This is a genomic window from Chryseobacterium sp. KCF3-3 (genome assembly GCF_045865955.1).
Classification (GTDB): domain Bacteria; phylum Bacteroidota; class Bacteroidia; order Flavobacteriales; family Weeksellaceae; genus Chryseobacterium.
Genome location: NZ_AP035792.1, coordinates 5,360,021 through 5,417,691, shown reverse-complemented (window position 1 = coordinate 5,417,691; position 57,671 = coordinate 5,360,021). Strand labels below are relative to the sequence as shown.

The window sequence follows — 57,671 nt, the reverse complement described above, 5'->3', positions numbered from 1 at the left end:
GTATTCAGAATGGTATTGGTATTATCACTTTATTTGAGGTGGGACTTCACATCTTTTACACTCCACCGGGAAACCATGTGAAAAGTTTGGATATCACCAATATTTCAGAAGTGAGCAGTGAGAATGCTGCGAATAGAAAAGTCGCAGTAAGCATCCATAATGATGGAAATACCATCAATGATGCTACCGTTGAGTTTGAACTTACCAATACAGACAGTGGTAAGGAAATAAAATTACCAGCAATTTCTATCTCCATGTTTCCGGATACCAATCAGGTTGTTCAGTTTTCTTTACCTGAAAACATTTCAGGGAACTTCCTTGGTGTGGTTATCGTCAAGATGGCAGAATCCAATGATTTACGTGTAGGAGAAAAAAACTTTAAATTTTAAAATTAAGCTTTGAAACCACAGAATGGAATATCAGTATCAGTACTAAGAAGAACAATCTTATTTTTTGTATTTGTTCTTCTGAACTTTTCGTGGGCCTTTGCACAGGAAAAAAAGGATATACAAATCCATTTTGAAAATGACAGTGTAACTGTTGAGAAGGGTTCTACTTTTACTAATTTCCTGGTTATTGAGAATAAAAGTTCTGAAGAGGTTACGATTCAGAATATCATCCCTCAGGAACAATATCCGGGATTACTTTTCTATCCTAAAAATGACTTTACTTTAGGCGCTGGTCAGTCTAAAAATCTTCCTGTGAAACTGATCGCCAACGTGGATTTTATGAAACTGAGATCCAATAAGATTCAATTTCAGGTTTCGTACGCCACTCCAACGGTCACCAGAACTGAAAGCGCTTCGTTCTTCGTCGCTAAAGGCGAGAACAAAAACATCGCGATTTATACGGCGACCTACGAAAATTTCATTAACCCTGCTTTGCCCCAATCCTCAATTCTGCTGACTGTAGAAAACCAGGGTTATAGTAAACGCACCGTTAAGATTGATTTGCAGTCAATTCCTGATGGTCTGGAAATTTTGCCCAAACAGCAAACCTTATCTCTGGAAGGTTTAGAAAAACAAACCGTTGAGATCAAAATTGCAGTCAGAAAACAGAATACACTTTATCCGGAATTTAATATTAATGCCATCGTCACAGATCTGCTTGATAATAAAATTGTGGGAAGCAACACACTTTACCTGGTTATTTTATCGCACAACAGACAAATTGCCCGTGGAAACGAAGGGGTGAGCGGAAGTAACTTTGCGGAGATGAGTTATAATGAAAACAGTTCAGGTTTCAATTTTCTTCAATTGAGGGGAAACACAGCATTCCGGGTGACTGAGAATTTAAAATCACGCTTCAATATCGGTGCAGATTACTATTTTGAAGATGGCCTTTATAACGTGTATGATACCTGGCTGGAACTGGAGAGAAAAAATACGGTTTTACGCCTGGGAAATGTTAATAGCAGCGATTACGACTACCCGGTTTTCGGAAGAGGTGGGAAAGTTTCTACAAAATTTGGTGACAATAATCAGATTGAAGTTCTTGCGCTGGAAAGTAATTATAATCTGTACGGTACTTATTTCCAGCAAACAGAAGGATCTACCATGGCGGGTGCAAAATATGCTTTTGGAAATACTAAATCTTTCAATGGAAAAGTATCCTATATATTCGACCATGATCCGCGCTTTAACGTAGATACACAGGTAGCGAACGCAGTAACATCATTGTTAATTAATGAAAAACACATCATCCGCACGGAGTTGGGCCTGAGCAACGAAAAAGGTCTTTCGAATAAAGACGAAAACACAGGAGCTTCAATGGGAGCTAATTACGATGGAAAAATAGGGAAATGGGATATACAATCTTTCAATTCCTTTGCCACCAAAAGTTATGCAGGGATCAAACGGGGATCTTTCTTCTCAAATCAGAGGATCGGCCGCCAATTTTCTGCTGCTCAGCGCGCTTTTATCCAATATCAGAATTCGCAGGTAGAACCAGAGTTCCTGAGTTTCCAAAGTGAACCTATCCAACCTGGGAATACCTCTAATTTGCGTTATTATTTCAACAGTACAGAAGCTTTGGGACTAGGGTATCAGTTTTCTTTAAAGAAGTTGAATTTCCTGCTTTATCCAAAGGTTGAAAAACAAAAAACAGCTAATTTTTACACATCGCAGGAGCTTTTTTCTTACCGGTTGGAAGCCAATATCAGTACTACATTAGGTGCTCACGGATTGAACCTGACGGCGGAATATTCTTATTCAAAAGAGAATGATAATCCGGAATGGTTCAATAGTTTGAAAACGACTTTATCTTACAGATATAAATCATTCTCTCTCAACGGAACAGCCCAATGGAATGCAATCAGTGTCTTTGATTTAAATTCTTATTATAATGTAAACCGTAATTTCGCCAACTATAATGTTTATGCTTCCTATAATTTCCAGATGTTTAATCATAATCTGACTGGATCTTTTTCAGCAGGGACCTTCTATTCGGAACTTTATAAAAATTTAAACAGCAATATCACCGGTAATCTGGAATATAAGATTTCGCCTTCCTGGTCCACCACAGGGTATTTTAATCTTTCCGGTTATAAATCTACGGCTGATTATGCAACCAGTGGAAGTTATTATCAGTTCAGAGTGGGGATTAAAAAATATTTTACCACAGCAACAGCTCTCGGAAATTATAAAGTGGCTTTCCAGTTCTTTGAAGATAAAAATTTTAATGGACTTCTGGAATCTGGTGAATCGGTACTTGCTAATGAAGTTGTAAAACTGGACAATTATGTAGCGATAACAGATAAGAATGGAAAAGTCGTTTTTCAGAATGTGCCTGAAGGTACTTACACACTGAAAATGAACGAAAGTGCAGGTGCCCGATTGATGATGGATCCTGTCATTATGGTGCATGCCAATATTAACCGTAAAGTAGGCTTGGTAAAAAACATCAGGGTAAGTGGGAAATTAACAGAGATCAGACAAGCCTACGATGTTTTGGAAACGGATGTAACCGGAATAGTGGTATATGCAAAAAGTGAAGAGGGTATGATCTATACTGCCGTGGTTAACCAAAAAAATGAGTTTGAGTTTTTCCTGAAAGATGGAAAATACACCCTTTATATTGAAAATGACAAATATAGCTATACACAACCCACCCAAACTATTCAGGTAACAAAAGAAGGGTACTCAAAAACAGTGGTTTTTGAATATAAAAAGAAAGACACCACCATTAAGGTGAAAAAGTTTTAAATTTAAAAGTATGAAAAAGATGAGGTCTTTTCTAATAGGAATTTTTACCGTGTTGTGCGGGTATACAGCCACGAAAGCTCAGGATGTTTACCTGTCGGTTCCTGAAAATAATATTTTTAACAGGAGCGAATTTACCTCAGTACCTACAAGGGTAATGACGAACGCCAACAGAACAAACTGGGACTATGCCTTTTTGGGATTACTCCCCACCGCTCCTACATTTACCTCTGTTTCCGGGCCAAATTTTACTCATTCTTCTTCCTCACTTACTTTACCAGGTTCCGCGCTTCTGTGGCAGTTGGAAAGTATGGGCGGGCAGATGCCTTCTACCGGATTTTCAGGTTATTTGCCAGGTTTTCAGTCGTTCAGCACAAGCGCTATAAGATGGTTTGAACCGCCATCCATCAGTCTGGGGGGAGGATTCAACCGGGGAAATATCAATTTTACATTTAAAATTCCTGCCTCACAATTCAGTGCCAATGCTTTCCGGGCCGGGAATTACTCCATGGATATAACTCAGAATTATAATGACTTCACACCACGTAATTTTAAAACAATTTTAGTCATTCCTTCAGCTATAAAATGGGTCGCAAACTCTTTAACAAAATACATAGAAATCTCTTCATTGAATGACTACCGCAGTACAAGCACAAAGGTGTGGGATTTGGGGAGTACGGAAATAGCCAATACAGTTGATTTTAATTTCTGGGCGAAAGCTGCTGCCACAAACATTCAGTTCACGTCCTCTAAAGGGGTTCCGGGAAACAGAAATATAGCAAGCATTAAATTGGGTAGTAACGGATCTTCACTCACAACCAAAGCCTTATCTTCCGATTTTCAGAATTTTTCTCCTGCTAATTTCAGTGTTGTAGCAGGAAACAGAAATAACTTCATTCCGCAACTTTATGTGTCTGCGGAAGATTTTAAAAACTTCTTTTTTGAAGCCGGAACTTATACGTTTGATTTGAACTTCAATGCCAGTAGCACAGATAACTCCATTAACAGTTTGCAAAATACGTCTGTTCAGTTAAAGGTGCTTCCTCTGTCGGAGATCACCATCCCCAGTTCCGGACGCAATGTAAACTTCAATTTTAATACCGCTGCCCATTACACCGACGGTCAGTCACAAATGATTCCCAACCAAATCATGTTGTCCAATAATGAAAATTTTGAGCTCTATGTAAAATCGGACGAAAATTATTTTAAGAAAGGTGGTTTACAGACCAACATCAATTCAAATATTTTACAAATTGGCATAGATGGGAGCTCTGTAAATGTTCCCTTATCCAAAACTCCTCAAAAAATACTCTTTAACGGAGCACCGGTTTTGGACCGTGGATTGAACGTAAAATACACCATATCACCTGCAGGTGCCCAAAGTTTGGTAGGAAAGGAAAATACCACTTACTCTATCAATGTTTATTATAGCTTTACGGCAATTTAATAATACTTTTTGAAAATGAATACTCTTATTTGCTGATGGAAAATTCTTCCATCGGCATAAATAAGCTGTATACGTTACAGTAATTCGTTTTCTGATTGTATTTTGTTACAGCATTTTATGACTGTGGTTTCATCATGCAATAGGTGGAAAATACAAAACTTTCCAAAAGATTTTCTGAAGTATCGCCATAGATACGTTTTCTTACTTTGATGATTTTCCCTTCATCAAACCCCTATATTTTCAATAACTGTAGATGTATTTTGGTAGCCGCGTTATCAATGAGTGCCACTTCAGGCTGCCATTTTTTATCTTGCATCATTCTGCTGTTTGCAATCAGTAATCTGTTGATACTGTTCTATATTTCACCTTTTCTCTATTTTCTATAATTCCGGTAAACAGTCTGCCAGAGTCAAAATTCTCCTGGAATCTGACACAGCCGTTTTTGTGAAATAAAACAGGACCTGTATTATTTCAGGTAAATCCCATTTGATTTTTCTTTTTACTAATATGATATTTTTTTTAACTTGCTACCTTCTGGAAGGAAGGCCTGAACTATGGTGTTTTTAGTTGCATTGAAGCAATATAACTCTTTCTGCCTTCTTTCAAAAAAAATAATTCAAACAGCTTCTAAAACCGTGATACTTAATTTATGAATGATTTTATCAACGAACTCCAATTAAAAATTGAAAGACTGGAAAACGAAATCAATTTCAAGAACGGATTGATCTCGATTTTGTCTCATGACTCAAAAGAACTGTTTGGGACCTTTGTGTGGCTTACAGAAGAGCTTGAGCAAAATACTCTAAGTGAGGAAGATTTTTTTAAATTGTTGCCGCAGGTAAAACGGGATGCCCAGAAGAATCTGCAAACTATTCAGGACAGCGTTGCCTGGCTAAAAACACAATACGGGGAATTTAAGATTAAACCCGTTAAAATCATGGTGATGGATCTGTTCCACTATTTGGAAGAAAAATACGCTGCTCGGTTAAAAGAAAAAAACATTAACTTTTATTTTAAAGGAGATCAAAATGCATTTCTCACAAGCGATCGCATGTTGCTCGAATATGTTTTCGACAAAATTTTCGACAATGCGGTAAAATACTCATTGCCGGGTCAAGATATTTATTTACAGGAAATTACAGAAGGTGATCAGATTGTACTTTCTATAATTGATTCCGGAACAGGAATAAATGAAAAGTATTTACCTGGGATCTACACTTATGGTAATCCTATATTTCTGGGAACTGCAGGCGAGAAAGGAGTGGGATTAAGTTTGAAAATTGTAAAAAATTTTATATCCTTGCTTAATGGAAACATCCAAATCATTTCCGCTGAAAATAAAGGCACCACGGTTTCTCTTTTTTTACGTAAAATTATAGAATAATGGGTTTAAAAGTAAACATTCGCATTGTTGTAGCAGACGATCATGGTATCGTCCGAATGGGTTTGATACAGACAATTAAACGATTCAGACCCGATGCCATCATTTCAGAAGTAGAGGATTATAAATCACTGTACAATTTAATTCTGAAAGAAGAATTTGATCTGGCCATTATGGACGTTAATATGCCTAATGGTAGTGTTCAGGAAGCAATAGATTACATAAAAATTCATCAACCTGCATTAAAAACTCTGATATTTTCTTCTCAGGATGAAGAATTGTATGGAATGCGTTATCTGAAAATGGGTGCTGGTGGCTATCTAAGCAAGCTAAGCTCCACTGAAGTAATTGAAACTGCTTTAACGGCGATGCTTAATAAAGGGCGATATGTAAGTGAGAATATAAAAGAAGCGATTCTTTTAGAATCATTAAACGGCTCTGTAAAAAATTCTCCCTTTGAAGCTCTATCAGACCGCGAATTGCAAATTGCCAATAAGCTTGCTGAAGGTCTTCCCCTCAAAGAAATTTCTAATCAGCTGAATCTCCATTCATCAACGATCAGTACATACAAAATCAGGTTGTTTGAGAAGCTGAAAATACGATCCATACCCGAATTGGTAGAGATTCTCAGGTTGTATAATCAGTAAATATTCTATCACAAAAATCTGATTGTGATCCAAGCTCTGCTCCTTTGTACAGAGTTACGGTCAGATAAACATGATCATGTAGCAATTGGTATCTGAAATTGGAGTTTATCGGAGTCGTTGATGAGTGTTTTGAGATAGACCTTCTTCGTCCTATAAAAACACCGGAATATCTTGCAGTAAGAAAACCTGTAATTTCTACTCCCTAAATATCTGTCTATTGGAATCAAGAATAAAAAAGCGTCACTTGTATCAAAGTGGCGCTTTTGGGCTATTTGTGACCTTCGAGTATATCTTCAAACACTTTTTTAGGTGCATTTGATTTTAAAATCGGTAGCCTATACCCAGTCCAAGCTTTATAACCTGATCGTGGTCTGTTTTATCTGCATTGAAAACAAGTTTTCCATAAGCTGCGTTGGCTTCGAAAACAAATCCTTTCCTGGTAACCAGTTTCCATCCAAAACCAGCACCTAATGCCAGATCATATACATCTTTACCCTCAGTGAATGTTATGTTGTCTGCTGCGTAGATTTTTTTTCCATCAATGGAAGTAAACATTCCAAATCCTTCGACAAAAAAACCGGAAGCATATTTCTTTCCAAAATAATATCTGTAATAGGGAGAAATATAATAATTCATATCATCATTTGCTGAATGGTCATATACTTTAAATGCAGAGATTCCCAGTGATGAATTTTTGTTGAGAAGCCTTTCATAACCTACTTCAAAAGCACCCATTAAAGGAGAAATTAGATTCAGTTTAATTTCATTTTTTTTCTGATATGGATCTCCATTAGTTTCGTTGTTTTGAGCTTCAACAGAATGACAAGCAAATAAAAAGATGAGTAATAAAAATGTTTTTTTCATAAAAATTAATTTGAATTATTTAAGTGCAAAACTCAGGTAATTCAAATTAGAAAGGGTTTCAAAAGCTTAAAAATGGAGAAAATGGTACTTATTTGATGGTATTTTTATATTCATTGGGTGTTTGACCGGTCACTTTTTTAAAGGCTTTATAAAAAGTTGTTTTTGAAGTAAACCCGGATTCCAATCCCATCGTCAACAAAGTATAGTTTTCGTATTCCGGATCTGATATCATTTCCTTGACAGCTTCCACCCGATATTGATTGATGTAGTGGGCAAAGTTGTCTCCAGTTATCGTGTTTACAATTTGGGAAACATATCCAGCACTTATGCCTAGTTTTTCAGCAACTTTTTCTCTGTTTAATGTACTATCGGTAAAAATCTGCTGCTCTTTGCAAAGCAGCTCAAGTTTTTGAAAATAAAGATTGTCAGCCGTTATAGATTCTCTGTATTCTTCTGCAATGCTATTTTCTGGCGTTATACTGTTTTCTGCAATTTGCAGATTGGGATGTATAATAACCAAATCGTTGTTTAGAAAATTGTAGATGGCATCTTTGTTTTTGGCAAGCTTGTATTTGTAAATGCCTATATAGGCTGTCCAGTGCGTGATAAATGTTGCCGATAAAGCCAGGGCACTCATGGTAGAGGAAATGTCTATTCCAAAAAAGAAGCCAGCCATATATGTAATTAGCCAGGTAGATAATAATAAATAGAGAGTCGTTAATAAGGTAATTACCCATTTTTTTTCTTGTGGATCTTTTAAATGCCTTATCATAAAATAAGAATAAAAAGGAGGAAACAGGATAATGATAAAGGCAAATAAAAGCTGAATCAATCTAAGTATATTGTTAATGAAAATACCAGAATCTGTGATTTTATAAATTCCTAAAATATCATTAAGATGGTAGATAATGGTAAAAGTAGAGGAATAGATAAACGGAATGTAATACAAATAAGCTCTTTGTCTGTTCTTTACAGTATCATCAATTCGGTTGATGATGAAAAGGAAGATGAAAACGGGTAGTAAAAATATCCATTCAATATAATCCAGAAAACATAGCAAAGGATAGGATTTAAATGCCCCTTCAATTTCAAAAACGTAATTCAATAAAACAAAGGAAAGTGCAAATAGTAAATAGGCTAAATATTTATTTGATTGGCTATTGAATAGGGAAGATTTTAAGATAACTATACCTAAGACTATTCCCTGAAAAATAGCAATATTTAAAAGTGTTGTATAGATCAATTTTTTAATATAAAATTTGTTTTAAATATACTTCTTTGATGCGAATTGATAAAAAAGAATTTTTTTGAATGCTGACAACTTTTTAAGGGGTTGAGAATGAGCTCAACTGAAATGATTTATTAATTTTATAAAAATTAAATGTAGAGAACAATTCTTGGGAATTAAAAAAAGACAAGTATCAGGTCGTAAAAGTTTGATATAAAGATTTTTATGGGTAAAAAAAGAGAGACAACTATCAAATAGTTGTCTCCTTCAGTGAACTCGACAGGACGCTATTCAAACTCTTTTTTGACTGATATGGAAAATGTTTTAAATGTATGTGTTTGATAATTATTTATTTATGAGGTTTTCATCTTGGTTTGAATACTGTTGAACTAAATTGGTTAGGAATTTTTAGCCTATGAATCAGATTAGATATTTAAACAAAGGCTTCGTAAGATGTCTGTTTATATCTTAAATTTTCTTACTGATAGATTTGAGGAATATTATAGTTCAATAAAAGTTCTATATAATGAAAACTTCAAATAGACTTTATAAAATATTTTGAAATTAAGCTGGAATAAACAAATTGTGTAATTCTCTTTTATTATTTTCAAAGTGGTTTGAGCTCTCTTAATTTTAGTAATTAAAAAATGATTTTCTGAGTTTTGATTGCATATGAATTTTTCTTAATATTATGATTAATAAAATCTCAAAACTAACCATGAAAATTAACTGTTTTAGGATTCAAAACTTCCGCCGTTTTAAAAATATTCTTGTGGATGTTGAGTCTGATATTTCTATTCTTGTTGGAGCTAATAACAGTGGTAAAACCTCAGCTACTCATGCCTTAGATATGTTTGTAAACAATCAAAAGGATAAATTCACTATTTATGATTTCAATTCAAGTTGTTGGTCCATTATTAATGACATTGGTGATGATCCTAATCAGAGTATTATTGATGATATTGAGCTTCCACAAATAAGTTTAGATTTATGGTTTAATATCAGAGAAACTGATTTGCACAGAGTTTTATATCTTTTGCCAGACTTAACTTGGGAAGGTTCAATAATTGGACTTAGAATTGTATTTCAGCCTAAAAGTAGTAGGGAAACATTAGTTAGATTTATGGAATCTAAAGCTAAGGTTGCTAAGTATGTGCCAAAAGAAAAAGATAAAAAATACAAGCCTTGGCCTAAAAATCTGATTGATTTTTTAAGTAAGCACTTAAGTCAGGAGTATGAATTTAGATATTATTCTCTAGATCAATCAAAGTTCGATGAAAAATTTAATCAGAAAGAAAACTATACACCGCTTTTATTACAAAATGACAAGAGTAAACCATTAGTAAAATCACTACTTAGAGTAGATACTTTACATGCCCAAAGGTATCTTTCAGATCAAGCCTCAAATGCTCGATCTGAAGACCTTTCTAAGTGTTTGAGTCGTTTTTATAAAAGAAATCTTGAAAAAAGAGAAGATGACCACGATGCATTAAGTGCTTTATTTGACTCTGAAACCCAATTAAATGAACACTTAAAAAGTGTTTTTAATGACATGTTAGAAAGGCTTGGAGAATTGGGGTACCCTGGTGTTTCCAATCCTCATCTAGTTATTAAATCAGCACTGAATCCAACTACTATAATGAGCCAAGATACAAAGGTTCATTATTCTATGGATGGGACTTCAAACGGACTTACGCTGCCGGATAACTATAATGGCTTAGGTTTTAAAAACTTAATATACATGGTTGTAGAACTATTAGATTTACAGGCCCAATGGATAGATGAAAAAGAGGATAGAGCCTTATTACAACTTATTATAATTGAAGAACCTGAAGCTCATTTGCATACACAACTACAACAAGTCTTTATAAGGCAAATATTAAATATTTTGAAGATTACAGATGAAGATGCTTATTATTATGGAATGCAGTTAGCAGTAACAACACATTCACCTCATATTTTGTATGAAAGAGGTTTTAAACCTGTAAGATATTTTAGAAGAGAGGGGATTGCGGGTACTAACCAACACTCTGTTGCTTTAAATCTTTCTACATTTTATAAGGATGAGCCAGAAAAATATTTTTTTGAAAGATACATGAAAATGACACATTGTGATCTTTTTTTTGCAGATGCTGCAATTCTGGTTGAAGGAAATGTCGAAAGAATATTATTACCTGCGATGATTGAAAAATCTGCGGATAATTTAACCAAAGCCTATTTGAGTATTTTAGAAGTAGGTGGGGCTTATGCTTATAAGTTTAAAAGCTTGATCGAATTTTTAGGTATACCAGCGTTAGTTATTACTGATCTTGATAGTGTAAAACAAAAAACAGTAGATGGTAGTGCCAATACGGATGATGAAGATGAAGACGATGAAGATGTTGAATTGGAAATTTCTGAATCTGCTGAATCTGAAGAAATGATAAAAAAATATCTTATAGGAAAAGCATGCCTGCCTGACTTTGAAAATGCAATTACTTCTAACCAAACACTTGTTAGATGGCTGCCTAAGAAAGTATTGATTTCTGATCTTTTAGCTTGTAATAGTGAAAATCTAATTCAGAACCCAACAGAAACTAGTTTGTCGACAGTATATATTACATTTCAAAGAATGGTGGAAATAATTTGGGGTGAGGAAAAACATATGGTAGTGGGTAGGACCTTGGAGGAAGCTTTTGGCTTAGAAAACACAGAATGGTGTCAGTCATCGGAGGGAAAACATGTGGGACTAAAACTTAGAACTAAACCTAACAGCATAACTGAACTAACTGAAAAAATACATAAGCGTGTAAAATCTAATTCATTTAACAAAACAAGCTTTGCGTTAGGGGTTTTATCATCAAGTTCAGAAGATTGGATTGTGCCTAAATATATAGAAGAAGGGCTAAAATGGTTAGACCGTCAAGTAAAGATAGATATTCCAATTGTCCCTAAAGAAATACTGGAGGAAAATATTCATAGTGATATGACTGGCGCCGAGTATGAATCTAAAAAACAATCCAATGACTAAAAGATTAAATTCTCCCGATACTGAAGCTGATGTTAAATTAAAAACCTGTTTAGACAAATTTCCTCGAGTAAGTTTTAATATGATTGCTGGTGCAGGTTCAGGTAAGACAACATCACTTGTTAAAGCATTAAATCATATAATCACAACAAAGGGGGATGTTTTGAGAAGAAGAGGGCAACAAGTAGCTTGTATTACTTATACTGAGATAGCTGCACAAGAAATTTGGAATGATGTTGAAAATAATCCTCTTGTGCATGTTTCTACTATTCATAGCTTTCTTTGGACTATAATCAAACCTTTCCAAAAAGATATTAAGAAGTGGGTGATCCAGCGTATCGGTGAAAAACAGTTTGATATAAAATCAAAAATAGATAATCCACGTACAAGAATATCCAAAGATAAGCTTTATAGACAATTAGAAAAATTAAATTCTCAAGCATTAACAATCGAAAGTATACCTTATTTTGGTTACGGTACAGGTAGTAATTATAGTAAAGGTATTCTTGGACATGATGATATTATTAAATTGGCCATTTCAATGATTGAGGATTTTAAAATGCTTGGTACAATTGTTAGTCAAAAATATCCATATATATTCGTTGATGAAAGTCAGGATACTTTTCCAAATATAGTTACCACATTTAAAAAAATTGATTCATTACATAGCGAAACATTTTGTTTGGGTTTTTTTGGGGATCCCATGCAGAAAATTTTCCCGACTGGTGTTGGAGAAATTCCTATTGAGGAGAAATGGGAGACGATTACTAAACCAGAGAATTTTAGATGCTCACAACAAGTATTAAAAACTGTAAATGCAATTAGAAAACCAGCAGATGGATTAGAGCAAATAGGAGGACGTATTGAGGAAGGTGAACCTGTAGAAGGAAGTTCACAAATATTTATATTACCAATCGATGAATTCCGAACTGAAAATATGAACAAAGTTCAACAATGGATGGCTGAAAGTCAAAAAGATGTATCATGGCTGTCTGATAATGTTAAAATTTTAGTTATTGTCCATAGAATGGCTGCAATTAGATTAGGATTCCCTAATCTTTATGCTTCAATGAATGACACTGCGCCTTCTGCATTTAAAGATGGACTTCTTGATGGTAGTGCTTGGCCACTCAAGCCATTTATGAATTTTGTTCTTCCAGTCGTAGAATTTTGTAATAAGGGATCAAATTTCGATATTTTAAATATTCTTCGTAATCAATGTCCAAAATTATCAAATGGGACTTTAAAAGGGACCGAACTACGAAAGGCTTTGGTTGAACTAAAAATAGCCACTGACAAATTAATAGAGATGATGGATATTTCATCAAACTCTACTGTACTAGATGTATTTAAAATTATTCAAGATAATAATCTGATCGTTTTGGATGAAAGAATAGTTGCCCACTTAAACGGAACAATTGCAAGCGAGTTTATTGAACAAAATGATGGTGATGATGATTCTTTAGCTATTGAGATAGATGCAATGCAAAGATACTTTGCATGTAAAGCAAACGAATTCTTAGGTTATAAAAAATACTGTGATGATGGATCTCCATTTGCGACACAGCAAGGTATTAAAGGAGCTGAATTCGAAAAAGTCATTACAATTTTAGATGATGATGAAAGTTCTCATAATCTTTTTTCATATGATAAATATTTTGGTATTATACCTCTTTCAGATACAGATGAAAAAAATATTGAAGATGGAAAAGATAATGTGATAGCTAGAACCAGAAGACTTTTTTATGTTTCTTGCTCACGAGCGAGAAAGGATCTGGTGGTAATATATTTTAATGCAGATGTCGATGTTGCTAAAAAACTAATTGGAGCTACTGATATTTTTGCTACTGCTAATATTTATACTGTTAAAAATTTATCTCAAAATTGATCCTTAAAAGGAAGCAAATATGTAATGTGACTCGTATAGATTAAGTTAAATAATTCGGAGCATTAGTTTTATACAGTTAATTAAACTACGTCGATAGGTTGGGCACCCAAATCTGATATTTGTCTTACAAACAACTAAAAATTTAAACTATACTATGATTTCAGAGAATTTAAGAGAGAAAATTCGCAAGGTTGACAGTGACTTGAATAGTACTTACAAACCGAGCATTAGCAAACCATTATTGGAAATTGTCAGCCTAACCTTTATTGCGACCCTGCTCGGGCTATTTTATATTTGGGAATACCTGAATAGATTTAAATTCGACTATTTTGATTATTTCGAAGTACAAGATTCTTTTACGATTTTATACCAGAACGCAATGCCGATTATTTATATCGGATCTTTACTATCACTATTTCTTTGGATTTTAGTTCCCGATATTCTCAAAAAGAAAACTATACAGGTTGATGATCAGGAAGAAGAACGGCAATCTGACCAAAAAGTGATCAAGGGGATAACAAATGCTGCTGTTATAATCACTGTCCTCTTGGGGCTATGCGGATTTTGGGTGCTACTTTCGGCTTACAAATTTGAGTTATTGCCAACTATTATATTCCTTGTTTTTGCTGTGGCAGCCTGTTATCTATACTTCAATGGGCCTAAAAATCTTGGCGTTGTTGCTGCAATTATTATTGCATTTCTTTATGCCGAAGTCCGTGCTAGAAAGGATGCTGAGCAGACCATGAAGCTGAAACCCAGAAAGGACATTACGCTTTGTGGTCAGCAGGAACCAATATTAAAAAAAGAGGACACAACTAAATATGAAATTTTTAGGACCAATGGATACTATTTTATTAAGGATGATCGCAAGAAAATGATATTTGTTTATTCCCGTACTAATGGTGAAATGAACTCTTTCTATGTAGAATAAAAGTACGAATAACAACATACAAATTGAAAATATTTACATTTTTATTAAAATTATAAAAATGGCAGAATTTAGAATTTCAGGAATTTGGTTAGATTCCGGAGGCGTAATTACACATTACGCAATTCCACACTCGAAAAAAAAATAGTAAAGGAGATGGTTACATTATTGGCTTAGCAGAAAAATATACCAAGCAGGCTGCCGTTGATTTACTTTTAAAGCAGGGAAATATTGCTAAGACTTATTTATGGAACTATAGTAAAAGAATCTGGGAGGCTGGAGCAGAAGTCCAGGTAATCAGTGGAAAACCGTTATTTTTAAAATCTAATCCGGACAGCACGGAAAGGGATAATCTTTTGCATCTTATTAATTACGGGTATATTTTTAAGTAATTTATTATGAGACTGTCTCAAAAGTGAGACAGTCTTATTTGATTAAAAAAATACGGAGTGAGATTTCCCATAATTAATATTAGTTTTCAAATATTCAATTAACTTGGAAACGATTTCTTCTGTTGAATATACAATGTTTTTCTCCAATGAAGACTTGACAGGACGCTATCCAAACTCTTTTTTTAGTGATTTAGAAAATATTTTTGAAGTTTACTTTACGGTTTCCCATATTTTTATATAAAATATATGGTTTAATTTTAGCTATAATTTACGGTAGAATTAATTTTCTTCCAAATATTTCCCAGCATAATTATTTATTTTAAATTCCGCATTTAAATTTTATTTACACAACCCGATGATAGAAACACAGCTATATATTTCAGTGAATAGAAAAGCGGATCTTGAAAAGATTAAAGAAATCCTGATAATAAGCAAAATAGAATCCCCCGTTTATATAGTGGAATACGGACAACACTTCGGTATTAATTTTACAAGCCAGCATGAAGAATGGCATATTGATACATGTATATATGAATCATTTCCGGGATATGAACTGACAACTGATCTCCACCGCGGAAAGAAGGAAATACGACTGGAGATTTCAAGGTATCAATCCGAGCTTAGTACAACCAAATGGGGCTCTCCTATTGACAACCCACTGAATGAAACTAAATATCTTATCAAGAAAGCTACTGAAATGCCCATTACATTCAGTCCTGAGGTGCGAGTGCTTTTCGGCTCTATAGAAAAAGTATACTATGTCAATATTATTCCAGGCATCAAAGAATCCACTGATGAAAAAGGATTTCTATTAGCTAAAGAATTTAAGAATCAGACCGATCCCAAAACGGCTGACTTTTTTCCGGACCGTTTATATAAAACACAGCTTGAAGCTTTTCATAAAGGAAAGGACAAATTGGAAAGTCTTGTTGAAGAAGACCATAAGGAAATTTTAAGGCTTCAGAAGAAAGAAAAACTACAGCGCGAAAAAATCCCAAGAAAAATAATCCGGGAATTTATAAAAAACTGCAATGCCCGTAACTATGACTCAATCATAAAAGATCTGTTGCAGGATTTTCAGTTCGAAATCAGAGAAAACTGGCGTCAAAAACTGACCACCTCAGGACTTGATGAATTTAAAAATTATCTCGAAGCTGCTTATCAGGAATTGTGCGGAAGAGATTTTAAAATCCAATCATCTTGGTCATTTCTCAAGCAGGATGTTGGTGTCAACTTAGAGACATTCACACCTCCTCAGGAAACAGAAGAAGACTTAAAAAGATTATATAGAATTCGTCTGAATTTCAGATTGGAAGAAGAAAAAATAACCCAGATCATTGTGGAAAAGTAATCGCTAGGATTAGTTTTTTTCTTTCCTGACCTCTATACAAAAAATAGGAAATCCTGCATGAATAAATGTACTATCATCACACATGTATATACCACAGTTTTCTTATATTTACGAAACCAAACGAAGCTAAATTCCAACAACATTGGCTTTTAGCGATTAAAAACGAATTAACCTTTAATGAGAATTGTACATATTTCTGATATCCATTTATCAGCATCGAACTTTGGTGATTTTAAAAAGTATTATCGAAAAGCCTTATTGAAGGTTCTATCAAAAGAACACAAGGAAACACCAATTGATATTATCGCTATTACAGGTGACCTTGTTGATAAAGGTGGACACTCTCTATTAAAAATGTCCCTATTTAAAACTGAAACTGATCCGTACAAAATCTTTGAAGACCAGTTTATTACTCCGATTAAAAATGAGCTAAATCTATCAAACGCCAATTTCCTTTTCATCCCTGGAAATCATGATGTAGATGAGAGCAAAATCTTATGGTTTGATGAAAAAACATTTCAAGACGAAGAAGTTGAAGGAAATATTAATGATACATTACCCAAAATTAGAGACGAAATAAACAATTACAATCAGAGAATAGAACAGTTTAAAAATTTTGAACACAGATTTCATGCTGGAAATCCTGATTATCTATCCACATATAACGAATCTACCTATATATATGAACATCGCCCAGGGATTAAAGTAGGCTTTGCTTTAATAAATGATAGCTGGAGGTGCAGCACCTGCCACCTAGTAAAACATAAAGATAAAAAATTATACTTTGGTAGTGACCAGTTAAATAATGCGCTAGATATCTTAGAAAATAATAAAACAATTCTAAATGTGATTCTCACTCACCATCCAATCGATAAGTATGGTGAACAGGCAGAGGTCGAAAAAATACTCAAAAATTTTGAGTTCCACCTTCATCTATATGGCGACCAGCACCATCTTAAGCTAAGTACTTACATTGACCCTAATGGCGAATGTTTTGGGATCATGGCACGCGCTGGTTTAAATAACCCAAGAGAACCGCTCAGTGAGTGGCAACCTGGTTTCCACATTATTGATATTAATTTTCAGGAGGCTGTGATATCCTGTATTACTTACTACCATTATATAGAAAAAAACTGTCAATTCTCCTTTGATGTTCATGCAAAATCTCCGGATGGTATCGATAAGAACAAGCGTCCGCTGGGTTTTCAAAAAGTCCCCTTACATAACGCCAGTACATTAAAAACTCTTGATAGAGAAAAATACAAAAAGAAATGAACGAAAATTATCACGAATTAAGATACCTAGAAACATCCACGCCTAACAATAACCGTTTTTCCTTGCTTGACGATCCCGAGGATAGATTGACACTGCTTGATTTAGTTGATGAATATGATAGAATCATTTTACTGGGAAATCCAGGTATGGGCAAAACAGCAGAGTTGAATCAAACTTTTGAGCTTCTTTGGGATAAGATCGATGAGACAGAAATGCTTCCCATACTCATAAATATCGAAAACTTTCGTCACACATCGACGATCGAAAAAATGATTCCGGGTGAGGATTGGAAAGATATGTCTTCTGTCATTTTTATTTTGGATGGATTGGATGAAATCGCTAATATCCAAGATTTTATTGCAGATCTTCAGAATTTTATGTCAGACAATTCAGAAAGAAAGCTAAAATTTATTTTAAGCTGCCGTACAAATATTTACCAGAAGTATGTCATTAATATTAGTGATTTTAAAGCGGTATACCTTAAAAGTCTTTCACGCTGGCAGATTTACAATATATTTAAGAATAAATACGAAATCGAAATCTCCGATGACAATTTAATTCAATTTTCAACAATTTTACAAACTCCATTCAATTTAGAAATGTTTGCCGAGTTTTATAAAGACAAACAGCGCTTTCCGAAAACACTGAAAGAAGCACTTGAGCTTTTTATTGAAAAGGAAATAGGGCGCAGTTTACCTTCAATTTTTAAACATATCGGTCCCGTAACAAAAGCAGAAATCTATTACAAAATAAAAGAGGTTGCTGTCATAAACGAATTGATGCAACAAAATGCCATTTCACAAGACGACCTCTTCAAATTACTCAAAGAACAAGGTATAGCGTTATTTCAGGAACTTCCATTTTTTGAGAAAAGAGCGTTTATCGATAGTTACGTTTTCACACATAAAAACTATCAGGAATATTTTGCCGCATTATATATAGCTTTTCTTCCTATCGAGAAGATAATCGAATTCATTAAAGTTAAGGATATAAAGAAAATTAAACCAAGCCTATTTAATACTATTACTTTTTTGTTAAATATTATTACTGAAAAAGATAAGAAAAAAGACCTAGAAGACTGGCTACTTAAAAATGACAAAGAAGTACTATTTTTTGCGGAAGATGAGCGTTTGCTTCCCAAATTCAAGAATGAACTTTTTGAAGCATATTTTACGGAAGTATGCATAGATAAAACATTTTGGATTTCAAACAATGCTAAAATTTCTCTGGATATTCTGGCTGATTTTGCTGCATTCAAATTTCTTTTCGATGAGATAGATAATGTGAACAGACACCCTAGGGTAAGAGCTTCAGCCTTGGAAGTTATGGCTTATAAAAAACTACAAACCAGCGAGAAAGAACTTTTGATGAATCTGATAATTAAAATTATCGAAGCGGAGGATAATATTGTTCGGATGCAATGCTTAAGAACCTTTAAAGATCAAAAATTTTATGAAAACATTTCTTTCTTTAAGCGTATTCTGGCTATCCTTAAAGATAGTGAGGATGCTGATGCATTGCATCAGCTAATCTCAATTATGACAAAAATAGATGATCATCAACGGGATGCTGATCAATTGATATCTATTATAAAAAAATATTATAGTTTAGGGGACAGAGTAATAAGAGGAACAGAAAATCTGATCGCTTACTTAATATTGAATACGAGTAGCCGATACCTGAACATTGCATTACTCGAAATTCTTTTTAATGACCATTATTCACTACGCTCCAATAGCTTATTCTTTGATAATTTTGATGAACAACTTATAAAAAGGTCAAAAGAATTTTGTACAGATCCTGATTATCATAAAGAATTGGTTGAAATGGCATTTGCAGATCGGTATCGAATAATGAGTAATCCAGTTTTAAAAAATGTTTTACTGGAAGTAGGGATTCCACCAGAATTAGTGATCCATATCTTGCAAAAAGAAAAGATGTCCACCGATGTGTTATATTCACTTGCTCCCTTCGTGAACAATGATAATATTGATTCAATAGTTGAAGGGTTTAAGAACGGTAATATACAATTTAATTCAACAAATGACATTGATTCTTTCCGAAATTGGATCATAAATTCAGATTCTAATCTAGCGCTTTATTTTGAAAAAAAATTTAGAGATGCTGGCCATAATTTCTTAACGAATATACAAACTGATGAGCAAATTCTAGCTGCAACAACTCAATATGATGAAGAACGTGATGCTAACTTTGAATTATTATTTAAAAAAGAAAAAATAATATCTGATGTTAAAACATATTTTCAAGAAAATAATGTTGAATCCCTGACAAGACCTGAATTTCAGAAAATATTCTGGCAGTGGTACGAAGATCATAATCTCCACGGATTACAATATACAGTTCATACGATTATGGATACCGTATTAAGGTTTAATCGGAATATTACCCCTGAAATTATTATTAGCGCATTAGAAGATTCAAATATTTATTTGTCGGCTATAAAAACAGGTTTAGCTCATCACTCCTTCAGAAAGCTGAAGTTGGATAAAGAACAACTGGAGTTAATAGATAAATTAACAAAAGCTATTATTTCTGAAGTTGATTATAACAATGTTATTAGAATTAATGCAGAAGACCCCGATCTTTTCCATGCTACCAAATATTTAGAATACATCAATATTGTCTTATTCTTCGATTTCAATTATGGTATTAAACAATCTCCCACATTCTATCTGGACGTGCTTGCCTTCGGAAATATTACGGGTCCAAACAGTGGGCAATCATTTATTGAGTACGTTTTAGAAAAGGTGGATGATGCTGAGGTTGTAAATGAAAAAGTGATTCAAAATATCACCCAAGGTGAATTGACATTTATTGCAAAAAGGGACCACTACTCCTATGCGGTAGAAAACAATTTATTTGAAACTTTTAATAAGATCGGTGAGGATTTTAAAAAGGACGGCGCGACCATAGATCAGCAAAATTTACTTGAGGATTATGTCTCAAAAATAGAAGAACCATTAATTTTTTTAAAGGAATGTTGTAGGGATCAAACATCTCCTTTTTATTGGAGGGTAATCAATTTGATCAAAGATAAATATCAAGATAACAAATTTATCCGTGATGCAGTCTTTGCTTATTTAGAAACTTCGGATTTGCATTTCTTAGAAAATGCTGTAAATATATTATTCTTCTTAAATGAAGATACTGCTATTCTAAACTATTATAAGGCTCTAAAAAAAGTGATTTTGGTAAGACCGGACTACAGTGGTCTCTTCCCTAAAGACGTAAAACACTATAACCGTTTGAATGAAATTGTTTTGTTCGAGACTTTATTTGATTTAACCCATGAAGATAATTCAGCAGGTTCCTTCTATCTACATTACTCTAGGAGCTTCCTACAGTCATGGTGTTCACAAATTTGTGAAAAAGATGAGGGCTTTGGCATACTCCAAAGAATTTTAGCCGGGATCAAACAAAAAGCTAACACGGATATGAAAATATTTTATGTAAATGATTTAATTGATATTTCAAATAACAGTAGGCTTAATTCTAAATCAAAAGAAATGACTTTTGAAGAAGCACGTATGTTGATAAATCAATTAAGCTAGGCCAGACTTGTTACCTTGCGGAAATAAATTAGATTTTGACTTATTTCCGCAAGGTAATAAGGCGGTATCTCCCTAATGAACTTTAACAGTATTTATAGAATAAGGTATTTTGAATATAAATACAGTAAATTTTAATCGTCTTTTAGCAGGGGTTTGGAAAAACCTAATTTCTTTTTTTGTATTTTAACAATTAAACCAGTGTAAGTAATGCAACTTAATTTTTTTCCTATAAATATCGTTGCCGAGGAATTCCAGATAAGGACGGTATCATACACAGAGGATCTGCTGAGAGAGCTCAGAGATGAATATAATAGCAGTCATTCTTTTTTTAGGTATGGAGATGAAATCTTTATTTCTAATAAAGATGGTGATGATCTTAGCTCTATTGGAAGTTTACAACAAGTTAACATAAATGAGCAGAGTCAGGTAACCTCTTCACTAATAAAACATATATTTTTTCGAACTTTTAAAGAGAGATTTTCAAATTACATACCTGTTGACTTTTATCCGTTTCGTTTTTTTTCTGCTAAGACAAAGGATGATCTTCTGTATAATGTTCTGCCCGGTCATTTGAAGAATAAGATTGCTTATAAAAAATTGATAGAGCTCCAACTAAGAATAATTGAAGTAGATGGTGAAAAGAAATTTGGATTTCTTATTAATATTAAACGGAACTGGATATTTAATAAGAGCTGCTTAGAACTACATCAGGAGGGATATAATTTAATGGGTGCGGAAGTTCTCCATACGGAAACACTTCCAGGTTTAATTGACGTTCTTGCGCCAAATGAAGAATTTGTTGGAATTATATCTTCAATTTCCGGAACTATGGCAATGGTTGAAACCAACGAAGGATTGAAAGAATTTTTGCTGGCGGAATTATTTATAAAGAAATCCAAATTTAACATAGGTAACTACTTATCTTTTGCGATTTCGGAGCAAAAGAGCGAAGAGTTATTGAGAATTATTGAAAGTAAAAGAAGTGAGGTATATAATACAAAAAATCTTTATGAAGAGATTATTAGAATTTCAAATCATCTGTTTGTAGAAGCTGGGAACTCAATTATGTTTCATAATAAAGATGGTTTTCGTTTTACGGTGGCTGATAAGCCATTGTCTGTTTATAATAGTATTGACCTCAAGACACCAACTTTTATTTTTGATCCCTCAGGAACAAAAATAAATAGTTCCAATCCTGACAAAGGATTGTCAGATTATGGACCCTACGATACCCTAACCTTTGATATAAAGAATCCTAATATATTATGCATTTGCCACAGAAATAATAGAGGAAATTTTACTAGGTTTCTTTCTGATCTGAAGGAGGGAATCCCAGCTTCCAAGTTTTTTAAGAAGGGGTTAAAAAGGAAATACGATTTTCAGGATGTAACATTTAAAATTAAAGAAATACAGGAATATAATACTGAGGCATATATTAATGCTATAAGTAGCTTTGTGGAAGAGGAAAATAAACCACAATTAGCTATTATCGAAATACCAATTGCATTCAGGAATCATTCAGATCTTCTAAATCCTTACTACAGAATTAAAGCAAAATTACTGTCCTTCGAAATTCCGGTCCAGTTTATTACCTCGGAAAAGGTAACTATGTATAATGAATATATATTAAACTCTCTAGCGCTTCAGATGTATGCAAAATTGGGTGGGACTCCTTGGGTTTTACCATCGCAGCGATCAGTTGACAGGGAGATAATAATTGGTATTGGCCATAGTTGGTTAAGGAAAAATCAATATACGGGAGCAGAACAGAATAGGGTAGTAGGTATAACAACATTTATGTCCGGTGACGGGCAATATTTGCTTGGTGATAAAGTGAAAGATGTTGCATTCGAAAACTATTTTGATGAATTGCTTAAAAGCCTGAAGCAATCTATTATTCGACTATCAAGTGACCAAGGATGGGTGAACGGCAACACGGTCCGTCTGATCTTCCATATTTTCAAGCCCATAAAAAATACAGAATTTGATGTCGTAAGTCAGCTGGTTAGAGATATTCCTCAGTATAATATAAAGTTTGCTTTTGTCACTATTGGTAATGCCCATCCCCATATTTTATTTGATAAAAATCAGCTAGGAGTTACAAAATATGGAAGTAGCGAGATTAAAGGACAATATGTACCGGCCAGGGGATGCAATGTTATTCTTGATGAAAGAACATGTATTGTGCAAATGTTAGGTGCTAATGAACTGAAAACCTCTAAGCAGGCGATGAGCAGACCTGTCTTGATAACGATAAGAGTTCCGCAAGGTAGCTATAATAGTGATGATCTTAATAATTTCTTATTTTACGATTTAAGTTACATTACACAGCAGATATTCTCTTTTACCTATTTGTCGTGGAGAAGCTTTTTACCAGGGGAAGAACCTGCAACCATGAAATATTCTAATCTGATTTCAAAATTGCTTGGAAAGATGAGGAGCGTTCCCAATTGGGATGCAGATACGTTGAATTATGGATTAAAAAGAAAAAAATGGTTCCTATAGAAGAGACAATTAATTATTTATCAAGGATTAATAACAGTCCTAAATTAACCACTTTTAATAATTTGTTGGGTGGAAGAGAAATTCATACTTCTGAAGATCAAGACAGCAACGAACTAAATCAAGTTTATTATGGAGTAATTAAAGCAATTCGAGAAAACAATAAACATGATTTTGTTACTTTCTACAGTATAAAAAGTAAAAGTAAACCAAGTAAAGATTCGGCTGTTCCTTTCATAAATGACGATTTTTTAATTTTTATTTTATTAGTTGGTGTAGTCAAATTTGGAATAGACGGGGCATGGATAAGTGACATCATTTCTATTAGAAATAAAAATACAATAACGATAACTTTCGAAAATATAATAAAAGAAAACTATTACAGTAAGAGTATCTTACCGGAAATTGTTTATATGTACCTGCACTTTACCAAGCCAATGCTGATAACCAATGATTTTATAAATTTTACTTATAAATCTATAAACGATAACACACAACTTTTTGAAGGGCGTAGTGATTTTCAAATCTTATGTGCGATAAATTCTTATAATTTAATAGTTATTTCAAAAGAGGTACCGGACAAAAGTCAACTTTTAATGTTACAGGATTTTACGGGTAGATTTCTAAAACGAGTGAAGTTTCTATCGTGGTTGATACAAGCTGCTTTATTCTGGGGTGTGATCTATTTATTATTGACTTTACCTAAGTATAGTCCTGAAACTATCAAATTTATTGAGAAGTATAACTATGCATTTACCATTTTTGGTGCTTTAGGATTAAGTTTTTTGGGAAATGTTATCCCTATATTTAAAAAGATGTCGCAGATTATCTTGCTAAGATTACTAGGTGCTTCGAAAACTTCCGTAAAAGAATTAATCAAAGAAAAAGGTTCATAAATGTAGTTGTGTAGCGAGCTGGAATCAGGTCGCTGAAAGTAGTACCTAAAAAGTCAATTAATCATCACTGAATAGCTTGAGGAATACATGCATGTATGCTAAAGAAATGAGCATAATGTGTAGAATCCTTCAAAATTGACCATGCTAATCCTGCGAATGATTAGTTAATTCCTGTCCAAATTGACCACCAAAAAAGTCAGAAGACGTGTCTTGAATAACTTAACTTAGCCAAAAAATATCAGTGGCTAGGAAAAGAATAGACATGTTGAACATCAAACAATTGTAATCGGTAAGTTGCCCAATGATTATCGAAATAATAATTGGCTCGTAAACTCTGAAATTACAGGTCTACGTTCCTGAAATAGGTAGATGTACTAATTTTGTGTTTTATTTCTAATAAATACATAAATTCTACGTTTTATTATATAAACATCTCCCAAGACAAATTACCATATTATGCCTGCCGTATATCTCTACATACGAGTTAGTACAGATGAGCAGGCTGTAAAAGGATATTCCCAGCGCAGCCAGTTGGAGCGCCTTGTGCATTATTGTAAATATAATAACCTGATTATTACAGAAACTATTTTCGAGGATTATTCAGCGAAAACATTTAATCGACCTGCATGGAACAGATTAATGATTAAAATTAAATCTCTTAAAAATCGTCCAGCCATTATACTCTTTACTTACTGGGATAGATTTAGCCGTAACATTACAGATGCTTATTTAATGCTTGAGAAACTAGGAAGTATAGGAGTTTCTCTTCAAGCTATTGATCAGCCAATAGACTTTTCTATACCGGAAAGTAAGATTATACTTGCTGTATATTTGGCTACATCTGAAGTTGAAAATGATAAAAGAAGCCGGAATGTCAGTTTAGGTATGCAAAAAGCAAGACTAGAAGGTCGATGGATCAATAAAGCTCCTTTAGGATATCGGAATAAAGTAACAGCGGATGGAAAAAAATATATTGCTCCTTATGGCCCTGAAGCTGCTATAATTCGTGAAGCCTTTGAAGAGATAATAAAAGAAAGAAGAGTTACAATATCAGAAATATATAAGCATGCTGTCTCTAAAGGTTTAAGATGTAGTATGAGTGCTTTCTATAGATTAATAAGAAATCCCATTTATTGTGGACAGATTAAAGTTCCTGAATCTGAAAGTGAAAAAAGCAAGATTATTAATGGATTACATACAGGAATTGTATCTATAATACTGTTTGAGGGAGTTCAAAAAGTATTACGGGAATTAAATAACTCAAAGTTTATCAAAAAGAAAAAAGTACTTAATGAAAACTTCATATTAAGAGGTGTACTTTTGTGTCCTATCTGTGGAAAAACATTAACTGCAAGTTCTTCGCAGGGAAAATGTAAGAAATACTATTATTACCATTGCATCAGAGAATGTAAGTATCGTATCAGAACTGATTTTGTTAATGCAAGCTTTCTAACTTTCCTTAAAGAAGTACAGATTGATATTCCTTTTTTAAAGATAGCCAATGATTTCTTGAAAGAGATTGATAAAGGAAGGCAAGAAGCTTATCAAAGTAAAAAACGTGAGATAGGAAGAGCAATGGATAAATCGATTGACAGAAGTTTAAATGCACATCAACTTTTTTCGATGGGAAAAATTGATTACGATGACTATTTCCTTATTAAGAATAGTTGTAAAGTCTATTTAAAGAATTATGCTTCAGAATTACGAGAGCAAGCATTAAAGGCAGGAGTAGGAATATTTGGAAAAAAAGAAGGGAATAATATATTTTGTCATTTAGGAGACATTTATGAGGCATCTGATATATCAACTAAACAAAAAATAGCAAGATTATTTTTTCCTGAGAAAGCAATAGCCAATGAGAATATTCTGAATATGTTACCGGAATTTATAAAAATTATATTTGGAATAAAATTAGTAAAATCTGGGGCAAGAGTGGGAGAAACTTTAGGTAATGATGAGAAGATAAATCATTTTCTAAAGGAAATTTCCTTGTTTGCATTTGAACAACAATTGAAAACAATTTAGTGAAAAATATGTGGTTTTTTGTGAATTTTTGGTGTTCGAATCCTGTTAGGTCATCGAAAGTTAAATTTTCAAATCCCTATGGTTTGTAGTTTTAACTAATTGATTTTTAGTGTTTTTACGTTTTTGTTATAGAATCAATAAGTTTTTTATAATTAACACTTTTTTGATAAATGTCTTAATTTGATTAAGTGTAATTGATTGATTATGAGTTGTGTGAAAAAAATATGCGCAAATTGTCCTAAATTTGCGCATATTGTCGTTTGTGACCTCGACAGGATTCAAACCTGTAACCTTCTGAGCCGTAATCAGATGCGCTATTCAGTTGCGCCACGAGGCCGTTTGTTATCTTGTTGTTTAACGGTTGCAAATATACCACTTTTTTCCGTTCTTTGAAGAATGAAACAGAAAATTTTACTTTTATTTACGGTATTTTCGCTAATTGCCTGTAAAAGAGAATCAAAAATTTCGTCCACAGATTGGACAAATATCTCAAATCGCACCCAATACAAGGAACAGAACGGAAACCTGGAGTTGAAATCGGGGAATTTTACTTATAATTTTAAACAAAATCAAACTCCTTTCAAGAAAATCATCCTGTTGAATGCTAGTATGGCAGGGTATATTTCAGAGCTGGGAGCAGAAAATGTAATCATAGGAGTTTCCAGTCCGGAGTATATTTTTTCAGATAAAATTCAAAATCTGATTAAAGAAGGAAAGATCCAGAATGTAGGAAGTGAACAGAAATATGATGTGGAAAAGATCATCTCTATGAAACCGGATGCTATTTTTACCAATCATATTGCCAGCTTCGACAATACTTATGAACTTTTGAAAAACAATGGTATTCAGGTGATATTTCTGGATGAATACATGGAGCAGAAGCCTTTGGAAAAAACAGCTTATATTAAACTTTTCGGAGAGTTTTTAGGAAAAGAAAAAGAAGCTGAAGCTAAATATCAGGAAGTGGAGAAAAACTACAGTGATCTGAAACAACTTGCCTCGAAAGCAAAAGAAAAACCTGTGGTACTTGCTAATGAAATGTATGGAGACGTTTGGTATCTTCCAGGGGGAAATACTTCCGTGGCTCATTATATTTCGGATGCCAATGCCAATTATATCATGAAGGATAATAAAGATGAAAAAGCATTGACAATGAGCTTTGAGGAAGTATATGCGAAAGCAGGAGGCGTTCAGTACTGGGTAAATGCAGGAAGTCACACTTCGAAAAAAGAAATGCTAGGCATGAATCCTTTCTATGGAAAGCTGGATGTATTCAATAAAGGAAAGATCTATACCATTGCAGGAAAAGAAAAACTGAAAGCGAATGATTTCTTTGAAAGCGGTGTGGTAAGAGCAGATTTGATCCTTAAAGATTATATAAAGATCTTTCATCCTGAACTTTTACCCAATTATCAGCTTACTTACATGAAAGAATTGCAGTAACTCATACTATTTGCTTATTTTTGCCTTTCCTTTTTATCAAGTTATGTGGAAAAAAATTAAACAGCTTATCTTCATCATTCTTGTTTTGAATGTAGTTTTTATCATCTGGGGCCGATTTTTTAATCCGCCAATTACTCTTACTCAGATAGGAGGACTTTTTGAATATGGAAAACTGCATAGAGATTACATTTCCTATGACGAAATGGGAAGTAATGTGAAAAAAGCCGTAATTGCTTCTGAAGATCAGAAGTTCTTTGATCATGACGGCTTCGATTATACAGCAATCGAAAAAGCCATGAAATATAATGAGAAAGGCAAAAAAATAAGAGGAGGAAGTACTATTTCCCAACAAACAGCGAAGAATGTGTTTCTTTGGCAGGGCAGAAGCTGGGTGAGAAAAGGACTGGAAGCGGTGTATACTTTCATCATCGAAAAAGTATGGACTAAAGATATTATCCTGGAAAGATACCTGAATTCCATAGAAATGGGACAGGGTGTATTTGGTGTAGAGGCTGCTGCTCAATATTATTTTGGAAAATCATCCAAAGATTTAAGTACCTCAGATGCAGCCTGGATTGCCGCTGTATTGCCCAATCCAAAGAAGTATGATCCTAAGAATCCATCCCCATATTTAAGGAAGAAACATAATTGGATCATGAGACAGATGAGGAATGTGAGTTTGAAATAGTATCTTTGTACTAATGAAATTCTTTAATTCCAGCACAAATTTTGAGTCAGTTCTTAAAAAATACTTTTCTTTTAAGAACGAAACTCTTTCTTTAGAACCATTTGCAGAGTTTTTAGAGACGATAAAAGAGGCTGACTTTACAGATGTGCTCAATTTTTTCAGAAGCAATCCTAATTTTGCTGAGAACTTTAAATATTATATCCACAATATTTTTAGGGGAAGACCTTTCAATCTTTCACTGACAGAAGCAAATATTCTTTCAGAAAATGCCTTCTTTCCGGAACTTAAAAAAAGAATACTGAACAAGGTTCTGCCACCCGTTGAAAACGAAAATACGGTATGGTACATGATCGATAACGTCAGTATGAGGCCGAAGAAAGATTTAAAATATCTGCATAACCTTCCTGAAAATGAGATCAATGAATTTTTTAATATGTTGGGAGCTTCGGATTTTATTATCCGTCCTAACGTTAAAAAAGAACTTATTTTCTCTATGAACATCCTGTCCTGGAGGGTAACAGGAATGGCGATGGAAGTGGAAGTGGTAAGAATGGCCCCTCAATACAGAAATTTAGACAATCCGTTTTTGGCTCTTCAGAATGAGCTGGAAACATTGGCTGATGATCTGGTTAAAGATCCTGAATTACAACTGCATTCAAAAGACAGCCGATATAAGCAGATCAAAATCTACGCAGAACAATGCCAGGAGTTTGTGAATATTGCTTTTAAAAATTCAGCCAAATATGGTATTTCTGGGAAGATTAATCAATCCCTGTTAAAAATCCGTCAGCAGACTGAAAGAATATATGAAATCGTTCAGCTATTGGTTATTGATAGTGATGAAGATATTCAGATAAAATCTAAGCAGTTGATTTTTAATATTCTGAGCTATAAATCTCATAAAAATAATATTTCAGATCTCATCAACGACAGTACGAGGTTGATCTCACACCTTATTACCAACCACACTGCAGAAACCGGAACTCATTATATTACTTCTACCCGTAAGGAATATATGACCATGTTCTACAAAGCGAGTGGTGGTGGTATTATCGTAGGAGCCCTTTGTGTTCTGAAAATGCTCTATGGATACATCCCGGGAAGTGATTTTTCACACGCCTTTCTGTATTCAATGAATTATGCGATGGGGTTTGTGATGATTTATCTGATGGGTTTTACACTGGCTACAAAACAGCCGGCTATGACTGCCGCCACGATGACAAAAGTATTATCAGAAGAAGGAAATGCCCAAAGAAATAATACGGAATTTGCCCATTTGGTATCTAAATTATTCAGGAGCCAGTTCATTGCCTTTGTAGGGAATGTATTGCTTGCCTTTCCGGTAGCTCTTGCCATTATTTACGGATTAGATGTGTTTTTCTCACAAAATCTAGCCGTAGAACGTTCAGATAAATTATTAAAAGACCTTGATCCTTTCAAATCAAAAGCTATTCTGCATGCAAGTATTGCCGGATTCTACCTTTTTATTTCAGGGATTATTTCAGGGAATATCGGGAACAATTCTGTGTTTTATCAGATACCGGAGAGAATTGCCAAAAATTTATCAATCAGAAACTTTTTCGGAAAGAAATTCGCAAAAGGACTTTCGAAATATTATGCTAAAAACTGGCCTGGAATCATTTCCAATTTCTGGTTTGGGGTTTTCCTTGGGGCCACAGCTCCGGTCGGAATGTTTTTCGGACTGGATCTGGATATCAGACACATTACCTTTGCAGCCGGAAACTTTGCTTTAGGGTTATATGGAAAAGATTTCTCTGTAGATTCCTATACATTCTGGATGTCTTTTGTAACGGTATTTCTGATTGGTTTCTTCAACTTCCTGGTAAGCTTCAGTTTGTCGATGTTCCTGGCATTCAGGTCAAGAAAAATGAATTTCGGACAGGTAAGTGAGATCTATAAAGAGATTTTCAGATACTTTACAAAACATCCGCTGAAATTCTTCTTACCACTAAGCTCTGGTCTGGACAAAAAAGCAGATGATTTGATGAGCAGTACTATTTCCAATAAATCAGAAGAACATTAATAAAAATAAAAAATGCTACCCGAGGGTAGCATTTTTCTATTGTTATAGCTATTAAAGACAGTATGGAAGCTCTGGGCATTCTGCAGGAAGCTGCTCCCAAAAAATACATTGACTAAGATCTCCACAGCTTACAGCGCAACAAACCATTTGTCCCGCACCTTGAGTTGCCTTTAACGTTTCTCTTGATAATTTTTTTGATTTAAGTATCTTTTTCATAGTAAAAATGAGTTATTAATGAGTACTAAAGATACATATTAAATCTGATGAATTCAATATAATTTCAATGTTGGTGAATTATTTTACTTGCATTTAATGTTTATATTCTTATAAAATTTGAAGATCGTTGAATTTCTCTATTCCAAATTTATCCTGAAACTTCTTGAGGTAAAAGCTTTTCCGCATTTTAAAATCATGCTTCAGTAGAGGAGAATCAATTTTGATTATGATACATTCGTTTTCTATATTGACACTTCTGATTTCATTGAAAAGACTTTCATCAAGATATTCTTCAAGGAAATCTTTAATGTCAAAAGCAACTAGTTTATGTTCAAAACCATAAATTCTGGCAAAAGATTTTACCAGTTCAGAGGATTGATATTCACGTTTTTTCTTCTTCATAATTGGGGTTCGGGGTTCGGGATGCGTGATTTCGGTTTCGGGTTTTTATTTGGTTTGTGATTATTAATTATTGTTATTCCTTTTTATTCCAATTTTCTATGACCCATTTTTTATAGATGTTGATCTTTCCTCCTAATGTGTTGTATTCATTTCTTAATGTCTCAAATTCTGAGGAAAAATTAGGGTATAATATGATAATTTTTTCCAGATGATTAATTGTTTCATCATTACTTGCATGGCTGTAAATCAGGAAGCGAATGTAATCATTTTTATAAGTTGATCTTCCATAGCCTTCAACAATATTTGTAATGACTGAGTCTGAAGATCTTCTTAATTGACTACCCAGTTCGAACAGTTCGTATTTAGGAAGAAGATGAGACGCTTTGTGGGTTTTTAGAAATAAATCAAAAGCTTTTTTATAAATGTCCAGATTTCTATAACTCATATCATTTGTGTTTTAGGATCTTAAGGTAAGACAAAAAACAGTTCGATGATAAAGAATATTAGTTTTTTACTTTTTATCTAGACCTACACTTAGTTACCCGCATTTTACCTCGTACCTCGCATCCCGAACCTCTTACTAAACTTCAAAAATTATACTTTCCTCATTAATCTTTTTCACTACACTTTCAGTTCTTTCCCTATGGGTATCGGTAATGAAAATCTGTCCAAAACTTTCTTTGTTGACAAGTTCAATCAATTGGGAAACTCTGGTATCATCAAGCTTATCAAAAATATCATCAAGCAATAGGATAGGCGTCTTTTTGGTGAGTTCTTTTACAAGACTCATCTGAGCCAGTTTTAAAGAAATCAGGAAAGATTTCTGTTGTCCCTGCGATCCGATTTTCTTGATTAATACATCATCCATTTCAAAAAGAAGATCATCTTTATGAATTCCTTTTGACGTGTAAGTAAGCATTCGGTCTCTCTCAAGGTTTTCTTTTAAAAGATTTTCAAAAGAATCTTCCAGCAAATGAGATTCGTAAATCACTGATACGGTTTCTTTTCCACCGGAAATAATTTGGTAGAAATTCTGAACAATCGGATTGAGTTGCTCTACAAACTCTTTTCTTTTCTTAAAGATTTTCGTTCCAAATCTGGTGATAGGCTCATCATAAATTTCCAGAGAATCTTTGTCCCAGGTTCTGTTCTTGGCAAAATATTTCAGTAACGCATTTCGCTGTTGAATGGTTTTCTGATATTGGATGAGGTCAAAAAGATATTCGGAATCCGTTTGAGAGATCATCGCATCCAAAAATTTACGTCTGCTTTCTCCGGAATCCGAAATAAGATTAGAATCGTAAGGTGAAATCATAACACTTGGCAGGTATCCAATATGATCTGCAAGCCTGTCGTAGCTTTTATCATTCTTCTTGATCACCTTTTTAGCTTCTTTAGGCTGAGTGATTCTGATGATATCTTCACTATCTTCATTCTGAATTTCAGCATCAATGGTAAAAAAGTCTTCCTCTTGTTTAATATTGTTAAGGTCCGTATTTCCCAGAAAGCTTTTTCCTACTGATAAATAATGCAAAGCATCCAGAATATTGGTCTTTCCCACGCCATTATTTCCCACGAAACAGTTGATCTGCGGGGAAAATTCAAATTTTTTCTCGGAATGGTTTTTGAAATTGTAGAGGGAAAGCTTCTTGATAATCATTCGTCAAAAATACTCCATTATTACTAAAAATAAAAAAGGAAGTGCCGAACAAGTTTCCACCCCGAATGAGAAATAAGCGTCATCTCTTTTATTATCAGAGAAGTAGATGAGAATATAAGTTACAATGCTGGCCATAAAAAAAGATATGGCGTAAGATAATTCAAGATAGAAGATTCCAATGATATTACTGATGAAAACAAGTGCGTAGGCAATATATTTAGTGTTTTCTACCCCTATCAGCATAGGAAAAGTCTTTACAGTATCACTGTTCATATCCCGGATATCAAAGGGAAGTACAAGTGCAGTGATAAAGAAAAAGCTGATCAGAAAAATAGGTATGCTGAATTCAGGAAGGGTAAGCCAGCAGTTGACCAATGCCCACACTAATCCTACGTAGAAGACTTTCAGTAAAGGAATTTTTCGGATATAAACATCGAGAAAAAAACTGTTGTAGAGCAATCCCAGCACGACAATGATAAACCATTTCAGAAGTCTTATTTCATTATGATTATGAATGATTAAAAAAGCACAGATGATTCCTGCAATGGCGTTGATGATCAATATTTTAAAAAAATACCTGGTATATTGATATTTAGTATACAGATAACCACTGAAATAAGTGATGAAAATAAGTGCAAAAGTAGGGAAACGGAATGTGTTTTGCTCTTTCATGAAAAATACTGCAAAAAGAGTTCCCATAAGAGAGACATAAATCTGGCTGTCTATGACGGTTTTTTTCAGTATTTTTAAGATGTTCATTTATCAAAATTAATATATATGAAAAGATTTTCCAAGATTTTTCTGCTTTTGCTTGTAATGCTAAGCTTTTCAACGGTATCCGCACAGAAATATTACGATACCCAATGGAAAAAAGTGGCTGATAACAGTGTGAAAGGAGCTTATAAATCTAATCTTCCCATTATTTTAGACATACAAAAACAAGCCATGAAAGAAAATAATGCCTTCGAGCTGATCCGCTCTCTGAAAGCGGAATTCAGTATTGTAAACCAAACCGTTGACGATGATCAGAATGATGCTGCTTCTCAGTTTTTCAAAAAAATTAAAGATGCAGAAGGTAAAATAAACGGAGACGGAAAGCTGGTGTACAAAGTTTTAATGAATGGCTTTTTCATGGATTATTACAACCAGAACTCATGGAAAATAAACGGAAGAACCAATATCAATTCACAGGATGTTTCACAGATTGAAACCTGGAGTAAACTTGATTTCAAAAATTATCTGACGAAAAACTTCCAGGAACTTGATAAAGAAAAACCTGAAATGAAAAAGATCTCTCTGGAAAAGTATAAAGATATCTTTTCAGAAGCAGGTGACCTTGTTTATTTCCCGAAATTATCGGATTGGTATGCAGTGAAGAAAATAGCGTTTTTATCTGAAAACAATATTTTCACCAAAAATGAATTGACCGAAAATCATACAACAATCAATGCAATTTATGATGAACTGATCGAACAGAATACAGGGAATCCCAAACTGTATTTCATGAAAGAAAAGCTTACGGAAAACTGTAACTTCAATCATTGTAAGGATAAACTTCAACAGCTTCAGAATCTTTTGAAATCGAATATAGAAGGAGATTATAAAGTGATGATTATGGGAGATGTGATGGATGAACTTACTAATCAGAAGAAGCCTAAAGAAGCTCTTGCATTAGCGGCACAAGCTAAAAGTGAATACCCAAAATCTCTTTTTCTGGAGAATATTAAAAGCAAAGAAGCACAGATTGTCAATCCGTATCTGACTTTAAAATATGAAGCACAGACGCAGAATAATCTGCCGATTCACTTTGTAGCACAGTATCAGAACGTATCAGAATTTACTCTGAATATTTATGAAGTGAAAGACGATTTTACTTCGTTAATTCGATATGTTCAGGATTCTTATTCCGATACTTTTAACAAACTAAAAAAGAATCTGGTAAGGAAGGAAACATTCCAGCTTCCGGATCCTAAAGATTATCAGAGTCACAAAACTTCTTTGGAGGTAAAACCGCTTCCTTCGGGAGTGTATGTTGCTGAATTTACAGTTGCTGGAGCGGATATGAAAGATACAGACTCCAGACAGAATTTATATTTTCTGGTTTCAGGAAACAGAATCATTTATCAGAATAAAACGGATAGAAGTCCTCTTTCCGATGAGTTGAAACTCGTAAATAGCGAGAATGGTAAACCTTTAGCCAATGAAGGTCTTCGATCTTATGAATTTGTTTCCAATAAAACATTAACTAAAATTGAGGGAACAACCAATGCCAGCGGAGTATTTAAGCTTCCTGCTACAGATAGCAAAGAATATTACAGAACATTCCTGATCCAACAGCCTAAAACAAATGATTTCCAGATCATGCAGGTGTACGGAAACAGAGGTTATGCTGAAGATTATAATCCTAATAAACAAACCCGTTCAACAGCACAGATTTTTATCGATAGAGGAATTTACCGTCCCGGACAGACTGTTTATTTCAAGGTGATCAACACCAGAATCAATAAGGAAGTTGAAACTGTTCTTTCAGGATTAAAACAAAAAATCACGTTATTGAACATCAATAGCGAAGAGGTTTCTTCACAGGATTTTACTACCAATGAATTCGGTTCTTATCATGGGAGTTTCATTCTTCCAAAAGGAAAACTGAATGGTAATTTTTACCTGAGAATAGAAGGGGAAAGTGCTGGATATAAAAATTTCAGGGTAGAAGAATACAAAAGACCGAAATTTGAAGTAACCTTTGATCCGGTAAAAGAAGAGTATAAGTATGGCCAGACTATTGATTTGAAAGGAAAAGCTGTGATGTTCTCGGGAGTTCCGCTGAGCAATACTACAGTGAATTATGAAATCAAAAAACAAAATATCAGATGGAGATATTTCAACTGGTATCCACAGAATGATGATAATGAAAATTCAATTTTAGGCGAAGCAAAAACCAATGAAAAAGGAGAGTTTACCATTCATCTGGAACTTAAAAAAGATGAAAAGCTGGAAGGGATACAAATTGATAATTATGCCATCAATGCTTCTGTTACAGATATCAATGGAGAAACGCAGACTGCCGATACTCAATTAAAAGTAGCGTCGGTTTCTCATTATATTCAGGCAGAAAACATCAGCAATATTTTTACAGATGAAAATGTGAAACTGAAGGTAGAAACCAAGAATTATAATGATCAGAATCTTAAAAAGTCATATCAGGTTAAGCTATCAAAACTAGCTGCTCCGGATAGGATTTTCAGAGAAAATTTCAAGTCTGATGTTCAGAATCTGCCTAAATATTCAAAAGAAGAATTCATAAGCAAGTTCCCACACGATCTTTTTGATAAAAATGACGAGATCAAGAACTGGAAAACAGAAAAAGTATTGGTTGAAAGGCAACAGCAACCATCCGCTGATAATGCTCAGCTTTCAACTAACTTAGACTTAGGAAAATTGGAAACAGGAGATTATGAACTTGAACTTTTCAATATAGAAGAAAAAGACACCATCAAAACTTCACAGTATTTCAGTGTTTGGGATAAAACAGCTTTAAAACCAACTCAGAAAACATTCCTTACGGTTATTGCTCCGAAAGAAGAATTATCAAGAGGAGAAAAAGCAAAAGTGTATATTTACTCCGCTGTTCCTGATGCTTTAATCAATGTTTTTGTGCAGGACGGATCTGGAAAAACCATTTCAGAAGTTCATCAGTTGAAAAATGGAATATTAGAATATACGGCTGAAATTCCTAAAGATAAAAGTGTCTCAGATCTGAATCTTCAGTTTCAGCTGGTGGCATTTAATGATGTGAATACAGAATCTGTTTCCTTAAAAATAAAGGATACAGAAAAACCTTTAAAAATTGAAACGGTAACCTTCAGAGATAAACTTGAACCTAATGCTAAAGAAAAATGGACGGTAAAAGTAACCGGAAATGACAAGGAAAAGATCAATGCAGAGGTATTAGCGAATATGTATGATATGTCTTTGGATCAGTTTGCTAAAAACACGTACAGCTGGAGAAAACTATATACGCCATTTGTAATTGTTACTTCTTATGGAATCAGAAATTATCTTCAGCAGCAAAACTATCAGAAGAGACTAAGATATTTCGAAGACAGATATATAACTGTTCCTCAGTTTAATTGGTTTGATGGGAATTATTATTCAATTTCAAGGGAAACTATAGTAGGATTTAGCAATCAGGAAGGAGTGAAAGCTCCGGCTTATGCATCTCCTCCGTCACCAATTGCAGGTGCAAAATTTAAAACCGCAAGAGCTGCCGTTGCAGAAGATAGAATTGAGGTGATACAGAATACTGTTCCTGGACCTTTAAAAGCCCCGAACATGGATGCAGGAAAAGGAGCTGCAAATGAAGAAGCCTTGGATAAAGTAGCTGTACGTCAAAACCTGAATGAAACGGCATTTTTCTATCCGGATCTGAAAACAGATGCAGAAGGGAATGTAAGTTTCGAATTCACTTCTCCGGAAGCACTGACAAAATGGAAACTGATGTTCCTTGCCCACACTCAGGATGCAAGAGCGGCTACCTTGGAAAAAGAAGTGGTAACACAGAAAGAATTCTCAGTAACGCCAAACTATCCGAGATTCCTGAGAGAAGGTGATGAACTGAATCTGCAGTCGAAACTGTCAAACCTTACAGATAAAAAACTGAGTGGTTCTGCGGAATTACAGATTTTAGATGCCTTCACCAATGAAAATATTTCTTCGAAATTCGGAATCACTTCAGGGATACAAAACTTCAGCTTAAATGAAAACGGAAGCAATGCATTAACATGGAAGTTGAAAGTTCCGGACAATGTTTCCTCAATTATCTTCAAAGTGGTTGCGAAAGCTGGAGCTTATTCCGATGGAGAGCAACAGGCTGTAGCGGTATTGCCTAACAGAATGCTGGTAACAGATGCTGTTCCGGTTTTTGTCAAAGAAGGAGAAACCAAAACATTTGTACTGGATAATCTTAAAAATAATACATCTACAACAGCTTCTAATGTTTCCAATACGTTAGAACTGACAACCAATCCGATCTGGGAGATCATGTTTGCACTTCCAGGTCTGAAAAACGATCAGAACAATTCTGCGGATGTTATCTTTAATAAATGGTTTGCAGACGTGCTGGCCTCAGAAATTTTCAAAGCCAACCCGAAAATGAAAACAGTTTTTGAAGAATATCAGAACAAAGGATTATTGAACTCAAATCTTGAGAAAAATCAGGAGTTGAAGCAGTTGTTATTGGAAGAAACTCCGTGGGTATTGGAAAGTAAAAATGAAGGCGAGCAAATGCAGAAATTAGCATTGCTATTTGACGTTAATACAATGAAAAATTCTATCAATCAGGATTGGGATGATTTCAAAAAACTACAGAATCCTGATGGCGGATTCTCATGGTATCCTGGTTACCCAAGTTCTTACGGAACGTCATTGTATATCCTTAAAAACTTAGGAAAAATCAATTCCTGGTTAAAAGATAATGTGAAAGATTATCAAGATGCAGATCAAAAAGTACTTGTTGCTAAATTGATCCAGTATGTAGATAATGAGGTGAATAAATATTTTGATGCGAAAAAAGGAAATGTCTGGAATAACTGGACAATGGATTATCTTGATACCAGAAACTACTGGGAAAAACAATATCCATTGAAAGGAAAAGGAGCTACCTTGAAAACATTGGTGAAACAAAAGGCAAAGACAGCTAAAATCACCGACTTTACATTCTTCGGACTTCATCGTGCTGCATTATTAATGAACGATTATGGTCTGAAAGATGTGTCTGCTAAGTTGATGACTTATCTTAAGGAAACTTCTACAGATACCAAAACTCAGGGTGTCTATTGGAAACAAAATCTGAATGATTGGGGATGGTTTGGCTCAAAAGTAGTCAATCATGCCGGAGCATTGGAAGCTTTCAATACGTTACAATCTAACGACCAAAACTTTATTGAAGACATGAAAATCTGGTTGGTAACTCAGAAGGAAGTTAACTCATGGGGAAGCTCAAGAGGAACAGCTGAGGTGATCTTTACGATTTTGAATTCAGGAAAATCATGGACGGGAGCAGAAAGTGATAAAGCAACGATTGTTTGGGGTGGAAAAGAATTAACTCCTCAGACACAAGCTACAGGCTACGTGAAGTCGACAGTGAAACCAGAAGCTATAGATAAAAACTTAGCCACTGTAACTGTAACGAAACCTGGTCCTGGAATTGTTCAGGGAGGATTGTTCTGGCAATATTATGAAGATCTTGATAAAATCAAATCTTCAGAAAACTATATTTCTGTAACGAAAGAGCTTTATAAAAAAGTGAAAACTGTAAACGGGGAGGAACTTCAGAAAATCTCTTCTGAAACTCCGTTGAAAGTAGGAGATAAAGTAACCGTAAGAATGATTCTGAACACAGACAGAGCCATGGAGTTTATTCATATTAAAGATATGCGTGCAGCAGGATTTGAGCCTGTAGATGTATTATCCGGATATCAATGGAAAAATAATCTGGGATATTATCAGTCAACCAAAGATGCCTCTACCAATTTCTATATTCAATATATGCCGAAAGGAAAATATGTATTTGAATACGATGTGGTCTCCAATGCATCAGGAAAATTCTCCAACGGAATTACAACGATGCAGAATTATTACGCACCACAGATGAATGCGCATACAAAAGGAAGTAATGTAACAATTTCAGAGTAACTGATCAACATAGAAAACTGTAGTAAATTTTTTACTGCAGTTTTTTATTTCCGGATTTTTAATAAAAATAGAATTAAATCGAAAAATCAAACAATTGTTTAATTTTGGAATGATTTTTGGAATTAAGATAGTAGCAATTAAAAAAATTATTAAAAGATGAAATTTTCTAAAACTTTAATCACAGGATTAGTATTAATGGCTGGAGTAAATGCTTTTGCACAAAAAAAAGCAGAGAAGTTTGAAAAACTACAGATTGAAATGTTCCCAAAAGCAAAAGAAGGATATAAGCAAGTATATATTCAGCTTCCCGTAGCAAAAAATGAAAACGATTTGAAAGTTGAACTTTTTGTAGGAGCTGAAAAAATGTTAGACTGTAACAACTATTTCCTGATGGGAGAAATGAAAACTCAGGATCTTCAGGGATGGGGATACAACTATTATGAAGTAGAATCTAAAGGGGAAACAGCAGGAACACTGATGGGCTGTCTGGATAAAAAACAGACTAAAAAGTTTGTGACTTTAAAACCTGAAATTGTAAGATATAACAGTAAACTTCCATTGGTATTCTACGTACCGAAAGATATTGAAGTTCGTTACAGAATTTTACGTCCTGATGCTGGCATGAAAAAAGCAGTTCAAAAATAAATCAGCTTATTATAATTATACAGAAAACTCCTCACAGCGATGTGGGGAGTTTTCGTTTATAATTGAATATTATTCTCGCAGATTTTGCTGATTGAGCAGATTATTCATTCCCCAAGCCTATCCACTCTGTTTGTCATTCCGGAGGAATCCAGCTTTCCAAAATTTAAAATATAAAGAGAATAAGTCCAATTTTATTCAATAGAAATGGGCTTTAGCCCATTTAATTAAATGATTTAGATTCCTTTAGCCTAAACTTACACTCAATTTTACAGAGAGTAGATTATTTATTACACTCTGTTTCTTGTTCCGCAGGAATCCCGCTTCCAAAATTCAGAATCAAAATAAAAAAAGAAGATGATAATGTATCCATTTCTCAATGGCTTTAAGTTTTGGCTAAAGCCGTTGAAAATTTTGTTCTTATTAAACGGACTAAAGTCCGTCGCTATTGAATATGATCTCTCGCAGATTTTGTTGATTGAGCAGACTATTCATTCCCCAAGCCTATCCACTCTGTTTGTCATTCCTCAGGCATCCAGCTTTCCAAAAGTAGGATAGAGATAATATGATAAAAAATGATTTGTCATGTCATCCAATGATTAATTACTTTAATATTCCAACCTTCAGGAATTCTTGTTATAACATAAGTTTCACCTCTAGAAACCCCATTATGGATTAAAATGTAAGTATCTTTTTTATCATCACATGTGAAAAGTTTGCTATAAAAATGAGCATATATATTGTTAAAGCTTTGTTGGATGTATTTGGAAAACTCTTTTGAAGTAAGAAAAATTATTTTTTTACCTAAAGTATCTGTTCTTCTTAGATTTTCGTCATTCGTTACAATAACATTATATTGTAGCATATCAATGAAGCTCTTTTTATTATTTGAAGTAGAGTTATATCTTTCCATCTGTGAAGCAAAGTCTTCTTTAAATGTTTTTAAATTCACAATAAACTCAATGGTTAATGGATCAGGATTATCAATGAGATCGTATTCTCCATATAAAGCGGCTAATAATGCTTTTGTAAAATCATTGTCTATCGTTTTGTATTTTGGATTATTGTCCTCAGAGTCCGGAACTCCATCGTTATCGGTATCTTTTGATAAAGGATCGGTAAAAAGTTCCATTTTTTCTTCAAGATCATTAAGCCCATCATCATCAGAATCTTTCATGATCTCATTAATATTAATAATAACCAGTGCATTTCTTCTTAGTACCTCATATTCAGCTTCACCATGTGGAAAAGTGAGCGGTCTTGTCATTCTCACAATGTCTGCTTCAATCTGTAAATGATGGCTGTCTTTCCACAATGAAAATTGAGAATTGTTTTTAAAAAAATAATTATTATTCTTTTCCATTCCAGTATAATAATTGTTCCAGGTCTTTCCATTGTCCACTGAAATTCTCAGATAGTATTTCGCATTAAAAGAAGAATCATTCTGATAAAGTATAGCAATGATGTTATTAAACCGACCCGTTTTAACGATTAAAGGCCACGGAATATTTCCATATTGTTTGGCAAATTCTGTATTTCTAATAGAGTCTCTTAGTTTATAATGTCCTAAGAGGCTATCGGGGGCTGCGTTACTTTCTGCGGAAGCCATTTTTGTTTCCAAAGAATCTATTATACTTTCAGATTTTGAAAATTTTTTTAAATATTGAATAGATATGAACTTAAAAGGACGTTTAAGTGCTTGTTTTCTGGTTATTTTATAATTATAAGAATATGGGTTATTTAAACTATGCTTGGCCTTTTTTAAAGCTTCACACTTGCAGACCTCCTGATCTTGTGCCATGGAAAAAATGGAGAGTAAAAAGAAGAATATGATGAGAATTTGTTTCAAAATATAATTTTTTTGTTAAATAGAATATTGTGATTTAAGATGAAGGAATGTTTTTATTCTCAAAATTTATCCACCCAGTTTGTCATTCCGCAGGAATCCAAATTTCAAAATCAAGAATAAAAATATTTAGCTGTTTTTAAGATTAAATGTCATTTTACCCCTTTCTTTCCTCAAAAAAATAAAACAAAAAGAGTGTGATAAAAGTAGAGTTAAATGTTTTTTCAAAGTTTTTTCGTTTTTAATTAACATTTAAACGCTTTGCCCAAAACTTTATTTTGTAGGGTTTTAAACTTAAACATATTTTAAACTTACTTTAAATTCACTGTATTGTAGAATTATCTTTAAGGATTTTAACAATTTTTGCATTATATTTGTTATAAACATAAACCATGAAAAACAATTTATTGATTTTTACGTTTAGTTTTTTTGCTTTCCCTGCTTTTGGCTGGGCACAGTCTGCGCCAGATTTTAAAGAACTTCTGGATAGTGCTATGGTTCGGGATTCGAACCTCAAAATGCAGATTACCCAAAACAAACTTACCGATCTTGACGAACACAAACTCAAAGATATCTTTCTTCCAACTTTGGAACTAAGTGGTAAAGCCGGCTATCTCAACGGAACAGCAAGACTGACGTCACCAGAATTCAATCTGGCTCCCTTTATCAATATTCCTGAAGGGACTTTCAACAATAATTTCAATGTATCCGGATTTTCAGGTATTGCCAAGGCAGATGCCAAGATGCTTCTGTATTCAGGAGGAAAGGTAAAGTACATGAAAAAAGCGGTAGAAGAAAAGAAAAAGTCTGAAGATATCCTTCTGGAGAAAACAAAAGATGAGGTGATTGCTACTATTTCTAAAGCATATGACCAGCTAGCTCTCATTCATCAGTCTAAAAAGGTTCTGGATGAAAGTAAAAAAAGACTTGATATTAATCGAAAAACAGCCGATAAAGCACTTGGTTATGGTTTAATAACGCCTTACGATCATAAGAAAATTGAACTTGCCCAAGCTACTTTAGATGCCAAAATGGTAGAATATGAAGGGAAAAAAGAACTGCTTCTTACCCAGCTTTATATTTTGACAGGGATTCAAAGAGACAGGCTCAGAATGATTGATCCTGTATTATCTCCTGTAGAATTGCTGGCTGCAGAAAAAGGAATAGAGCAAAGAGCAGAAATCCGTGCACTGGAACATGGGATCAGTGCTGCAGACTATAAAATAAAAGCAGAAAAAACGTGGATGATTCCTAAAGTACAGCTGATGGCTTCTGCCTATTATATTGGTTTGTACGGGAACAGAATAAAGTCTTCGGAAAATGTAATCCCGGCAGTTCCCATACTTGGATATGAAGGGAAAAAGCTGGACTGGAGACCCAATAATATCAACGTATTTCCATTGATAACCGCAGGCGTAGGTTTTAAATGGGAAATTTTCGATGGTAAAGATGGAAAACATGCTGAAGAAACGGCTAAAGTTGGAAAAGAAGTATTACAGAACCAGAAAGAAGATGCGCTGAAAAAACTGACCTTGAATCTGGCTAATAATCAAACCAATTATGATATAGCTTCTGCACAGATCACCTTGAAAGCCAAAGAAAAAGAACTGGCAAAAAATGCACTCGTACAGGCAGAAAAAGAATTCAGATACGGAATGAGCAAATCTTCACAGCTTATTGATGCAGAAAATGATCTTGAAGCTTCAGAACTGGAATATCAGAATGCCATTTTCAACCAGAGAAGAGCGGGAATAGAACTGATGAGGTCTACCCAGGAGCTGGATATCACCAAATTTTATTTAATCCCTTAAAAATTTAAATGATGCATAAAAATATATCTATACTCTTCGCTGCTCTGTTTTTCTTGGGGAGCTGTGACAAAAAAAATGAAAAAATCAAAGAACCTGAAGGAAAAACCAAAAAAGATGTCATCTCTTTTGCTCCTAAAGTTACCGGAAGGATTCTCAAAATATATGTTTCTGAAGGTCAGACTGTGAAAAAAGGAGATACGCTGGCTCAGCTTGACGTCCCTGAAGTTTCTGCAAAAATTGCACAGGCACAAGGTGCGGTAAGTGCTGCTTCAGCTCAGGAACAAATGGCCAAAAATGGAGCGACACCCGATCAGCTAAAACAACTTCAGGCCAAATATAAAGGATTGAAAGAACAATATGAATTTGCCCAGAAATCTTATAAAAGAGCCAACAATATGTTTCGCGACAGCTTAATGTCTCCACAGGCTCATGACGAAATCTATGCAAAATTACAAGGCGCAAAAGCTCAGTATGATGCTGTAGTGGCAGAATTGGATGATGTAAACAGAGGAACTCGTTTCGAAAAAATAGAAATGGCGGCAGGGCAGGCATCACAAGCTAAAGGAGCTTTGCAGGAAGCTAATGTAGCCTATTCCGAAAGATATATCATTGCTACCAACGATATGGAAATTGAGACCATCAGCTTAAATACGGGTGAATTGGCAACCGCTGGTTTCGCACTGTTCAACGGGTATATTCCGGAGAGTACGTATTTCAGATTTACCATCCCGGAAAGTGCTATTTCAAAATACAAAAAAGGGCAGGAGGTAACCATGCAGGTGGTGTATAACAAAGAAAACCTGACAGGAAATATCGTATACATTAAGCAGTTGACAAAGTATGCTGATATTACCACGGCTTATCCTGATTACCAGTTACAGGATGCGATCTATGAGATTAAAGTAAAGCCTAAAGACATGAATAAGGCTAAAAGTATTCTGGTCAATGCGAATGTAATCCTGAAATAAATTGAAATAGGACAGATGAAGTTTCAATGGAATTTCATTTTGTTCTTCAACATATAAAAATATACAGATGAAAGAATTTTTCCGTCTTTTGAAACGTGAGTTCAAACTTTTTATCGGCAATTCTACCTTAAGGACGGTGTTCTTTTTGGCACCGGTCTTCTATGCTACCTTGCTGGGGTTTGTCTACAAAAGCGGAAAAGTTGAAAATACTCCTGTTTTGGTTGTAGATAGAGACAATACGCCTTTATCCAACCAACTGACGGAAATGCTGGATGATAATAAAAGCATCAAAATTATCAGATATCTGCAGGAACCTTTAAGTATCAAAGATGAGGTGATCCGGCATGAGGCTGCGGCTGTCGTAATTATTCCATCAAGATTTGAAGGAGATATGCTTCAGAAAAAATACCCGGAGCTCAATGTTTATATCAATACTGGGAACGTTTTAACAGCTAATTTCGCATCCAAAGCGCTTCAGCTGACCATAGGAACATTTTCTGCCGGAGCTTCCATCAAAGCTCTTCAGAAAGCAGGAATGCCCGCTGCAAAAGCTGCAACACAATATGAACCTTTCAAAGCCAATTATATTACCCTTTTCAATACTACCGGAAACTATCTGATCTTTATGTGGCCGGCAATGCTGGCAGTGGTATTGCAACAGGTAATCTTATTAGCAATGGCGGTAAGTTTTGCTGCCGAATTTGAAAGAGGATCTTTTGTAAAAGAATATCTCAAAATGAAAAAATGGGCTTTCCCAACCATGTTGATAAAAGTGATTCCAATCTGGGTGTTTTCTATTCTCATTGTAGGTATTTATTACTTTATGCATATGATTTTCAGGGTTCCGATGCCGGAAGGAATTCTTAATTTTATCCTCCTCACAGCCGTTTTTGTGGGGTCAGCTTCATTTCTGGGAGTATTCATCAGTATTCTGATTCCGGATGCTTTAAAAGCGACACAAATCCTGATGGTAATTGCTTCACCGGCATTCATTATCAGTGGATTTACATGGCCTTTGAGCGCAATGCCTGCTTTCGTACAGTTTATTGCGAATATTATTCCTTTGACTCCTTTCTTACAGGCTTTCAAAATTTTATTAATTCAAAAGGGTTCGGTAGAACTTACATTCCCATATCTGAAACATCTAAGTATCCTTTTAGTAATATATGCTATTATCGGCTGGATTGCTTTAAAGATCAAACTTTGGTTTATTTTCAAAAAATCCACGCCACAGGAAATTGAGGTTGAGAATACTTCTGAGGAGATTGAGTAGTTTGTTATGGATGGTTAATTTGTTTATTAGTTCCCTATCGATGTTATATGGACTTACTTAACTTCAGCATTTGTGCTAAACAATTCAAAATAGTAGTGAAGAAATCATTCTCTTTTACCCAGACTCTACCTATCATAAACTCATCATTAACAACTCGCAACCCCGTAACTCGAATCCCGAAACTATCCACGCTCAATTTTTTCAAACAACAATAAAATCAAACAAAAAAACTGATATATTTGTCCATAGTAAAATAGAAATTATATGGAAAATGTATTTGATGCAAAAGATGCTCAAAACTATATAGATAGAATCAACAGATTGGTAGAAGATACTCACGGTTTGTGGGGGAAAATGACGGTAGACCAAATGCTGGCACACTGTTGTATTACCTATGAAATGATCTATGAGCCGGAAAAACACAAAAAGCCGGGAGCGATTGCAAAATTTATACTAAAAACTTTCGTAAAACCTAAAGTAGTGGGAGAAAAAGCATATCCAAGAGATTCTCCTACCGCTCCACAGTTTTTGATTACCACCAGAAAGAATTTTCACGAAGAAAAAACAAGACTGATCGGGTTCATTCAAAAGACACAACAGTTAGGCGCAGATGCGTTCGATGGTAAAGAATCTTTTTCTTTCGGAAAACTGAATTCCCAGGAATGGAATAATATGTTTGCCAAACATCTGAACCACCATCTTGCACAATTTGGCGTTTAAAAAACACACCCTATGAAAAAATTTTTATTACTCCTCATTCTGACCGCCAATTTTGCATTAGGGCAGATGCCGGATATCTCAAATACCTGGCTGAACAATAGTAAACCTTATATAGGGACTATTGGAAACAAAGGCCAGGAACTAAAACTGAAAATCAATATTTCTGAGCAGAATAAAAAGAATGATCAGGAATATTTTGTTTCAGGATATTCTCTTGTGGATACCAGTTATGCAAAATTTGAAGGGAAAATTACCATTTCAAAATATAAGGATTCCAAAAAACAGGGAACAGTATACGGAGAATATGAGCTGGCAGAAGAGAATAAAGGAAAACATTCGGGACTTTTCAAAGGAAAGTTTGTCTATAACTTCAAGTGGAATAGAAAGACGGAAAAAATTGAAGGACAATCTATTGAGTTTATAGGAGACTGGAAAAGTTATGACGGAACTCTGGAGTTTAAAACTCAATTGAAAAACCAATAGCCATGCTGAGAAGAATATTAGCGGTATTGGTTGGTCTTATCACAGGATCCGTTTGTATTACTGTGGTGGAAAAGATAGGGCATGCTTTGTGCCCGCCACCTGCACAGGCAGAGGCCGGAGATATGGAGGCTTTGAAAGTGTATGTAGAACAGGCTCCTTTTATGGCTCTGTTTTTTATTATCATTGCGTATGCCTTGGCAGCAATTGTTTCAGGTTTTGTAGCCTCAAAAATCTCAAATAATGGGAAATATACAGCTGCTGCAATCTGTGGAATTATTTTTTTACTGATGACCATTTACATGATGGCATCTTTACCTTCTCCAATCTGGTTCTGGATTTTAGGAATTCTGGTTTGGGGATTGGTTTTCGTAGGACATAAACTTGCTTTAAAAACAAAAAAAATATGAAATTAGGAGCTTTTTCAATCAGTTTAAGTGTAAAAGATCTTCAGAAATCCAAAGACTTTTATGAGAAACTTGGGTTCACCACTATGGCAGGAACAGAAGCACAAAATTACCTGATCATGAAAAACGGGTCTACTCTTATCGGACTTTTTCAGGCGATGTTTGATGGGAATATGCTTACTTTCAATCCGGGATGGGATGAAAATGCACAGAATCTGGAATCTTTTGACGATGTGCGTGAAATTCAGAGAAAGTTAAAAGAAAGTGGAATAGAAATCGGAAAAGAAGCCGATGAAACCACTTCCGGCCCTGAGCATATCTATCTGAAAGACCCTGATGGAAATATGATTCTTATAGATCAACACAGATAATAATTAAAAACACATGTATGATGAGAACATTTAAACGCATTTTTTTACTTTTAACCATATTACTAATCATCTTGTTGGTTTGGGCTGCTTTTATTTCGGGAGACTGTAAATATGAAAAGTCGATTTCTATCAATGCTCCGGTAGAAAGAGTGTGGAAAAATACCAATACCCTCAAGGCAATGGATCAATGGAGTCCTTGGAATGATCTTGATCCGGTTATGAAAAAAGACTGGACAGGAACAACCGGCCAACCCGGAGAAAAAGTTTGCTGGGACAGTAAAAATAAACAGGCAGGAAAAGGTTGTCAGGAATTAGAAAAAGTAGATGAAACAGGTAAAAGAATAGATACAAAAATCAAATTTCTCACGCCTTATGAAAGTGAAGCAAATGCTTATGTAACAGTAGTTCCGGAAGGAAACGGAAGCAAGGCAACATGGGGATTCACATCAGAGATTCCTTATCCGTTTACTTTGATGAAACTGTTTATGAATATGGAGAAAGCTGTTGGAAAAGATTATCAGAAAGGACTTTCAAGATTAAAAACCTTATCTGAAAAACCTCAATAAAATAACCTCAACTTAAAAAAACAAAACAATTATGGCAACAGTAAACGTTTACCTGACATTCAACGGAAACTGCAGAGAAGCATTCGATTTTTATAAATCTGTTTTCGGGGGAGAATATCCTTACATCGGAACATTTGGAGAGATGCCTCCAATGGAAGGAAAAGAAACACCTGAAGAAGACAAAAACAAAATCATGCATGTTTCTCTTCCGATCTCGAAAGAAACGATTTTGATGGGAAGCGATACAGGAGGAGAGTGGTCTTCCAACTTCAAAGCAGGAAACAACTTCTCTATTTCTGTGAACGCTGAATCTAAAGAAGAAGCAGACAAATTATTCGGTGGTCTTTCTGCAGGCGGGCAGGTAACAATGCCAATGGCTGATACCTTCTGGGGAGCTTATTTCGGAATGTTTAGTGATAAATTCGGAATCAACTGGATGGTAAACTATGACGATCCTGCAAAAATGCAGCAACATCCATAAGATCGATATTGGAATTCAAAATACTCAAAAACCGACAGCTAGCTGTCGGTTTTTTTTACTATTTACTGGTTGTATTGCTTTTATAAATTAAACCTAACAGGTTTTTAAAACCTGTTAGGTTTATAAATTATAACAGATCTAAAAACTCCTGCATGAAAAATAAATCGGGATAAGAAGCCCCGCAGACACTTTCTTTCAACAAAAAATTGAGACTGCCCAAACTTTTTGGACAGCCTCTTTTTACTATTTACTGGTTGTATTGCTTTTATTTCTTTTTAATGATTTTGTAGCTTCCTGATGCTGTTGTGATGAGATAAATACCATCCGGGAGTTCGCTTATATCAAACTTATTTTTATCTTTTTCAGCGGCTGCAGATTTTATAATTTTTCCAGACTGGTCATATAATGAAACCTTATCATTTTTCTTCAGATCATCCATATAGAAGATACCAGTAGTTGGATTTGGATAAATATTCCCTTTGCTTTTGAGTGAATTTTCTGAAGTTCCCAGCGTGGAAATTTTTGTCCATGTAAATGCATCCAGGCACATATAGACGTATCCTCCGGTGGATTGCAGCTGAAGTTCATCAATGGTAGTATTGCTGTTATTCTGATTATTTAAAGTAGCAAGATCAATCAGGGTAAATCCGTTGTTAATGCCTGTTGTTCCCATTGTTGCATTGAATGTTGTATTAAAACCTGAAGTTTTTGTAGTGGTAAACTTTGTAACTCCTGCTAATTTTCCGGTAATGATAAGCGTTCCTGATGAGGTAGACTGGTTTAAAGCAGTATTACTCAGGAAGACCCAAAACTTGGATACGGTGAATGGGGAACTGGTTTTAACACTGAAAGCAGGAGCATTGATATTGGTTGTTCCTGTATTATCTATGTAGACATTATCATTGGCTGTTCCGTTCCAGCCGGTGTTCGGATAATTACTTTGAATTCTAAAAGTTCCGGCCTGTGAAACAATATTGAATGTATATCCATTGCTGGTAAAGCTTGTACTGCCACCAGTTGAAGTTTCAAAAGTTACAGTGGTGATCTGTGCATTGATCGTTGTAATACTGCTTATGAAAGCAAGAATTACAAAAAAGATATTTTTTTTCATGATACAGATTTTTAATGTTTAAAGAAGATCATAAGCTTCCTGTACTGTTGATATGCTCATGAGATTTTCCTGTAAAGGATACCACAAAGTAACCGAGAAATACAAAGTGATAACAGCGTATTAAATGCCGAATTGAAAAATGCGTAGAAATACGCAGTTTTGGTGTTTGTTATTATTATAATTTTGAAAAATGAATATTATGTTAATTAAAATGAAATTATTTCACGGTATGGTTAGTTTTTTTCATAACTTGTAATGTGTAGCTACAGTGACTTTATTCTAAACCTATTATATAATTTAAAACAAGAAAAACTATGGAATTACCAAAACATGCAATCTCATTCGATGATGCTAAAACATGGATCGCAAATTGGCAAAACAGAAAAGGTGTTGATGGAATGTCGATAAGGGCTCATCTCATCCCTGCAAAGGACATTCATGATATTTTCATTAAAGACAAAGGATTTGCGAGATATCGTGGATACAATGCCATCACGAATGAAGGCGAATTTAAGTTTTTGATGGTAGGAGTGGATGAAGATGATAATGATATTGTAAATTATGATAATGGAGATTATGTCTATGATATGACAACACCTTGTCCAAGCGTATGTTCTACTGCAAAATGGTGGAATCTGTAATCTGAAAATCAGAGATTATTGGATCATTGGATTGAAATATTGTCATTGATTGGAAAAGGCATTCTGCTGATTAATCTGGCAGTATACTGTATAGGTTTTTCCGGAAGAGGAAAAGCCTATACATTCTTCATCAGCTATTTGGCCTGGATATTACTTTGTGAAATTGTGTTCTATGTATTGAATTCACAGAAGATTAATAATCTGTTTTTTTCACATTACTATCTGACAGGTCAGTTTTTGTTACTGGGGCTATTTTTTCATGAAATTTTAACGGAAAAATACCAGAAAAAAACAGCACGTACACTTTTAATTATCATTCCTGTAGTTCTCGTTATACAGTATATCATATACCCTGAAAAGTATTATGTTTTTAATCTATTTGAAATTTTTGTTACTTCTTATTCTATTATCATTCTGGCATTATTTCATTTATATAATATACTGGATACCAAAAAGAAATACAATTATATAAGCCTGGGACTTTTACTTTATCTGATAAGCAGTACCGTAATATTTTTGTCCGGAAACCTCTATACGGTGATGAACAGAAAACTGCATAAAGAGATTTGGGTATTCAATGTTGTTATGTTTATTGTGTACCAGATCTTTATTCTGATAGACTATCTTTCTTCCCGCAAAAAAAATGTGTAATTACTGTTATGATTTTACAAAATGAATGAGAATACAATTATTTCCACTATCGTTTATACCTTTCTGGCATTTACCTTACTGGCTGTTACCCTGATTATATTTTATTATTTTTCGAATAAGAAAATAACAAGAAATCTTATTCAGAAAAAAGAACTGGAGGTGAGATATGAGAAAGATCTTACCCATGCTATCATCAGTGCTCAGGAAAAAGAAAGGCTGAGAATTGCCCAGGATCTGCATGATGATATCAGCTCAAAACTCAGTGTGGTTTCTTTAAATATCCATCTTTTGGATTTTGATAATTTGTCCAGAGAAGAATATAACGATCTGAAAAATAAAATCATACATCTGGTCAACAAAACAGCAGAAAGTGCCAGGCAGATCTCGCATGATCTCCTTCCTCCGATTTTAGAAAAATTTGGACTCCATGCTGCAATAGATGCATTGTGCTCAGAAATTAACCTGTCCAAAACCCTGCAGGTTACTTATTCCAACAGCTTATACTTTGCAAAAGCAGAAGAAGAAAAAAATTTGCATATCTTTAGAATACTTCAGGAGCTCATTAACAATTCCATAAAACACGGAGAAAGTACGCATATTGATATAGAATTTTTGGGAAAAGACGGAAAAAATACCTGTATCTATAAAGATGATGGGAAAGGATTTGATCTTAATGAAAATACATTGAAAGGCGGATTAGGCTTAAGAAATATCAGAAGCCGGGTAGAATTGATCAATGGAACACTTAAAATTGAAAGTGAAAAAAATAAAGGGATTGCTGTAGAATTTACATTTTAAATCATTATAAAATGGAAAAGGATATAATTCGTGTCATAACTGTAGACGATGAAGCACTCTTTCGTCAGGGAATTTCATTGTTGATACAGAGAGAAAAAGATATTGAACTGGTAAGTGATTTCAGCAATGGGAAAGAGCTGCTGGACGAGCTTGTAACCCTGGAAGAACTGCCTGATATCATCCTGATGGATCTCAATATGCCTGAAATAAACGGAGTAGAAGCTACTAAACAAATCCATATCAAATATCCTCAGATCAGGATTATTGCATTAACGAGCTATAATACAAAAGCATTTATTGTCAATATGATACAGTCAGGAGCCTGTTCCTTTCTTAAAAAAAACTCAAGTCCTGCCGAACTGCTCACTGCAATCCGTGAAGTACACAGCAAAGGTTTCTTCTATAACAATGAGGTAATGGAAGCTTTACATCAAAACCTTACAGAACCTAAGAAAAAAGTTTCCAGTATTTTTGATGCCAATCATATTTCCAAAAGAGAAAAAGAAGTATTGGAACTCATCTGTAAACAATACAACACTTCTGAGATTGCAGATCAACTTTTTATAAGCTCCAGAACCGTTGAAGGTCACCGTAACAGCCTTCTGCTTAAAACAGGAGCCAAAAACACTGCAGGTTTAGTGGTATATGCCATAGAAAGTAAAATTGCAGATATGAACTATTTAAAAGACAGGTTCGAGTAAATATTCATACAGCTGTTTTCATTAAAAAATTAAATAAAATTTATATTTTCTGATTAAATTAGCTTTTGTTTTGATAAGCAGAACCCAAAGGTTTGTTTATGAAAAGCAATAATTTATAGTTAAAACAGAAAATACAAAAGAATGAAATTTACAATTGAAAACATCAAAGCAGAGCACCAGAAAGTAAAAAGCGGAGCCGATTTTCCTCAATATATTCAAGCCATAAAAGCATTAGGGGTTTCTCATTACAAAGCATATGTCTCGGATGGAAATACTGAATACTTTAATAACGAAAATCAATCTGTTCATACAGGAAAAAAGTATGATCCTCTTGCTGTTTCCGATACTTTAAATCTTGAAAATTTTAAAATAAGACTGAAACTTCATCAACAGGGAGGAACAGATTATATGACTTTCTGTAAAGACTGTGCAGAAAACGGAATCAATGGCTGGGTAATGGATCTTCATGCGATGACGTGTACTTATTTTGATCAGAATGAAACGGATGTTCTGACAGAAGAGGTTCCGGGATAATCTTTTACACAAATACGGATGCAGACCATTGCATCCGTACTTGTTTATAATAACTTATAAAATATTGTTTGCTATTATTGATTTAAAATATTAATTTTGTTAAAAACGATAGATAATAGTAATTGATAAACATGAGAAAGGTTTTTACGAAGTTGGCATTCACAGTATTAGGGTTGGGATCCATTTTGACATTTGCTCAAAAAAACGATCTGGGAGCATGGTATATGTATTTTGGAAACAATAAGATCAGCAAGAAACTGAACTGGCACAATGAAATCCAGTACCGTAATTTCGATGGAGTGGGAGACCTGGAACAGTTACTGATCCGTACAGGGATTGGATATGATCTTACAGAGAACAATAACAATGTTTTATTAGGATATGGTTTCATTCTCAGCCAACCTTATGTAAACGGGGAGAAAAAAGAAAATATTGAGCACCGAATTTTCCAGCAGTATATTACCAAACAGAAATTCGGACGTTTCTATCTTCAGCATCGTTACCGTTTGGAAGAACGTTTTCTGCAGGATGATTTCAGAATGAGATTCCGTTACATGCTGGGACTGAATATTCCGATTACTCAAAAAGAAATGCTGCCGAAAACCCTTTATGCATCAGTATATAACGAAATTTTTCTGCACTTCAACAGTCCGGTTTTCGACAGGAACAGAGTGTATGGAGCTTTAGGATATGTCATCAATAAAAATATGAGGATTGAAGCAGGGTATATGAATCAGATTCAGGAGAACAGAAACCGCGGACAGATTCAGATTGGTTTTTATAATAATATTCCGTTTACTAAAAACTAATAAAACTGTTACTGAATGCTGTGAGGAAAACCATTATTTGAAAATAGATTATAATAAACACTATAAAATAAACACTTATGCATTCAGGAAAAAGATTCGGAGCCCGGGAGTTCATTATCTGGACCAGAAGAAGTATTTACGCTCTGGTCGTACTATCAGCTATTCCTACAGTCCTGTACTTTTTAGGCTGGAAGTTTCTTTCTGTTCCATGGCAGCCGATTGCCATTATGGGAACAGCGGTTGCCTTTATCGTTGGATTTAAAAACAATGCCAGTTACAGCAGACTCTGGGAAGCAAGACAGATCTACGGAGCGATTATTAATGACAGCCGTAGCTTTGGATATATTCTGAGAGATGCACTGCTCTCAAAAGATCCGGGGAAAGTAAAAGAAATGTTTCTTCGTCATTATGCATGGCTTACTGCATTGAGATTTCAGCTTCGTGAACCGAGAGCATGGGAAAACATGGGGACAGATCAGTTTGATGAATATGCCAAAAAATATGATATTCCGGAGAGACAGTCCAAACTGGATGAAGAATTGAAAAAATACCTTTCAGAATCTGAACTTCAGTATATTGTAAGCAAAAAGAACAGAGCGACCCAATTGATGGCAATGCAAAGTAAAGTTTTGTCCGAAGCGTATGAAAAAGGAGAACTTAATGATTTTCAATGGACACAGATCAATCAACAATTGATAAAATTTACCGATGATCAGGGAAAAGCAGAAAGAATTAAGAACTTTCCCTATCCGAGAAATTTCTCTTCCATCACCACGTATCTTTTGCTTTTATTCATTGTTTTCGTTCCTTTCGGATTATTGAAAGAGTTTGACAAATTAGGGGAAGGAACCATGGTAGAAGGCTGGACATTATGGTTTAATATTCCGTTTTCTTTACTGGTAACATGGTGCTTCCATACCTTGGATAGCGTAGGGGAAGCTTCGGTAAATCCTTTTGAAGGAAGTCCCAATGATGTTCCTATCACGCAGATCAGCCGTACCATTGAAATTGATATGAGAGATATGCTGGATGAATCTGATCTTCCGCCAGCCATTACTCCAAAGAATAATATTGTGCTTTAATGCTATCCATTTTATATTGTATGAAGATGGTTGTAAAGAAAAAATCTAAACTTTAGATGAAATTAAACCTTATAGGTTTGGGAAATTAGCTTTGGACATCAAATCCAAATAAAAAATACTTAACACTTAAAAAAACTTATTTAAAAATGATTCACAGCTATGTTATAATATCCATTGCAGTACTGCTGTCTGTGATGATATTGGTAATGATCGGCCAGAAATTAAAAGTTGCTTATCCTATTTTCCTTGTTATTGCAGGATTACTGATAAGCTTCGTGCCGGGAATGCCACGTATTGAAATAGAGCCAGACCTTGTCTTTCTGATTTTTCTTCCGCCTATTTTGTTTGAAGCTGCATGGTTTACTTCATGGCAGGATTTTCATAAATGGAGAAAACAGATTTTTTCCATGGCTTTCGGACTGGTGTTTTTAACATCCATAGTCGTGGCTTATCTTTCATCTTCCATTATTCCGGGGCTTACTGTTGCTATGGGATTCTTGCTGGGAGGTGTGAATTCTCCGCCGGATGCGGTAGCCGCAACTTCGGTTCTGAAACATATGAAAATCCCTAAAAAGATCACCAATATCCTGGAAGGAGAGAGCTTAATCAACGATGCATCCAGTTTAATTGTCTTTAAATTTGCACTGGCAGCCGTTATTTCAGGACAGTTTATCTGGAGAGATGCCGTTCAGGATTTCTTTACCATGGCCATCGGTGGAATTGCAGTAGGAGTGGCGGTAGGCTTTCTGTTTGGAGCTTTATTGAGGATTATTCCTACCAATTCTAATATTGATACCATTATTACCCTTATCGTTCCTTACATTATGTATGTGGGAGCAGAACATTTCCATTTTTCAGGAGTATTGGCAGTGGTTGCCGGAGGTCTGCTGATGTCCTATAATTCGCATTGTTATCTGAGCCATACCTCAAGGATACAGTCCGGAAATGTTTGGAGTGTTCTGATATTCCTGATGAATACCATCATCTTTATCCTGATTGGTCTGGAACTTCCGATTGTAGTGGAAGGAATGAAAGAATATACTATTTCAGAAGGTATTTTCTACAGTGTAGTGATTGGCGGAGCGATTATCGGAACGAGAATTTTGTATAGTTATGCATTAATGTATTTCCCAAGAGTCTGTTCTAAAGAATTAAGATTAAAAGTTCCCAAACCGGATTGGAGAGAACCGTTTATCATCAGCTTTGCAGCAATGAGAGGAGTAGTTTCACTGGCAGCAGCCTTGTCAATTCCTGCTTTTTTACCTAATGGAGAAGCATTTCCGCATAGAAATATTATTCTATTTGTCACTTTCGTTATCATATTGATTACCTTGGTAGGACAAGGTTTATTGCTGAGTCCGATCTTGAAATTATTGAATATTCAGGATGCCGGAAGTGAATTACCGGAAGAAAAACAGGAGGTAATCCTTATGCGCAAACTGAAGGAAACAGCTTTACACAAACTGGATAATGACTTTTCTGAATTAGCCGTAACCAACAGCCTGGTGCGCCATCAAAAGCACAAATTGGAAAATGAAATGATGCTGATGGCAGACAAAGCCCAATGTATGGCTTCCACAGGAGATTATGTAACCGCTATCAATCAAAATAAAGATGTCCTTCGACAGATTATTCAGGCGCAGAGAAACGAATTGCACAGAATGAAAAGAGAAAAGATATTTGATGATCACGTGATGAGAACCATTGAAATGCAGCTGGATTTTGATGAAGCCAAGATCACAGGTTTTTCACATGGGTAATTAAAAATAAAAACCACAAAATAATATAGATTGGAATAAGCCCGAATTATGAAAGTACACTTAAACTTTAACAAATTAAGAGCTCAAACTTTTATGCCTTTTGTGGTTAAAAATTATAAGTAAAATGTGTACATTTAAACATATTAAATCCATAATATGAGTACACCCATCACTGTTCAGTACACCATAAATGCTCCGGCTGAAAAAGTCTGGAAAGCATTAACCGATAAAAATGAAATGAAATCCTGGTATTTTGATATCCAGGATTTT

General features: G+C 34.5%; 48 protein-coding genes and 1 tRNA gene (2 of these 49 running past the window's edge). 39 read left to right on the top strand and 10 right to left on the bottom strand.

From position 1 onward, the window contains the following. The 5 genes from ACKTTZ_RS24135 to ACKTTZ_RS24115 form a co-directional block, all read left to right on the top strand. Positions 1–389, top strand: partial view of an Fn3-like domain-containing protein gene (locus tag ACKTTZ_RS24135; protein ID WP_253317994.1) — the final stretch only. 412 nt of this gene lie to the left of the window's left edge; only the last 389 of its 801 coding nucleotides appear in the window; its start codon lies beyond the left edge, outside the window; the stop codon is at positions 387–389. A gap of 9 nt (positions 390–398) precedes the next feature. Continuing rightward, complete coding sequence (locus tag ACKTTZ_RS24130; RefSeq protein WP_407846809.1) at positions 399–3,203, top strand: hypothetical protein; 2,805 nt, start codon at positions 399–401, stop codon at positions 3,201–3,203. 10 nt (positions 3,204–3,213) lie between these two features. Further along, positions 3,214–4,647, top strand: coding sequence for a hypothetical protein (locus ACKTTZ_RS24125; RefSeq protein ID WP_034699557.1), 1,434 nt, complete (start codon positions 3,214–3,216; stop codon positions 4,645–4,647). A 649-nt stretch (positions 4,648–5,296) separates the two neighbouring features. After that, positions 5,297–6,031, top strand: coding sequence for a HAMP domain-containing sensor histidine kinase (locus tag ACKTTZ_RS24120; RefSeq protein ID WP_034699559.1), 735 nt, complete (start codon positions 5,297–5,299; stop codon positions 6,029–6,031). Beyond that, complete coding sequence (locus ACKTTZ_RS24115) at positions 6,031–6,675, top strand: response regulator transcription factor (protein ID WP_034699561.1); 645 nt, start codon at positions 6,031–6,033, stop codon at positions 6,673–6,675. Before ACKTTZ_RS24120 ends, ACKTTZ_RS24115 begins: the two co-directional genes overlap by 1 nt. 321 nt (positions 6,676–6,996) lie before the next feature. Here ACKTTZ_RS24115 and ACKTTZ_RS24110 read toward each other — a convergent pair whose 3' ends face one another. Together ACKTTZ_RS24110 and ACKTTZ_RS24105 are read right to left on the bottom strand one after the other, a co-directional pair. Continuing rightward, positions 6,997–7,539 carry a DUF3575 domain-containing protein gene (locus ACKTTZ_RS24110; RefSeq protein WP_253317998.1) on the bottom strand — a complete coding sequence of 181 codons (543 nt, stop codon included), beginning with the start codon at positions 7,537–7,539 and terminating at the stop codon, positions 6,997–6,999. A gap of 88 nt (positions 7,540–7,627) precedes the next feature. Then, positions 7,628–8,644 (bottom strand): helix-turn-helix domain-containing protein, encoded by a 1,017-nt coding sequence (locus tag ACKTTZ_RS24105; protein WP_407846808.1) that lies wholly within the window; start codon positions 8,642–8,644, stop codon positions 7,628–7,630. An 841-nt stretch (positions 8,645–9,485) separates the two neighbouring features. Here ACKTTZ_RS24105 and ACKTTZ_RS24100 point away from each other — a divergent pair. From ACKTTZ_RS24100 to ACKTTZ_RS24055, 10 genes are all read left to right on the top strand, one after another. Continuing rightward, the gene (locus tag ACKTTZ_RS24100; RefSeq protein ID WP_407846807.1) at positions 9,486–11,777 is read left to right on the top strand and encodes an ATP-dependent nuclease; all 2,292 of its coding nucleotides are present in this window, start codon (positions 9,486–9,488) and stop codon (positions 11,775–11,777) included. After that, the gene (locus ACKTTZ_RS24095; RefSeq protein ID WP_407846806.1) at positions 11,770–13,662 is read left to right on the top strand and encodes a UvrD-helicase domain-containing protein; all 1,893 of its coding nucleotides are present in this window, start codon (positions 11,770–11,772) and stop codon (positions 13,660–13,662) included. The genes ACKTTZ_RS24100 and ACKTTZ_RS24095 overlap by 8 nt, the downstream gene beginning before the upstream one ends. Positions 13,663–13,816: 154 nt before the next feature. Then, positions 13,817–14,593: a hypothetical protein gene (locus ACKTTZ_RS24090; RefSeq protein ID WP_407846805.1), complete on the top strand. Its 777-nt coding sequence runs from the start codon at positions 13,817–13,819 to the stop codon at positions 14,591–14,593. A gap of 113 nt (positions 14,594–14,706) precedes the next feature. Further along, a complete protein-coding gene (locus tag ACKTTZ_RS24085; RefSeq protein WP_407849206.1) occupies positions 14,707–14,982 on the top strand; it encodes a DUF3892 domain-containing protein in 276 nt (91 codons plus the stop codon). Between the two features lie 355 nt (positions 14,983–15,337). Continuing rightward, complete coding sequence (locus ACKTTZ_RS24080; RefSeq protein ID WP_407846804.1) at positions 15,338–16,333, top strand: hypothetical protein; 996 nt, start codon at positions 15,338–15,340, stop codon at positions 16,331–16,333. A 177-nt stretch (positions 16,334–16,510) separates the two neighbouring features. After that, the gene (locus ACKTTZ_RS24075; RefSeq protein ID WP_407846803.1) at positions 16,511–17,608 is read left to right on the top strand and encodes a metallophosphoesterase family protein; all 1,098 of its coding nucleotides are present in this window, start codon (positions 16,511–16,513) and stop codon (positions 17,606–17,608) included. Beyond that, a complete protein-coding gene (locus ACKTTZ_RS24070; RefSeq protein ID WP_407846802.1) occupies positions 17,605–21,180 on the top strand; it encodes an NACHT domain-containing protein in 3,576 nt (1,191 codons plus the stop codon). The genes ACKTTZ_RS24075 and ACKTTZ_RS24070 overlap by 4 nt, the downstream gene beginning before the upstream one ends. 207 nt (positions 21,181–21,387) lie before the next feature. Then, positions 21,388–23,685: a Piwi domain-containing protein gene (locus tag ACKTTZ_RS24065; protein WP_407846801.1), complete on the top strand. Its 2,298-nt coding sequence runs from the start codon at positions 21,388–21,390 to the stop codon at positions 23,683–23,685. Continuing rightward, positions 23,673–24,578, top strand: coding sequence for a hypothetical protein (locus ACKTTZ_RS24060; RefSeq protein WP_407846800.1), 906 nt, complete (start codon positions 23,673–23,675; stop codon positions 24,576–24,578). Before ACKTTZ_RS24065 ends, ACKTTZ_RS24060 begins: the two co-directional genes overlap by 13 nt. 456 nt (positions 24,579–25,034) lie before the next feature. After that, positions 25,035–26,603, top strand: a complete 1,569-nt coding sequence (locus ACKTTZ_RS24055; RefSeq protein WP_407846799.1) for a recombinase family protein — start codon at positions 25,035–25,037, stop codon at positions 26,601–26,603. Between the two features lie 263 nt (positions 26,604–26,866). Here ACKTTZ_RS24055 and ACKTTZ_RS24050 read toward each other — a convergent pair. Beyond that, positions 26,867–26,940, bottom strand: a tRNA-Arg gene (locus tag ACKTTZ_RS24050). Between the two features lie 59 nt (positions 26,941–26,999). On the opposite strand from ACKTTZ_RS24050, the gene ACKTTZ_RS24045 reads away from it, so the two are divergent. The 3 genes from ACKTTZ_RS24045 to ACKTTZ_RS24035 are packed head-to-tail and all read left to right on the top strand — an operon-like array spanning position 27,000 to position 30,778. Beyond that, complete coding sequence (locus ACKTTZ_RS24045; protein ID WP_407846798.1) at positions 27,000–28,046, top strand: ABC transporter substrate-binding protein; 1,047 nt, start codon at positions 27,000–27,002, stop codon at positions 28,044–28,046. Positions 28,047–28,089: 43 nt separating this feature from the next. Next, positions 28,090–28,734: a monofunctional biosynthetic peptidoglycan transglycosylase gene (mtgA, locus tag ACKTTZ_RS24040; protein WP_034699571.1), complete on the top strand. Its 645-nt coding sequence runs from the start codon at positions 28,090–28,092 to the stop codon at positions 28,732–28,734. A 13-nt stretch (positions 28,735–28,747) separates the two neighbouring features. Beyond that, positions 28,748–30,778 carry a recombinase gene (locus tag ACKTTZ_RS24035; protein WP_034699573.1) on the top strand — a complete coding sequence of 677 codons (2,031 nt, stop codon included), beginning with the start codon at positions 28,748–28,750 and terminating at the stop codon, positions 30,776–30,778. Positions 30,779–30,829: 51 nt separating this feature from the next. On the opposite strand, the gene ACKTTZ_RS24030 is transcribed toward ACKTTZ_RS24035, so the two are convergent. The 5 genes from ACKTTZ_RS24030 to ACKTTZ_RS24010 all read right to left on the bottom strand — a co-directional run bounded on the left by ACKTTZ_RS24030 (position 30,830) and on the right by ACKTTZ_RS24010 (position 33,815). Next, positions 30,830–30,994, bottom strand: coding sequence for a hypothetical protein (locus ACKTTZ_RS24030; protein ID WP_156106591.1), 165 nt, complete (start codon positions 30,992–30,994; stop codon positions 30,830–30,832). Positions 30,995–31,102: 108 nt separating this feature from the next. Then, positions 31,103–31,396, bottom strand: coding sequence for a hypothetical protein (locus ACKTTZ_RS24025; RefSeq protein WP_034699575.1), 294 nt, complete (start codon positions 31,394–31,396; stop codon positions 31,103–31,105). Positions 31,397–31,469: 73 nt separating this feature from the next. Then, positions 31,470–31,841: a four helix bundle protein gene (locus ACKTTZ_RS24020; protein ID WP_034699577.1), complete on the bottom strand. Its 372-nt coding sequence runs from the start codon at positions 31,839–31,841 to the stop codon at positions 31,470–31,472. A 135-nt stretch (positions 31,842–31,976) separates the two neighbouring features. Then, positions 31,977–33,056: a DNA replication/repair protein RecF gene (gene recF, locus ACKTTZ_RS24015; protein WP_407846797.1), complete on the bottom strand. Its 1,080-nt coding sequence runs from the start codon at positions 33,054–33,056 to the stop codon at positions 31,977–31,979. Positions 33,057–33,059: 3 nt separating this feature from the next. Next, positions 33,060–33,815: a hypothetical protein gene (locus ACKTTZ_RS24010; RefSeq protein ID WP_034699593.1), complete on the bottom strand. Its 756-nt coding sequence runs from the start codon at positions 33,813–33,815 to the stop codon at positions 33,060–33,062. 18 nt (positions 33,816–33,833) lie between these two features. Between ACKTTZ_RS24010 and ACKTTZ_RS24005 the strand changes: the two genes are divergently transcribed. The 3 genes from ACKTTZ_RS24005 to ACKTTZ_RS23995 all read left to right on the top strand — a co-directional run bounded on the left by ACKTTZ_RS24005 (position 33,834) and on the right by ACKTTZ_RS23995 (position 40,949). Continuing rightward, entirely contained in the window at positions 33,834–39,749 is a 5,916-nt protein-coding gene (locus tag ACKTTZ_RS24005) for an alpha-2-macroglobulin family protein (protein ID WP_407846796.1), read from the top strand. A gap of 156 nt (positions 39,750–39,905) precedes the next feature. Further along, positions 39,906–40,394 carry a serine protease inhibitor ecotin gene (gene eco / locus ACKTTZ_RS24000; protein WP_079242249.1) on the top strand — a complete coding sequence of 163 codons (489 nt, stop codon included), beginning with the start codon at positions 39,906–39,908 and terminating at the stop codon, positions 40,392–40,394. Between the two features lie 354 nt (positions 40,395–40,748). Beyond that, complete coding sequence (locus ACKTTZ_RS23995) at positions 40,749–40,949, top strand: hypothetical protein (protein WP_407846795.1); 201 nt, start codon at positions 40,749–40,751, stop codon at positions 40,947–40,949. 25 nt (positions 40,950–40,974) lie between these two features. Here ACKTTZ_RS23995 and ACKTTZ_RS23990 read toward each other — a convergent pair whose 3' ends face one another. Beyond that, positions 40,975–42,012, bottom strand: a complete 1,038-nt coding sequence (locus ACKTTZ_RS23990; RefSeq protein WP_407846794.1) for a hypothetical protein — start codon at positions 42,010–42,012, stop codon at positions 40,975–40,977. Positions 42,013–42,629: 617 nt separating this feature from the next. Between ACKTTZ_RS23990 and ACKTTZ_RS23985 the strand changes: the two genes are divergently transcribed. From ACKTTZ_RS23985 to ACKTTZ_RS23945, 9 genes are all read left to right on the top strand, one after another. Beyond that, positions 42,630–44,048, top strand: coding sequence for a TolC family protein (locus ACKTTZ_RS23985; RefSeq protein ID WP_407846793.1), 1,419 nt, complete (start codon positions 42,630–42,632; stop codon positions 44,046–44,048). Positions 44,049–44,059: 11 nt separating this feature from the next. Then, positions 44,060–45,016 carry an HlyD family secretion protein gene (locus ACKTTZ_RS23980; RefSeq protein ID WP_034699607.1) on the top strand — a complete coding sequence of 319 codons (957 nt, stop codon included), beginning with the start codon at positions 44,060–44,062 and terminating at the stop codon, positions 45,014–45,016. Positions 45,017–45,083: 67 nt separating this feature from the next. Next, on the top strand, positions 45,084–46,289 hold the full coding sequence (locus ACKTTZ_RS23975; protein ID WP_034699609.1) for an ABC transporter permease: 1,206 nt from the start codon (positions 45,084–45,086) through the stop codon (positions 46,287–46,289). A gap of 264 nt (positions 46,290–46,553) precedes the next feature. Beyond that, entirely contained in the window at positions 46,554–47,009 is a 456-nt protein-coding gene (locus tag ACKTTZ_RS23970) for a DUF1569 domain-containing protein (RefSeq protein WP_034699611.1), read from the top strand. Positions 47,010–47,021: 12 nt separating this feature from the next. Then, positions 47,022–47,492: a hypothetical protein gene (locus ACKTTZ_RS23965; protein ID WP_034699614.1), complete on the top strand. Its 471-nt coding sequence runs from the start codon at positions 47,022–47,024 to the stop codon at positions 47,490–47,492. A gap of 2 nt (positions 47,493–47,494) precedes the next feature. Then, positions 47,495–47,899, top strand: coding sequence for a hypothetical protein (locus ACKTTZ_RS23960; protein WP_407846792.1), 405 nt, complete (start codon positions 47,495–47,497; stop codon positions 47,897–47,899). Beyond that, positions 47,896–48,267, top strand: coding sequence for a VOC family protein (locus tag ACKTTZ_RS23955; protein WP_034699619.1), 372 nt, complete (start codon positions 47,896–47,898; stop codon positions 48,265–48,267). The genes ACKTTZ_RS23960 and ACKTTZ_RS23955 overlap by 4 nt, the downstream gene beginning before the upstream one ends. A 17-nt stretch (positions 48,268–48,284) precedes the next feature. Continuing rightward, positions 48,285–48,833 (top strand): SRPBCC family protein, encoded by a 549-nt coding sequence (locus ACKTTZ_RS23950; RefSeq protein ID WP_253318078.1) that lies wholly within the window; start codon positions 48,285–48,287, stop codon positions 48,831–48,833. 31 nt (positions 48,834–48,864) lie between these two features. After that, positions 48,865–49,314 carry a VOC family protein gene (locus tag ACKTTZ_RS23945; protein WP_034699621.1) on the top strand — a complete coding sequence of 150 codons (450 nt, stop codon included), beginning with the start codon at positions 48,865–48,867 and terminating at the stop codon, positions 49,312–49,314. A 265-nt stretch (positions 49,315–49,579) separates the two neighbouring features. On the opposite strand, the gene ACKTTZ_RS23940 is transcribed toward ACKTTZ_RS23945, so the two are convergent. Then, the gene (locus ACKTTZ_RS23940) at positions 49,580–50,425 is read right to left on the bottom strand and encodes a T9SS type A sorting domain-containing protein (protein ID WP_051934622.1); all 846 of its coding nucleotides are present in this window, start codon (positions 50,423–50,425) and stop codon (positions 49,580–49,582) included. Positions 50,426–50,739: 314 nt separating this feature from the next. On the opposite strand from ACKTTZ_RS23940, the gene ACKTTZ_RS23935 reads away from it, so the two are divergent. The 9 genes from ACKTTZ_RS23935 to ACKTTZ_RS23895 all read left to right on the top strand — a co-directional run. Beyond that, positions 50,740–51,066: a hypothetical protein gene (locus ACKTTZ_RS23935; protein ID WP_034699624.1), complete on the top strand. Its 327-nt coding sequence runs from the start codon at positions 50,740–50,742 to the stop codon at positions 51,064–51,066. A gap of 18 nt (positions 51,067–51,084) precedes the next feature. Beyond that, entirely contained in the window at positions 51,085–51,717 is a 633-nt protein-coding gene (locus ACKTTZ_RS23930) for a hypothetical protein (protein ID WP_253318080.1), read from the top strand. A 21-nt stretch (positions 51,718–51,738) separates the two neighbouring features. After that, positions 51,739–52,515 (top strand): sensor histidine kinase, encoded by a 777-nt coding sequence (locus ACKTTZ_RS23925; RefSeq protein WP_407846791.1) that lies wholly within the window; start codon positions 51,739–51,741, stop codon positions 52,513–52,515. 11 nt (positions 52,516–52,526) lie between these two features. Beyond that, on the top strand, positions 52,527–53,216 hold the full coding sequence (locus ACKTTZ_RS23920; RefSeq protein WP_034699628.1) for a response regulator transcription factor: 690 nt from the start codon (positions 52,527–52,529) through the stop codon (positions 53,214–53,216). Between the two features lie 141 nt (positions 53,217–53,357). Continuing rightward, positions 53,358–53,750, top strand: a complete 393-nt coding sequence (locus ACKTTZ_RS23915) for a DUF1398 domain-containing protein (protein ID WP_034699631.1) — start codon at positions 53,358–53,360, stop codon at positions 53,748–53,750. A gap of 131 nt (positions 53,751–53,881) precedes the next feature. Next, the gene (locus ACKTTZ_RS23910; protein ID WP_051934626.1) at positions 53,882–54,559 is read left to right on the top strand and encodes a DUF2490 domain-containing protein; all 678 of its coding nucleotides are present in this window, start codon (positions 53,882–53,884) and stop codon (positions 54,557–54,559) included. A 77-nt stretch (positions 54,560–54,636) separates the two neighbouring features. Continuing rightward, entirely contained in the window at positions 54,637–55,641 is a 1,005-nt protein-coding gene (locus ACKTTZ_RS23905; RefSeq protein ID WP_407846790.1) for a bestrophin family protein, read from the top strand. A 146-nt stretch (positions 55,642–55,787) separates the two neighbouring features. Beyond that, entirely contained in the window at positions 55,788–57,401 is a 1,614-nt protein-coding gene (locus ACKTTZ_RS23900) for a Na+/H+ antiporter (protein ID WP_079242233.1), read from the top strand. A gap of 156 nt (positions 57,402–57,557) precedes the next feature. Further along, a protein-coding gene (locus ACKTTZ_RS23895; RefSeq protein WP_253318081.1) for an SRPBCC domain-containing protein crosses the window boundary here: on the top strand, positions 57,558–57,671 show its beginning. 312 nt of this gene lie beyond the right edge of the window; only the first 114 of its 426 coding nucleotides appear in the window; its start codon is at positions 57,558–57,560; the stop codon falls past the right edge of the window.

Excerpts from the sequence above, each read along its gene's own strand:
- ACKTTZ_RS24125 (WP_034699557.1), top strand. The coding sequence starts at position 3,214 with ATGAAAAAGATGAGGTCTTTTCTAATAGGAATTTTTACCGTGTTGTGC.
- ACKTTZ_RS24120 (WP_034699559.1), top strand. The coding sequence starts at position 5,297 with ATGAATGATTTTATCAACGAACTCCAATTAAAAATTGAAAGACTGGAA.
- ACKTTZ_RS24115 (WP_034699561.1), top strand. The coding sequence starts at position 6,031 with ATGGGTTTAAAAGTAAACATTCGCATTGTTGTAGCAGACGATCATGGT.
- ACKTTZ_RS24110 (WP_253317998.1), bottom strand. The coding sequence starts at position 7,539 with ATGAAAAAAACATTTTTATTACTCATCTTTTTATTTGCTTGTCATTCT.
- ACKTTZ_RS24100 (WP_407846807.1), top strand. The coding sequence starts at position 9,486 with ATGAAAATTAACTGTTTTAGGATTCAAAACTTCCGCCGTTTTAAAAAT.
- ACKTTZ_RS24095 (WP_407846806.1), top strand. The coding sequence starts at position 11,770 with ATGACTAAAAGATTAAATTCTCCCGATACTGAAGCTGATGTTAAATTA.
- ACKTTZ_RS24090 (WP_407846805.1), top strand. The coding sequence starts at position 13,817 with ATGATTTCAGAGAATTTAAGAGAGAAAATTCGCAAGGTTGACAGTGAC.
- ACKTTZ_RS24080 (WP_407846804.1), top strand. The coding sequence starts at position 15,338 with ATGATAGAAACACAGCTATATATTTCAGTGAATAGAAAAGCGGATCTT.
- ACKTTZ_RS24075 (WP_407846803.1), top strand. The coding sequence starts at position 16,511 with ATGAGAATTGTACATATTTCTGATATCCATTTATCAGCATCGAACTTT.
- ACKTTZ_RS24070 (WP_407846802.1), top strand. The coding sequence starts at position 17,605 with ATGAACGAAAATTATCACGAATTAAGATACCTAGAAACATCCACGCCT.
- ACKTTZ_RS24065 (WP_407846801.1), top strand. The coding sequence starts at position 21,388 with ATGCAACTTAATTTTTTTCCTATAAATATCGTTGCCGAGGAATTCCAG.
- ACKTTZ_RS24060 (WP_407846800.1), top strand. The coding sequence starts at position 23,673 with ATGGTTCCTATAGAAGAGACAATTAATTATTTATCAAGGATTAATAAC.
- ACKTTZ_RS24055 (WP_407846799.1), top strand. The coding sequence starts at position 25,035 with ATGCCTGCCGTATATCTCTACATACGAGTTAGTACAGATGAGCAGGCT.
- ACKTTZ_RS24045 (WP_407846798.1), top strand. The coding sequence starts at position 27,000 with ATGAAACAGAAAATTTTACTTTTATTTACGGTATTTTCGCTAATTGCC.
- mtgA (WP_034699571.1), top strand. The coding sequence starts at position 28,090 with ATGTGGAAAAAAATTAAACAGCTTATCTTCATCATTCTTGTTTTGAAT.
- ACKTTZ_RS24035 (WP_034699573.1), top strand. The coding sequence starts at position 28,748 with ATGAAATTCTTTAATTCCAGCACAAATTTTGAGTCAGTTCTTAAAAAA.
- ACKTTZ_RS24030 (WP_156106591.1), bottom strand. The coding sequence starts at position 30,994 with ATGAAAAAGATACTTAAATCAAAAAAATTATCAAGAGAAACGTTAAAG.
- ACKTTZ_RS24025 (WP_034699575.1), bottom strand. The coding sequence starts at position 31,396 with ATGAAGAAGAAAAAACGTGAATATCAATCCTCTGAACTGGTAAAATCT.
- ACKTTZ_RS24020 (WP_034699577.1), bottom strand. The coding sequence starts at position 31,841 with ATGAGTTATAGAAATCTGGACATTTATAAAAAAGCTTTTGATTTATTT.
- recF (WP_407846797.1), bottom strand. The coding sequence starts at position 33,056 with ATGATTATCAAGAAGCTTTCCCTCTACAATTTCAAAAACCATTCCGAG.
- ACKTTZ_RS24010 (WP_034699593.1), bottom strand. The coding sequence starts at position 33,815 with ATGAACATCTTAAAAATACTGAAAAAAACCGTCATAGACAGCCAGATT.
- ACKTTZ_RS24005 (WP_407846796.1), top strand. The coding sequence starts at position 33,834 with ATGAAAAGATTTTCCAAGATTTTTCTGCTTTTGCTTGTAATGCTAAGC.
- eco (WP_079242249.1), top strand. The coding sequence starts at position 39,906 with ATGAAATTTTCTAAAACTTTAATCACAGGATTAGTATTAATGGCTGGA.
- ACKTTZ_RS23995 (WP_407846795.1), top strand. The coding sequence starts at position 40,749 with ATGATAATGTATCCATTTCTCAATGGCTTTAAGTTTTGGCTAAAGCCG.
- ACKTTZ_RS23985 (WP_407846793.1), top strand. The coding sequence starts at position 42,630 with ATGAAAAACAATTTATTGATTTTTACGTTTAGTTTTTTTGCTTTCCCT.
- ACKTTZ_RS23980 (WP_034699607.1), top strand. The coding sequence starts at position 44,060 with ATGCATAAAAATATATCTATACTCTTCGCTGCTCTGTTTTTCTTGGGG.
- ACKTTZ_RS23975 (WP_034699609.1), top strand. The coding sequence starts at position 45,084 with ATGAAAGAATTTTTCCGTCTTTTGAAACGTGAGTTCAAACTTTTTATC.
- ACKTTZ_RS23970 (WP_034699611.1), top strand. The coding sequence starts at position 46,554 with ATGGAAAATGTATTTGATGCAAAAGATGCTCAAAACTATATAGATAGA.
- ACKTTZ_RS23965 (WP_034699614.1), top strand. The coding sequence starts at position 47,022 with ATGAAAAAATTTTTATTACTCCTCATTCTGACCGCCAATTTTGCATTA.
- ACKTTZ_RS23960 (WP_407846792.1), top strand. The coding sequence starts at position 47,495 with ATGCTGAGAAGAATATTAGCGGTATTGGTTGGTCTTATCACAGGATCC.
- ACKTTZ_RS23955 (WP_034699619.1), top strand. The coding sequence starts at position 47,896 with ATGAAATTAGGAGCTTTTTCAATCAGTTTAAGTGTAAAAGATCTTCAG.
- ACKTTZ_RS23950 (WP_253318078.1), top strand. The coding sequence starts at position 48,285 with ATGATGAGAACATTTAAACGCATTTTTTTACTTTTAACCATATTACTA.
- ACKTTZ_RS23945 (WP_034699621.1), top strand. The coding sequence starts at position 48,865 with ATGGCAACAGTAAACGTTTACCTGACATTCAACGGAAACTGCAGAGAA.
- ACKTTZ_RS23940 (WP_051934622.1), bottom strand. The coding sequence starts at position 50,425 with ATGAAAAAAAATATCTTTTTTGTAATTCTTGCTTTCATAAGCAGTATT.
- ACKTTZ_RS23935 (WP_034699624.1), top strand. The coding sequence starts at position 50,740 with ATGGAATTACCAAAACATGCAATCTCATTCGATGATGCTAAAACATGG.
- ACKTTZ_RS23925 (WP_407846791.1), top strand. The coding sequence starts at position 51,739 with ATGAATGAGAATACAATTATTTCCACTATCGTTTATACCTTTCTGGCA.
- ACKTTZ_RS23920 (WP_034699628.1), top strand. The coding sequence starts at position 52,527 with ATGGAAAAGGATATAATTCGTGTCATAACTGTAGACGATGAAGCACTC.
- ACKTTZ_RS23915 (WP_034699631.1), top strand. The coding sequence starts at position 53,358 with ATGAAATTTACAATTGAAAACATCAAAGCAGAGCACCAGAAAGTAAAA.
- ACKTTZ_RS23910 (WP_051934626.1), top strand. The coding sequence starts at position 53,882 with ATGAGAAAGGTTTTTACGAAGTTGGCATTCACAGTATTAGGGTTGGGA.
- ACKTTZ_RS23905 (WP_407846790.1), top strand. The coding sequence starts at position 54,637 with ATGCATTCAGGAAAAAGATTCGGAGCCCGGGAGTTCATTATCTGGACC.
- ACKTTZ_RS23900 (WP_079242233.1), top strand. The coding sequence starts at position 55,788 with ATGATTCACAGCTATGTTATAATATCCATTGCAGTACTGCTGTCTGTG.